This window comes from Duncaniella muris (genome assembly GCF_003024805.1).
Lineage (GTDB): Bacteria > Bacteroidota > Bacteroidia > Bacteroidales > Muribaculaceae > Duncaniella > Duncaniella muris.
In genome coordinates this window covers 1-49,540 of record NZ_PUEC01000025.1, presented here as the reverse complement: position 1 = coordinate 49,540, position 49,540 = coordinate 1, and the positions used below count along the sequence as shown (strand labels likewise).

33 protein-coding genes, 1 tRNA gene and 1 pseudogene are annotated in these 49,540 nt (G+C 50.5%); 23 read left to right on the top strand and 12 right to left on the bottom strand.

Features of this window, described 5'->3' with window-relative positions:
• Nucleotides 1–173: 173 nt before the first annotated feature.
• The 17 genes from C5O23_RS10680 (at nt 174) to C5O23_RS10595 (ending at nt 29,642) form a co-directional block, all read left to right on the top strand.
• On the top strand, nt 174–3,320 hold the full coding sequence (locus C5O23_RS10680; RefSeq protein ID WP_107032934.1) for a SusC/RagA family TonB-linked outer membrane protein: 3,147 nt from the start codon (nt 174–176) through the stop codon (nt 3,318–3,320).
• Between the two features lie 4 nt (nt 3,321–3,324).
• On the top strand, nt 3,325–5,073 hold the full coding sequence (locus C5O23_RS10675) for a RagB/SusD family nutrient uptake outer membrane protein (RefSeq protein WP_107032933.1): 1,749 nt from the start codon (nt 3,325–3,327) through the stop codon (nt 5,071–5,073).
• 264 nt (nt 5,074–5,337) lie between these two features.
• A complete protein-coding gene (gene rfbA / locus C5O23_RS10670; RefSeq protein ID WP_107032932.1) occupies nt 5,338–6,243 on the top strand; it encodes a glucose-1-phosphate thymidylyltransferase RfbA in 906 nt (301 codons plus the stop codon).
• 16 nt (nt 6,244–6,259) lie between these two features.
• On the top strand, nt 6,260–6,838 hold the full coding sequence (gene rfbC / locus C5O23_RS10665) for a dTDP-4-dehydrorhamnose 3,5-epimerase (protein ID WP_107032931.1): 579 nt from the start codon (nt 6,260–6,262) through the stop codon (nt 6,836–6,838).
• A 27-nt stretch (nt 6,839–6,865) separates the two neighbouring features.
• On the top strand, nt 6,866–7,726 hold the full coding sequence (rfbD, locus tag C5O23_RS10660) for a dTDP-4-dehydrorhamnose reductase (protein WP_107032930.1): 861 nt from the start codon (nt 6,866–6,868) through the stop codon (nt 7,724–7,726).
• Nucleotides 7,727–7,923: 197 nt separating this feature from the next.
• On the top strand, nt 7,924–8,436 hold the full coding sequence (locus C5O23_RS10655; RefSeq protein ID WP_161553598.1) for an LbetaH domain-containing protein: 513 nt from the start codon (nt 7,924–7,926) through the stop codon (nt 8,434–8,436).
• The gene (locus C5O23_RS10650; protein WP_240597794.1) at nt 8,432–9,574 is read left to right on the top strand and encodes a dTDP-glucose 4,6-dehydratase; all 1,143 of its coding nucleotides are present in this window, start codon (nt 8,432–8,434) and stop codon (nt 9,572–9,574) included. The genes C5O23_RS10655 and C5O23_RS10650 overlap by 5 nt, the downstream gene beginning before the upstream one ends.
• 329 nt (nt 9,575–9,903) lie before the next feature.
• Nucleotides 9,904–10,332, top strand: a complete 429-nt coding sequence (locus tag C5O23_RS10645; protein WP_107032927.1) for an RNA polymerase sigma factor — start codon at nt 9,904–9,906, stop codon at nt 10,330–10,332.
• Between the two features lie 498 nt (nt 10,333–10,830).
• Entirely contained in the window at nt 10,831–14,823 is a 3,993-nt protein-coding gene (locus tag C5O23_RS10635) for a hybrid sensor histidine kinase/response regulator (protein WP_161553597.1), read from the top strand.
• 113 nt (nt 14,824–14,936) lie between these two features.
• Nucleotides 14,937–16,436: a glycoside hydrolase family 43 protein gene (locus tag C5O23_RS10630; protein WP_161553596.1), complete on the top strand. Its 1,500-nt coding sequence runs from the start codon at nt 14,937–14,939 to the stop codon at nt 16,434–16,436.
• A gap of 115 nt (nt 16,437–16,551) precedes the next feature.
• Complete coding sequence (locus tag C5O23_RS10625) at nt 16,552–19,707, top strand: SusC/RagA family TonB-linked outer membrane protein (RefSeq protein WP_107032924.1); 3,156 nt, start codon at nt 16,552–16,554, stop codon at nt 19,705–19,707.
• 11 nt (nt 19,708–19,718) lie between these two features.
• Nucleotides 19,719–21,302 carry a RagB/SusD family nutrient uptake outer membrane protein gene (locus C5O23_RS10620; protein ID WP_107032923.1) on the top strand — a complete coding sequence of 528 codons (1,584 nt, stop codon included), beginning with the start codon at nt 19,719–19,721 and terminating at the stop codon, nt 21,300–21,302.
• A gap of 35 nt (nt 21,303–21,337) precedes the next feature.
• Nucleotides 21,338–22,849, top strand: a complete 1,512-nt coding sequence (locus tag C5O23_RS10615) for a glycan-binding surface protein (protein ID WP_107032922.1) — start codon at nt 21,338–21,340, stop codon at nt 22,847–22,849.
• Between the two features lie 39 nt (nt 22,850–22,888).
• The gene (locus C5O23_RS10610) at nt 22,889–24,421 is read left to right on the top strand and encodes a cellulase family glycosylhydrolase (protein WP_107032921.1); all 1,533 of its coding nucleotides are present in this window, start codon (nt 22,889–22,891) and stop codon (nt 24,419–24,421) included.
• A gap of 120 nt (nt 24,422–24,541) precedes the next feature.
• On the top strand, nt 24,542–25,972 hold the full coding sequence (locus tag C5O23_RS10605; protein WP_107032920.1) for a glycoside hydrolase family 43 protein: 1,431 nt from the start codon (nt 24,542–24,544) through the stop codon (nt 25,970–25,972).
• A 23-nt stretch (nt 25,973–25,995) separates the two neighbouring features.
• Entirely contained in the window at nt 25,996–28,092 is a 2,097-nt protein-coding gene (locus C5O23_RS10600) for a glycoside hydrolase family 43 protein (RefSeq protein WP_107032919.1), read from the top strand.
• Nucleotides 28,093–28,109: 17 nt separating this feature from the next.
• On the top strand, nt 28,110–29,642 hold the full coding sequence (locus tag C5O23_RS10595) for a DUF5060 domain-containing protein (RefSeq protein WP_107032918.1): 1,533 nt from the start codon (nt 28,110–28,112) through the stop codon (nt 29,640–29,642).
• Nucleotides 29,643–29,692: 50 nt separating this feature from the next.
• Here C5O23_RS10595 and C5O23_RS10590 read toward each other — a convergent pair whose 3' ends face one another.
• Entirely contained in the window at nt 29,693–30,259 is a 567-nt protein-coding gene (locus C5O23_RS10590; RefSeq protein ID WP_107032917.1) for a hypothetical protein, read from the bottom strand.
• Between the two features lie 196 nt (nt 30,260–30,455).
• Between C5O23_RS10590 and C5O23_RS10585 the strand changes: the two genes are divergently transcribed.
• Nucleotides 30,456–31,256 carry a M48 family metallopeptidase gene (locus C5O23_RS10585; protein WP_107032916.1) on the top strand — a complete coding sequence of 267 codons (801 nt, stop codon included), beginning with the start codon at nt 30,456–30,458 and terminating at the stop codon, nt 31,254–31,256.
• Nucleotides 31,257–31,381: 125 nt separating this feature from the next.
• Here the strand turns inward: C5O23_RS10585 and mscL are convergent, their stop codons facing one another.
• The gene (gene mscL, locus C5O23_RS10580; protein ID WP_107032915.1) at nt 31,382–31,807 is read right to left on the bottom strand and encodes a large-conductance mechanosensitive channel protein MscL; all 426 of its coding nucleotides are present in this window, start codon (nt 31,805–31,807) and stop codon (nt 31,382–31,384) included.
• Nucleotides 31,808–32,151: 344 nt separating this feature from the next.
• Here mscL and gap point away from each other — a divergent pair, with 344 nt between their 5' ends.
• From gap to C5O23_RS10565, 3 genes are all read left to right on the top strand, one after another.
• Nucleotides 32,152–33,162 (top strand): type I glyceraldehyde-3-phosphate dehydrogenase, encoded by a 1,011-nt coding sequence (gene gap, locus C5O23_RS10575; RefSeq protein WP_107032914.1) that lies wholly within the window; start codon nt 32,152–32,154, stop codon nt 33,160–33,162.
• Between the two features lie 267 nt (nt 33,163–33,429).
• Nucleotides 33,430–34,692 (top strand): hypothetical protein, encoded by a 1,263-nt coding sequence (locus tag C5O23_RS10570; RefSeq protein WP_133166550.1) that lies wholly within the window; start codon nt 33,430–33,432, stop codon nt 34,690–34,692.
• Between the two features lie 153 nt (nt 34,693–34,845).
• Entirely contained in the window at nt 34,846–36,231 is a 1,386-nt protein-coding gene (locus tag C5O23_RS10565; protein ID WP_107032912.1) for a DEAD/DEAH box helicase, read from the top strand.
• A 49-nt stretch (nt 36,232–36,280) separates the two neighbouring features.
• On the opposite strand, the gene C5O23_RS10560 is transcribed toward C5O23_RS10565, so the two are convergent.
• The gene (locus C5O23_RS10560; RefSeq protein ID WP_107032911.1) at nt 36,281–37,876 is read right to left on the bottom strand and encodes a glycosyltransferase family 39 protein; all 1,596 of its coding nucleotides are present in this window, start codon (nt 37,874–37,876) and stop codon (nt 36,281–36,283) included.
• 52 nt (nt 37,877–37,928) lie between these two features.
• A complete protein-coding gene (locus C5O23_RS10555) occupies nt 37,929–38,480 on the bottom strand; it encodes a YhcH/YjgK/YiaL family protein (RefSeq protein ID WP_107032910.1) in 552 nt (183 codons plus the stop codon).
• A gap of 241 nt (nt 38,481–38,721) precedes the next feature.
• On the opposite strand from C5O23_RS10555, the gene C5O23_RS10550 reads away from it, so the two are divergent.
• Nucleotides 38,722–40,293, top strand: coding sequence for a glycoside hydrolase family 28 protein (locus tag C5O23_RS10550; protein WP_107032909.1), 1,572 nt, complete (start codon nt 38,722–38,724; stop codon nt 40,291–40,293).
• A gap of 123 nt (nt 40,294–40,416) precedes the next feature.
• On the opposite strand, the gene C5O23_RS10545 is transcribed toward C5O23_RS10550, so the two are convergent.
• Together C5O23_RS10545 and C5O23_RS10540 are read right to left on the bottom strand one after the other, a co-directional pair.
• Entirely contained in the window at nt 40,417–42,465 is a 2,049-nt protein-coding gene (locus C5O23_RS10545) for an alpha amylase C-terminal domain-containing protein (RefSeq protein ID WP_107032908.1), read from the bottom strand.
• A gap of 181 nt (nt 42,466–42,646) precedes the next feature.
• On the bottom strand, nt 42,647–44,002 hold the full coding sequence (locus C5O23_RS10540) for a sodium-dependent transporter (protein ID WP_107032907.1): 1,356 nt from the start codon (nt 44,000–44,002) through the stop codon (nt 42,647–42,649).
• A gap of 65 nt (nt 44,003–44,067) precedes the next feature.
• Between C5O23_RS10540 and C5O23_RS10535 the strand changes: the two genes are divergently transcribed.
• Nucleotides 44,068–44,496: an MmcQ/YjbR family DNA-binding protein gene (locus tag C5O23_RS10535; protein ID WP_240597792.1), complete on the top strand. Its 429-nt coding sequence runs from the start codon at nt 44,068–44,070 to the stop codon at nt 44,494–44,496.
• A 29-nt stretch (nt 44,497–44,525) separates the two neighbouring features.
• On the opposite strand, the gene C5O23_RS10530 is transcribed toward C5O23_RS10535, so the two are convergent.
• The 6 genes and pseudogenes from C5O23_RS10530 to C5O23_RS14710 all read right to left on the bottom strand — a co-directional run.
• A complete protein-coding gene (locus C5O23_RS10530) occupies nt 44,526–45,539 on the bottom strand; it encodes a glycosyltransferase family 2 protein (protein ID WP_161553595.1) in 1,014 nt (337 codons plus the stop codon).
• Between the two features lie 4 nt (nt 45,540–45,543).
• The gene (locus tag C5O23_RS10525; RefSeq protein WP_153062496.1) at nt 45,544–46,314 is read right to left on the bottom strand and encodes an acyltransferase; all 771 of its coding nucleotides are present in this window, start codon (nt 46,312–46,314) and stop codon (nt 45,544–45,546) included.
• A gap of 53 nt (nt 46,315–46,367) precedes the next feature.
• The gene (locus C5O23_RS10520; protein WP_107032904.1) at nt 46,368–47,924 is read right to left on the bottom strand and encodes a lipopolysaccharide biosynthesis protein; all 1,557 of its coding nucleotides are present in this window, start codon (nt 47,922–47,924) and stop codon (nt 46,368–46,370) included.
• 14 nt (nt 47,925–47,938) lie between these two features.
• The gene (locus C5O23_RS10515) at nt 47,939–49,087 is read right to left on the bottom strand and encodes a glycosyltransferase (protein ID WP_161553594.1); all 1,149 of its coding nucleotides are present in this window, start codon (nt 49,085–49,087) and stop codon (nt 47,939–47,941) included.
• A gap of 135 nt (nt 49,088–49,222) precedes the next feature.
• A tRNA-Gly gene (locus C5O23_RS10510) sits at nt 49,223–49,295 on the bottom strand.
• A 109-nt stretch (nt 49,296–49,404) separates the two neighbouring features.
• Nucleotides 49,405–49,540, bottom strand: a pseudogene (locus C5O23_RS14710) (IS30 family transposase); the annotation flags it as partial.

The following is a 49,540-nucleotide window of genomic DNA, read 5'->3' as shown; positions in this document are numbered from 1 at the left end:
TCTAATTGCAGACGTTGTTGGTCTGTCAGTTGTATAACTTTGATTTTTGCGATAGCGATGTGTCTTTATGTGTTTACACAAAGATACGCAAAAAAATTGATATAAACTAATTTTCAACATCTACTTATTTGTTGCAATTTTACCTTTGTTGTTATAATTTGCAATAAACTACAATGAAATATCTTTCATCAGTTCTGTTCATCATACTTACCGGAAGTGCTTCTTTGTCCGCCAACACAAACACAATCATAGCGGAAGAACCGCTCACGGCACCTGTGACATCACCAGCCTATACTGTAACCGGCACAATAACCGATAAGACCGGCGAACCGCTCCCTGGTGTTACAGTCAGAATCAGAAGAAATCCTAAAAAATCAGCCATCAGTGATGTCGACGGCAACTTCACTCTGCCTGACGTGCATGACAACGAAATACTTCTCGCATCCTATCTCGGATTCAAGACCGTAAAGATCCGCCTTGCCGACGGACGTGAGCGCTACGACATCAAGATGGAAGCAAACAGCTCTGTGCTTGACGAAGTTGTGGTGGTGGGCTATGCGGTCCAGAAAAAAGTTGACCTCACCGGAGCTATCTCTTCAATAGGCAGCGATGCTCTCAAAGACCGTCCCCTCACCAATGCTACAAACGCACTCGCCGGCCTCGCCTCAGGCCTTTCGGTGAGCAACTCAGGCGGCAATACCCCCGGATTCGAATCGCAGTCGATCCTTGTCAGAGGCCAGGGCACTCTCAACAACTCCGCACCTCTCGTTGTGGTCGACGGCATGACCGGAATAGCCCTCAGCGACATCAATCCTCAGGACATCGAAAACATCTCAGTGCTCAAAGACGCGGCATCGTCAGCCATCTACGGCTCAAGAGCCGCCAACGGTGTCATCCTCGTGACCACACGCCAGGGGGCTGAAGAATCTCCGAGAGTCACATACAGCGGCAACGTATCGTTCGAAACCGTGGCAAAACGCCTCAACCTCGTCACCGACTATGCCGATTTCATGGAGATCCAGAACGCCGGACTCATTGTCAACGGACAAGCACCCCGCTTCTCTCAGGGGAAGATCGACGAATGGCGCAACGATGCCGGACGCAACCCCACCATCTATCCCAACACCGACTGGCAGGACCATATCTACAGAAATCCCTCGGTGGTACAGAACCACAATCTATCTGTCACAGGAGGATCGAAATCTGTCAGATACAACATCTCGCTGGGCTACGTCAACAACCCCGGCATGATATATTACACAGACTACAAGCGCTATCAGCTCCGCACCAACCTTGATGTCACCATCAAGCCCTGGCTCACCGTAGGCACCAATCTATTCGGATATATCGACGAAAACAACCCGTCGTCTGAAAACGCGGCTGCCGGAGGCGATGTCATCTTCGGATCAGGCGCCTTCAACACCGTCCCCGGCATGACGCTCTACGATCCCGCCACCGGACTCTACGGCGGCATCCAGAATCCGGAGGAAGAAAACGTAAGCAACTTCAACCCCTATCGCCGCCAGTGGTTCTACGACACCGACTATCCCACCAAGACAAAACGGTCGGTAATCAAGCTCTACGCCATGCTCCAGCCGCTGAAAGGTCTGACAGTCAAAGGCTCGTTCTCCTACAATTACTGGGAGCGCAACATGGAACATCATCTGACTGACCGCGACCTCTACCGCTTCACATTCGACGGCCCGGTGCTGATACGCGAAGGCGTTGTCCGCACCTACATCCGCCGTTACAACTACCGCAACACCTTCCGCTCTTCGGAACTGACAGCCAACTATAGCTTCAACGTCAGCCGCCTTGAAGCATCAGTGCTTGCCGGCATGAGCCAGGAGTACAATAAATATGACCAGGACTACTTCATAAAGTATGATCTCGTAGATCCCTCGCTCGGAGCGATTGACGCCGGAACAACAAACGGCAGCATCACCGGAAACTACAACGAATGGGCCATGCGCTCCTACTTCGGCCGCGTGAACCTCAACTGGGATGACAAGTATATGCTCGAAGCCAATCTGCGCGCCGACGGCTCGTCGAAATTCGCTCCCGGAAAACGCTGGGGCTACTTTCCCTCAGTCTCAGCTGCATGGCGCATCTCGGAAGAAGGCTTCATGCACGGAACTACTTCATGGCTCGACCAGCTGAAAATCAGAGCGTCTTACGGATCGCTCGGCAACAATGAGACCACCAGCTACTATATGTATCAGTCTCTCTTTGCCACCGCCAACTACATTCTCAACGGCAACATTGCCGGAGGCCTTGCCCAGACCGTGCTCGCCAACCCGGAACTCACCTGGGAGAAGACATATATGACAAACCTTGGCATTGACTACGCTTTCCTCAACAGCCGTCTGAGCGGATCTGTCGACATCTACAACAAGAACACCAAAGGAATCCTCATCTCACTCCCGGCACCGCTTGAACACGGCACCAGCACCGTCCCCAACCAGAATGCCGGCGAGGTCAACAACAAAGGCTTCGAATTTGACATCCACTGGAACGACCGCATAGGCAAAGTGTCCTATGACCTTGGCTTCAACATGGGCTTTGTCACCAACAAGGTCACAAAATTCCAGGGCGACGTATCGTCGATCAGCGGAGTCTACAAGACCCAGGAAGGCAAGCCGATCAACCAGCTGTATGTCATCACCGTCGACCGCATTGTCCGCGATCAGGCCGATCTCGACTATGTGCAGTCACTCGTTGACCGCAACCCCGACTATTTCGCCACCTACCAGCGTCCGGAACTCGGCGACTTCCTCTATCGCGACGCAAACGGCGACGGCAAACTCGACACTGCCGACCGCGTGGAGATAGGCCACGGAACACTGCCGCGGCTCACCTACGGCGGCAGTCTCGGAATCAGATGGAACAACTTTGACTTCAGCATGCTCCTGCAGGGCGTTGGCAACCATCAGGTCTATTACAACAATCAGGCCTTCCGCTTCGTGACAGTCATGGGACAGTCGCTCAATAAAGACATCACCGACAACGCCTGGACTCCGGAAAATCCCTACAATTCGAAATATCCGGTCCTGCGCAACAGTTCAAACGGCAAAAACAACATTGCCAGCGATGCTTTTGTCCACAACGCCGCCTATCTGAGATGCAAGAACATCCAGCTCGGCTACACCATCCCTCAGGAGATCACCAGAAAATTCTTTGTTGAAAACTTCAAGGTCTATGCCAGCATAGACAATCTCTTTACAATCACAGACTTCCCCGGTCTCGACCCGGAAGTCGGCGCCACAGTCGGCTATCCTTCGGTGCGCCAGTATTCGGTAGGTCTAAACATTTCATTCTGACATTATGACACACAATTTTAAGCTGAAATATCTCGCAGGAATCACCCTCGCAGCAGCCGCGCTCTGCAGCTGCGAAAGCCTTGATTATACACCCGGCGACCAGATGTCGGGACAGAATTTCTGGCAGACCGAAGACCATGCCCGGCAGGCAGCCATCGGAATGTATGCCGCAATGAAATCCACATGGTGCTTCGGGCTGGAGTTCACATTTGACATGTGCAGTGATCTGGCTGACGGCACAAGCCCCTGGGCCGATATTTCGCGCGGCACATCGTTCGCCTCAAACAGCTCAGGAGTACAGAATCACTGGCAGTATCTCTATGAACTCGTCCACCGCTCCAACACAGTAATCCGCAACGTGGCCACAATGCCTATCAGCGCCACAACCATCGATCGCGTCACCGGAGAGGCCAAATTTCTCCGTGCTATGGCCTACTTCCGAATGCTCAACTGCTGGGGTGGAGTGCCATATTATGACGAAAGCTGTGACATTAACGAACAGTTTGCCCACCTTGACGCCCCGCGCAGTTCGGCAGAAGAAATCAGACAACATATAATCGACGATCTGACCGAAGCCATCGCCAAACTGCCGGTAAGCTGGGATGCCGAGAATCTCGGACGCGCCACCAAGGGTGCGGCCTACGCTTTGCGAGGCAAAGTCTACCTCTTCGACCGCCAGTGGGACAAGGCAATTGCAGACTTCGAGGAGATTGTCTACAACAAGTCCGAAAACTACGGCTATTCGCTTCATCCCGACTACAATGAACTGTTTCGCCTCTATAACGGCAGCCATAGTCCCGAAATGATCTTCTCGATCCAGTCGATCGACGGCAACACCGCCGGCTACGCTCTTGACATAGTGTCTTATTTCGGCAACAAATCCACCATGCGCCTAATTGCAGGCAATGCCATCGTACCCTCGACCACACTCGTTGATATGTATGAAAATCTCGATGGATCTCCCTTTGACTGGGACGATATGTTTCCGGGGTTCAACAACGGCGGCTCCGACCTGCGCAAAAGCTACATGCGAGTAGCCATAGACCAGGCCAGCACAATGGTCACAAGCACTCTTGACTGCGACACATCGAAAGTCATGGACGCATACCGTCTGCGCGATCCGCGTCTGTGTCTGAACGTAATCACCCCATACTCCCACTACCTGGGCACGGATGCCGGATCAAATCCGATGGATAAGCAGTTTGTGCTTGCCGATCCCTCCAAGGGCGGTGCTCCGATGGAAGCTATGGCATTCATACGCAACTCCGAAGGCTGGAACTCATACTTCTGGCGCAAATGGATACCGACCGGAAATCTCGACGGCTATTGGGGAGAATACAACCGCACACCCTATGAATTCCCCTTGCTGCGCCTCGGCGATGTGCTGCTGATGCTGGCTGAGGCTTACAATGAAAGCGGAGCTACAGACAAGGCCATAGTCGAAGTCAACAAAGTGCGCGCCCGCGTAGGTATGCCCGGCCTTGACAGCGGTCCGGCATGGCTTGCCGTAGGCAGCAAAGAGGAAATGGCTGAAAGAATCCGGAGAGAACGCGCCTTCGAACTCGCCGGTGAAGGCCAACGTTACTGGGACCTCCGCCGCTGGGGACTGCTTGAAGAATCGGTGAAGGATGCCACTGATATTTTCGGTGATCTGATGTACACACGTTCATATCAACCGCGCCATGAACTTTGGCCCATTCCGCTCGTTGAGATGGAACGCAATCTCAATCTGACACAGAATCCAGGCTGGTAAGCAACCCTGAAAAAATTAAGAGGTTGTTTTTGAACACCCTCTGATTCAGACCATCCGCAGAAATTGCAGGTGGTCTTTATATTATCTATTCCCAACGAGTCCATCAAGCCTGTAGTCCGGGAGGCCTGCCGGTGAATGATTGAAAAAAACAGATGCCGGATTTGAAAAATCATCTGAAATTTCGTAATTTCGCATCGTCACACACCTCTCCGCGAAAATAAATTTGTGACAACTCCACCTGCAACCAGCCCACTTCACAAACATATGAAAGGAATCGTATTGGCCGGAGGTTCAGGCACACGCCTCTACCCTATCACCAAGGGAGTCAGCAAACAGATGCTCCCTATCTATGACAAACCCATGATCTACTATCCGGTCTCCACCCTGATGCTGGCCGGAATAAGAGACATTTTGATCATATCAACCCCGGCCGATCTACCCGGCTTCAAGCGTCTGCTCGGCGATGGCAGCGACTTCGGTGTCCGCTTCGAGTATGCCGAACAGCCGTCGCCCGACGGATTGGCCCAGGCTTTTATCATCGGCAAGGATTTCATAGGTGATGATTGCGCCTGCCTTGTGCTTGGCGACAACATTTTCCACGGCGCAGGCTTCTCCGGGCTGCTCCAGGAGTCAGTTGCCGCTGCTGAGAAGAGCGACAAGGCCACAGTGTTCGGCTATTGGGTAAGTGATCCCGAACGCTATGGAGTGGCGGAGTTCGACAAGGATGGCAACTGCCTGTCGATCGAGGAGAAACCTGAGCATCCGAAGTCGAACTATGCGGTGGTAGGCCTCTATTTCTACCCGAACAAGGTTGTCGACGTGGCTTCACGCATCAAACCCTCTGCCCGCGGAGAGCTGGAGATCACCACTGTCAACCAGGAGTTTCTGAATGACGGCGAACTGCGTGTGCAGACTCTTCCCCGCGGTTTTGCCTGGCTCGACACAGGCACTCACGATTCTCTCGCCGAGGCTTCGATCTATGTCGAGGTGCTTGAGAAGCGCCAGGGGCTGAAGATTGCCTGCCTTGAGGGCATAGCATACCGCCAGGGATGGATCTCACGCGAGCGGATGATCGAAATCGCAAAACCTATGCTGAAAAACCAGTACGGACAATATCTGATGAAGGTGATTGACGAGATTGACCGTACCGATTCCCCAAATCTCGACTGACATACACTCACATAAAATGGAAGTGATCAAAACCGATATCGAAGGCGTGGTGATAATCGAGCCCCGCATCTTCGCCGACTCACGAGGATATTTTTTCGAAAGCTATTCAAAGAAAGAATTCGATGAAAAAGTGCGCCCTGTGGATTTTGTGCAGGATAATGAAAGCTGCTCATCCTACGGAGTGATGCGCGGACTCCATTTTCAGGCTCCGCCGTTCACGCAGTCAAAGCTTGTGCGCTGCGTCAAAGGCCGTGTGCTTGACGTGGCCGTTGACATCCGCAAAGGCTCCCCGACCTATGGCCGCCACGTGGCGGTCGAGCTGTCGGAAGACAATCACCGTCAGTTTTTCGTGCCCCGCGGTTTCGCCCACGGTTTCGCCGTGCTCTCCGACATCGCCGTCTTCCAGTATAAATGTGACAACTACTACGCCCCGCAGGTCGACGGCGGCATCTCGATCCTTGACACATCGCTCGGCATCGACTGGCTCATCGACCCCGACAAGGCCATTCTGAGCGAGAAAGACATGCGTCACCCGATGCTCAGTGACTTCGACTCCCCGTTTGACTATCACACAGATCTCTATTTTGCGGACTGACGTATTTAAAACAGACTCATAACCACCATGCGAATACTTGTAACAGGCGCCAGCGGCCAACTTGGCTCAAGCCTCAGAAAAGCGGCAGAAAACTCTCCGAACGAATATATTTTCACCGATGCCGATGACCTCGACATAACCGACCCCGAAGCCGTGGCACTCGGAGTGGGCTGCAACGATTTCCAGGCCATTGTCAACTGTGCGGCCTACACCAACGTAGACCGCGCAGAAGAGCAGGAGGATATCGCCGAGCGGATCAACGCCACCGCAGCAGGCTATCTTGCAAAAGCCGCCGCCGACAATGGCATACCGCTGATCCACATCTCGACCGACTACGTTTTCGGCGGCAATCTCGGCAACACACCGCGTACCGAAAACGAGCCGCTCAACCCCACCGGAGCCTATGGCCGCACCAAACTGCACGGCGAGGAGGCAATCCTCAAAAGCGGATGCCGCCACATAATCATCCGCACGGCCTGGCTTTACTCGGAATACGGCAAAAACTTCGTCAAGACCATGCTCGGCCTCACGTCGACACGCCCACAGCTCAACGTTGTCTTCGACCAGACCGGCACACCCACCTATGCCCAGGACCTGGCCGACGCCATCGTCGACATAATCGACAACGGTAAAATAGACGGAAACGAAGGCGTCTACCACTACTCCGACGAAGGGGTCTGCTCGTGGTATGACTTCACAAAAATGATTGCCGAGATAGCCGGCAACACAGACTGCGACATCCGCCCCTGTCATTCCGACGAATTCCCCTCGCCGGTGGTCCGCCCGTCATATTCCGTTCTTGACAAGACCAAATTCAAGAGAACCTTCGATCTGGAAATCCCATACTGGACTGATTCACTGAAAATCTGTATCAATAACCTCAAATAATGGGTGTATTAGATAAGCTGTGGCATAACAGATGGATAATACGGGCTCTTATACCGTCAGTTATTTTTAATTTCCGTCATCTCCCTTTTAGCCAGGCTGCCAGGCTGCCGATTCTATTGCGCAAGGCCAGATTGCGAAATTGCAGCGGCAAGTTTATTTTTAACTGTCCTGTAAGATTCGGACTGGTCAAATTCGGAGTGAACAATGTTTCCTTATATCCTGACTCAGGAATAACTCTTGAAAACAGGGGAAAGATTGTTTTCAATGGATATTTATCTGTTGGAAATGCATCCGCCATTTCCGTAGGCGAGACCGGTGTGCTTGAATTCGGAGAGAAAGTTATTGCGACCTCAAGCCTGAAGATAGCATGCTATCACTCAATCAAATTGAATGATAATATTCTCATAGGCTGGGACTGCATGATGATCGACACCGATTTTCATAAGTTGAAATACACCGATCAGAAGAGATATTCGAAAGGCTACGGGAGTATCGCTGTCGGAAGTAATACATGGGTGGCTAACAACTGCAAATTATATAAAAATTCAACTATACCGGAAAACTGTGTAATCGGTGCCGATACTATAATTCATGGGCCGGTAGACTGTCAGCCCTACTCCCTTATTACAACTGAAATCAGCACAATAGTTAAAACCGTAGGAATTTATCATGACAAAGATGATGATGAAATTAATATAATCAGGAATTGAAATGAAGCGTAACATACTTATCACCGGCGGAGCCGGATTCATCGGATCGCACGTAGTCCGGCTTTTCGTCAACAAATATCCGGACTACCGTATTGTCAATCTCGACAAACTCACCTATGCCGGCAACCTCGCAAACCTCAAGGATATCGAAGACCGTCCGAACTACAGCTTTGTCAAGGCCGATATAGCCGATCTCGACGAAATGCGCCGCATAATCACAGAAAACCATATCGACGGCATCATCCACCTCGCCGCCGAAAGCCACGTGGACCGCTCGATCAAAGATCCCTTCACCTTCGCGCGCACAAACGTGATGGGCACCCTCTCTCTGCTCCAGGCAGCCAAAGAATACTGGGAATCACTCCCTGAAAAATACGAAGGCAAACTCTTCTACCACATCTCCACCGACGAAGTCTACGGCGCGCTCGAACTGACCGACCCGCAAGGTATCGAATCGCCCTTCACCACTACCGCCTCGTCGACCGAACACCACCACGCCTACGGCCGGGCATTCTTTCTTGAGACAACCAAATACAACCCCCACTCACCCTATTCGGCCTCCAAGGCATCGAGCGACCACTTTGTGCGCGCCTACCATGACACCTACGGCATGCCGACGCTTGTCACAAACTGTTCCAACAACTATGGGCCCTACCAGTTCCCCGAAAAGCTAATACCGCTCTTCATCAACAACATCCGCCACCGCAAGCCCCTGCCGGTCTACGGCAAAGGCGAAAACGTCCGCGACTGGCTCTTTGTCGAAGACCATGCCCGCGCCATCGACCTGATTTTCCACAAAGGCAAAATAGCCGACACCTACAACATCGGTGGCTTCAACGAATGGAAAAACATCGACCTGATCAAAGTCATCATCCGCACCGTAGACCGTCTGCTCGGCAACCCCGAAGGCCACTCCGACAGCCTCATCACATACGTCACCGACCGTCTCGGCCACGACATGCGCTATGCCATCGACTCACGCAAGCTCCAGCGTGAGCTCGGCTGGGAACCCTCGCTCCAGTTCGAGGAAGGCATCGAAAAAACCGTCCGCTGGTATCTCGACAACCAGGCATGGATGGACCACATAACCTCAGGCGACTACCAGCGCTACTACGAGGATATGTACTCTAACCGCTGAGGCGAATCTTACCGCTGACTGATATCAGACCGGCTGACTGAGGCAGGCTTTACCACCCGCCACGTCAGCCGGTCTGATTTTTAGCGTTTGTTTAAGAAACTGTTTAAAATTAGAATTGAAAAAAATGTTATAGGGCATAACAAACCCTCAGCCAAAGTGTTGAAGGAGAAAAAACATTGTTCATATGCATAGAATCAATCTCTATCAGACACTTTTGACCGAGGGTCAATGGTCTTATAGAAGCTGATTTTATGCATACTAATCGTTTTTCTTCTACAAACACTCTGATTGAGGGTTTGTTATGCCACTTAAGGTTTAATTTGGTTTAAATTCAAACATTCTCTCAGAAACGACATTCGTTTGACACAGCCGAACAATGGCGCGCCCACATCCTTGCCTGTATCCGCAACAAGGCCATCTCGGCCCTGCGCAAACTTTCGGCCATGAGAAACTATACCGAATCAAAAAACGAAGATGATCATGAAGCCGATGCGACACGCGCTCTAATCGAACATGAGACTCTCGACACCCTCTATGCCGCAATCAGAATGCTTCCGCCCGACTATCGCCAACTGCTTAAACTCAGTTTCGAAGACGGACTTAAAAACGCAGAAATAGCCGCAACCCTCGGAGTAGCAGAGATAACCGTGAAGAAACGCAAGGTGAAACTGCTTGAAATGCTGCGCAGAAACATGCCTGACGACATTGATCTGCAGACCATCGCCTTACTGCTCACAACTATGCTGAAAGCCGCCTGACCCGCAGATTTCAGACCTCCGGCGTGACCGGAAATCACCGTCATGTCCTGTTCTGATCGCCGCATCGACCGCACAAAACGCAAAAAATTGCCTCCGGATTTGGGAAATAGCAAAAAAACGCCTACCTTTGCATCGCTTTAGAGGATCGGTATCCCCTGATACCACGGATTCTTTGGGCAAAAGGATTGTCTTATGGTGTAATGGTAGCACTGCAGTTTTTGGTTCTGCCTGTCTTGGTTCGAATCCAGGTAAGACAACGTTTCAAATCGCCAGACCACTGAAAAAAACAGTGACCTGGCGATTTTCTTTTGTCAACCACGCCCCGCTGCCCTACATTTGTGCCCGCCTAAAGGATAGAGCGATATCCGGCAGCAGATGACATGGTGACACATTATTGGAGACATCAGGAGACGTGACTTTACAGACATTCTTTTTTGACAGTTATGGATTATTGCATAATTTTGTATGAAAGTGAAAATGCAAAATTTCAGCCTCCGAATGAAAAGAATTCTGCTATGCATCCTGCTGTCATTAGCCGTCTGGCATATCAATGCCGAAAGTCATTATGTATTCCGGAAGTTAGACATTACAGACGGTCTGTCAAACAGCAATGTCAAAACCATTCTAAAAGACAACTACGGTTATCTCTGGGTCGGGACAGCCGCCGGGCTAAACAGATATGACGGTTATGGCTTCAGGCAATATTCACTCGCTGCATCCAAGCGGGAAATGGGCGAGTTCGTTGATGACATCTGGTCGCTGCAACAGGATGCCGACGGGAATATATGGGCGAAAAGCGCTGACTGTTATGCCGTCTACAACTCCCTGAAAGATGATTTCTCGACTGACATCGACAAATTGCTGGAATCTTATGGAATCACCGTTGAGCAGAAATACAGGATATACGTCGACCGCGAAGCTAACTTATGGGTTGTCACTGACAAGAAAATCTGGGCCTATGACATGAAAACGCGCACATTGCGCAGCATCGAACCCGGACTCAACCTCATCTGCGACGAAATCAACATAGCTGATAACCAGGCCTACATATATTTACTGGTGCCATCTGGCAGATTCCTGAAAATCGACAAACAGACTCTTGCCATCGAATCTCTTTCAGCTCCTGACGGAATAAAATCATTCAACAATATATATGCCGATTATCAACAGGGCCTCTGGCTTTTTTCCAACTATGACAACGACATATATTATCGCCAGAAATCAGCCCCCTGGAGCAAAATCTCACTGACTCCCGCCACCGAGCCCCAAAGTAAAGGCATCAGAAGTATTCTTGACGACCGCAACGGCCATGTGTGGATCGGAACAGACCACAACGGAGCCTACATATTCGACCAGTCAGACGGCTCATTCCAGGCACTGCGCCATAACCTTCTGTCAAGCAGCTCACTGCCATCTGACAATGTATCCTGTCTATATCAGGATGAATCAGGGACAATATGGCTCGGACATAACAAATCAGGCATATCATATTATAACAACGGCCTGCTGCAGTTTGAAAACTTCAGCCTATGCAGGGGCCTTGATGTAGCATCGCTGCTAACTGACAGCAGAAACAATCTGTGGATAGGCACTGACGGCAACGGACTGCTCATCCTGCGCCAAGGAAGCGAGACCATCGAGCGGATTCCGGCAGTGTTCAGCGGATCAATAATCTGTCTGGAGGAAGATTCCGACGGCCGCATATGGATCGGCAGCTACGGCAACGGTCTTTACTGTATAGACGGAAACAACGTCAGACATTTCACTACCGCCAACAGCACTCTCATATCAGACATTATCTGGGCTCTTCAGAACGACGGATCAGGCAATATATGGATAGCGACACTTCAAGGAACCCAATATATCAACAGCAAAACAGATAACTTCATATCCCTCCTCACGGCCAAAGGAGAACAGATCAACTCCATGTGTCTCCACTCAGACAAGAGTGACACAGTCTTTATCGGATCATTCGACGGCTTTTATAAGGTTGACACAGCCACAAAAAAAGCAAGAGGTCACTTCACAAACCGCCGCAATACCCAAAACCTGAAACAAGGATTTGTCAACCAGATCTACAAAGACCGCAAAGGACGCCTGTGGATCGGCCATAACCAAGGCCTCACGATCTGGGACACCTCACGTGACTCAATGTATTACCTTGACAAAAAGAGCGGACTGTGCGACAACATGATCCGAGCCATCCTGGAAGACAATGACGGCCACATATATGCCTCGACAAGCAACGGCCTCTCAATAATCACTGTCCGGGAGGCTGCAGACAGGACTCTGAGCTACAGCATGAGAAACTACACTAAAAAGGACGGTCTCAAAAGCACATTCTTCAATTCAAAATCCGTCACGCGTCCCGACAGCAACTCCATTCTGTTCGGCACCTCAGACGGATGCATATCATTCTATCCGGAAAAAGTGTTCAAAGACCGGCGTCTGCCACCTGACATACTGTTCACCGGCCTCTACATCGGAGGCACACGCATAGCCATCGACTCCATCTACGATGGCCGCCTGATTCTTAAAAATGCGCTGGAGGAAACAAAGCAGATAGAACTTAGCTACGACGACAGACTTATCACCATCGAATTTACAGTCTGTGACCTTACCGGCCAATCAGGAGTACGCTATGCCTACATGCTTGAAGGCATTGACTCCCGATGGATCTTTACTGATGAAAACAAAGTGACTTTTACATCACTCCCTTATGGCAATTACAGACTTTTAGTAAAATCCGGTCTCCCGAACGGCAACTGGAAGGAAGATCCGGCCATACTTGAAATCCGCGTCAGACCTCCATTCTATATGTCAATCTGGGCCTGCATCATATATATGGCTATTATCATCGGCGGAATAATACTGACAGCAAATCTCATCAAAAGAAGACATCGTCAGAAACTTGCCATCCAGCGGCAGGCCATCGAAAGCCAGCAGATAGTACGGATCAACGAACTCAAACTTAAATTCTTCACTAATATCAGCCACGATCTGCGCACACCGCTCACTCTCATCATGGCTCCTCTCCAGGTCTTGCTTGACGAAGTGAAAGATGAACCGACGAGAAAGAAACTGCTGACAATATTTTCAAACGCCCGACGACTTCTCGACCTTATCAACACACTGCTTGATTTCCGCAAACTCGATATAGGAGCTGAAGGTCTCCACTGCCGTAAAGATGACATCATGCGTTTCATCAGCGAACAGTGTGCCCTTTTCACAGACTACGCAGCAAACCGCAACATGGATTTTACCGCCGAATGCGATCCGTCAGGCTATATGATGGACTTTGACTCCGCGAAAGTAGGCAAAGTCCTTAACAACCTGCTGTCTAACGCGTTTAAATATACCCCTGACGGAGGCAGCGTCAGTGTGAAAGCCACTCTGAAAGACAGAGATCTGACAATCCGCATCGCCGACAGCGGCCAAGGCATAAGTCCGGAAGCAAAAAAGCATATCTTCGAACGCTTCTATCAGGGCGAGCAGGGCAACCATAAAACTGGAAGCGGAATCGGACTGCATATAGCGAATGAATACGCCCGCATGCACGGAGGCGATATCTCAGTCAGCGACAATCAGCCAAAAGGGTCTGTATTCACTCTGACTCTACCGGTTGACGGATGCTCCGCTCAATCCGATCCTGAAAAAACCTCCGGCGCCTCCGGGACTCCGGCCAAGCCACCGGCTCCAGAAAACACCTCTGAAGAATCATCTGCCGCGGACTCTCCTGCCACCATTCTTATTGTGGATGACAACGAGGAGTATCGCGATTTCATAGCCGACACTCTATCCAAAGACTACACGATATTCAAAGCAGGCAACGGACGTGAGGCGCTTGACATCATGGCCAAAGGAAACATCAGCCTGATTGTTAGCGATGTGATGATGCCGGTTATGGACGGAATGGAACTATGCCGGCAGGTCAAGACCAATATCCGGTGGTCTCACATCCCGGTCATACTGCTGACCGCCAAAACCGCTGAGGAATACCGCCTCGAAGGGCTCGAACTCGGAGCCGACGACTATCTGACCAAACCGTTCAATCTCAAGCTTCTGCAACTGCGCATAAAGAAATTCATCGACCTGTTCGAACGCAACCACCGGATGTTCAGCAACAAGCTCGATGTCTCCCCAAGCGAGATCACCATAACCTCACTTGATGAGAAACTCGTTGAAAAAGCCATTCGCATTGTCGAGGAGCATATGAGCGACTCTGACTTCTCCGTCGAGTTACTGAGTTCCGAACTTGCCCTTAGCCGCGGATATCTCTATAAAAAACTTATGGCTATCACAGGCAAAGGCCCGGCTGAATTCATACGCACCATCAGATTGAAACGCGCCCGGCAGCTGCTTGAGCAAAGCCAGATGCAGGTTGCCGAAATCGCCTACATGTGCGGTTTCAACTCTCCACGACGCTTTGCCCAGAATTTCAAAAACGAGTTCGGAATGTTGCCTTCTGAGTTTTTGAAGGGCCGTACATGATTCATGATACATCGCGGCGCATTCCAGAATACATAATGGGCCGAGACTATCCGAGGGCTGTAACTATATTTGTTTCAGCTAATCATTATCAGCCTCTAACACAAATCAGTTTTATGTTATCAAAAAAGCAACTTGCCAGTATTTTTGCTATCACCTTACTTATAAACGGATCTTCCGCCGCCGAAGCCGCGGAAGACCATCAGTTTGAAAAGACGCCGAAACTCGGCACCGGAAACTGCAATCCGCTGCTTGACTTTCTGCATGTAGCCGATCCGACCGCCGTAGTTCATAACGGGCGTGTGTATGTCTATGGCACAAACGACCAGCAAGAACTTGACTCCGTGGGTCGCGATGGCAAAAACAGCTACGCACATATCCATTCTCTCGTGATGATGTCGTCAGATGACATGGTAAACTGGACCTACCACGGAATCATCGATGTGGAACAGGCTGCCCCCTGGACCGGCGAAAAAGGCGTATCATGGGCTCCGTCCATAATCTCACGCGCCGAAAGTGACGGCCTGACTCATTTTTATATGTACTACTCCCACGGCGGAGGCGGTGTCGGTGTCATCACCGCAACTTCTCCTGTAGGACCCTGGACTGACCCGCTCGGTCATGACCTTATAGATGTGAACACCCCCGGACTTACAGACTGCCCGGCCCCCTTCGATCCCGGTGCGGTCATTGACGAAAACGGCGTAGGCTGGCTGTCATTCGGGGGAGGACGCAGCTCAAAAGCCACCACATTCCTGCCGGGAAGCGCCCGCATAGTCCGCCTCGGAAGCGACCTTCTGAGCCTTGACAGCGAAATCAGCGAAATTCCTGCTCCATACTTCTTTGAAGCCAGTGAGCTGAACTATATAAACGGCACATGGGTCTACTCCTACAGTACCGACTGGGTCGACCGCACCGAATGGAACGATCCAGAAGTCTCGCACCCCTCAATCTGTTCGATCGGTTATATGACATCGACCGACCCGCTCAACCGCGACAGCTGGAAATTCCGTGGCGACATTCTCAAAAATCCTCATGACTATGGGATGGAATATACCAACAACCACACACACTTCCTGCGTTTCAACAATGAGTATTACATCTTCTATCACACCAATCACCTTGCTGACTTCAGAGGCATCACTACCGGCTACCGGAATATCTGCGTAGACCGACTTGAAGTTGACGAAAACAGCATCGCGATACCGACTGGACAGATGACCCAGACCGGAGTCTCACAGATCAAACCGCTCGATCCGTTCGCCTGGCAGCAGGCCGAGACCGTAGCCGCCACCTCAGGCATAAAATTCGAACACACTGACGTGGCCGGCAACATGGTTGCCTGCGGATTAGGCTCAGGTCAGCAGTCTGAAGTCCGTGGCGCAGACTTCGGGAAAGGAGCTTCTCGATTCGAAGCCAAAGTCAGAGGCAAAGGTGTTATCGACATTCACATCGGAAGTCCCAAAGGCAAGCGTGTAGGAAGCCTCGTCATTGATCATCCCCAATGGCAGACCGTCAGCGTCCGGCTCGGCAAAAAGCTCAAAGGGAGCCAGGACCTCTGCTTCGTCTACCGGGACGGCGATTTCAAATTCGACGAATGGCGTTTCATCCGCTGATCACACATTGCCATAGACACAGACGCTCTATACATATTATAAGTCGTTAAAAAACAACCTCTTAAACCTGAAAACATTTATCATTTTATCATTTTACCATTAATATCATGAAGTTATGCAAGTCGCATTGAAAAAACAACGGCACCTGTTACGATTGATAGTTGTCGTGTTGCTGGGATGTGTTGTCTTCCCAAGTTTTGCACAGGACTTTAAACTTACCGGCGTGGTCAGAGGCGCTGATGACAATATGCCTCTGATCGGAGCCACAGTAAGAGTCCAGTCCGGAGCAGTCACTGTCACTGATGCCGATGGCGCTTTCAGCGTCAATGTCAGAAAAGGACAGACTGTGACATTCTCCTACATCGGCTACACAACCCAAAGCATCAAAGTCAGTGACAGATCCAAAGTCGAGATCTATCTCAAGGAAGACTCCAAAACGCTGGATGAAGTAGTGGTTGTCGGTTACGGAACCATGAAGCGCAGCGACCTGACAGGATCTGTGGTATCAGTCTCTGCGGAAGACATCAAAAAAACCGTGGCCACATCGCTTGACCAGGCTCTTCAGGGCCGCGCGGCCGGTGTGCAGGTGACACAGAACTCCGGTGCCCCCGGCGGCGGTATCTCGGTCAGCATCCGAGGCACAAACTCGCTCAACGGCAACGAACCTCTCTACGTCATCGACGGTGTGCCCCTCTCCGGCCAGGCCGACGGCAATTCAAATGCTCTTTCAGCCATCAACCCCTCTGACATCGTGTCAATGGAGGTGCTGAAAGACGCATCGGCCACAGCCATTTACGGTTCACGCGCAAGCAACGGCGTGATCATGATCACTACCCGGCGCGGTGAAGCAGGAAAAACAAAACTCAGCTATGAAGGATATTACGGAATCCAGAACATCCCCGACCGCCTCGATGTAATGGACCTGCGCCAGTTCGCCACCTACCGTAACCTCCGTGCCGAGGTGATGGGCTTCGGCGCCACCGAGGAATTCGCCGATGTGTCTATTCTCGGCAAAGGCACAGACTGGCAGGACGAAATTTTCAGAACAGCCCATATGCATAACCACCAGCTGACAGTCTCAGGCGGCAACGATTGGGGTAAATATGCCATCGGCTTAGGCTATCTCGGTCAGGACGGTATTGCTATCGGATCAGATTTCGAGCGTCTGTCAGGCCGAATCAACATCGACACCAACATCACCAAATGGCTTTCATTCGGTGTCAGCGCCTCTTTGAGCCGCACAAAGCAGACCAACACGATTGACAACGGCAATATCATCCGCACCGCACTTGACCAGCACCCCAACGTACCTGTCAGAAACCCTGACGGATCATACGGCTATCAGACCGAAGACAACAACTTCGGCACATTCTATGCAAACCCCGTGGCCGACGCTCTGCTCCGCGAAGATTATAACCGCGGAACCGACTTCTACGGCAACCTGTTTGCCGACTTCAAGATCATCAACGGTCTGAATCTGCGTGTGGAATACGGCGGAGGCTTCAACTACAGCAACCACTACTATTACCGCCCGACTTACGACTACGGATTTTTCATTCAGGACTCTGAAAGCTCACGAAGCGCAAGCAACGGCAAGAACTACTTCTTCAAGACATTCCTGACCTACGACAAGCACATCCGCAACCACTCGTTCAACGTGATGATCGGTCATGAGTCAAGTGAAAACGAATATGAATATCTCTCCGGAAGCCGAAAAAACTACTTCCTCAACTCAGTCCACGAACTTGTAGCCGGCGATGCGCTGACAGCCAAAAACAACAGTTCGAGAGGATCAGGCTCGATGGAGTCATACTTCGGACGCGCCAACTACAATTTTGCCGACCGCTACCTGCTGACCTTCACACTGCGTGCTGACGGATCTTCGAACTTCGGCAAAGCCAACCGCTGGGGCTGGTTCCCCTCAGCAGCCTTCGGATGGCGTATCTCTCAGGAAAAATTCATGAAAAATGTAGAACCGGTCAATAACCTCAAACTGCGTTTAGGATGGGGTATAGTCGGAAACCAGAACGCCGGAGCATACGCCTACGGCACCACAATGGCTTCAAGCGCCACTATCTGGGGCGCCGGATTCTATGCCGGAAACTACTCCAACGACAAACTCAAATGGGAAGAAACAAAATCGTACAACGTCGGTCTTGATCTGGCCATGTTCAACAACAGACTCGAATTCATAATCGACGCCTATCTTAAAAAGACAGACAATCTGCTTATGCAGGCCTCACTGCCTGACTACGTGACCTCCATAATCTCCTCACCTTGGGTCAATGCCGGAGCCATAGAAAACAAAGGCTTCGAATGGACTCTGAATACCGTCAACATCAGCACCCGCGACTTTTCATGGCGTACCGGATTCACCTTCTCGCTTAACCGCAACAAGGTTACCAAACTCTACACCAAGACATCAAGCATCACCGGAAAGATCGGCGCCGACACCTATACCAACACCGTTGTCGGACAGCCCGTAGGCCAGTTCTACGGCTACAACGTAATCGGCATGTTCAAGGAAGCTGACGATTTCTATGTCAAAGACCAGAACGGCGACTTCATGCTTGACGACAACTTCAACAAAATTCTCGTGGCAATTCCTGAGGGCAAGACAATCAAGGAAAACGAAATCTGGTATGGAGACTACATATTCGAAGACGTGAACAAAGACGGAGTAATCAATGAAAGCGACCGTAAGTTCATAGGCAATCCTGAGCCAAAATTCACTTACGGATTCAACACCACCCTTACTTACAAAGACTTTGACTTCAACCTCTCACTTGTAGGGGTACAGGGCAACAAGGTGTTCAACTACCTGCGCCAGGTCTACACAGACCCTATGAGAAACTCCAATCTTCTCATGGAAACCACAAGGCTCGCCAACGTAGGGCTCATTGATCCGAACGGAGGCCATACGTTTGAAAACATGCATGTGATCAACTCCGACGCCCGTATCTGCCGCATCGCTCTTGACAATTCGAACAACAACAACCGCATGAGCAGCTATTTCGTTGAAGACGGTTCATATCTGCGCGTCAAGAACATATCATTGGGCTATACTTTCCCGAAACAGCTGATAAAGCGTGCAAGCATCGAGAACCTCCGCCTCTATTTCAACGTGCAGAATCCTTTCACATTCACCCGCTACAAAGGATTCGACCCCGAAATCGGAGCCTACAACTACAACGTGCTCACACGCGGCATCGACTATGCCCGCTATCCTTCACAGGTGATCTACACCTTCGGACTCAATGTCTCACTTTAACCTTAACACCAATGAAAAAATTATATATTCCATTGATCGCTATCGCCGCCGCTTCATGCGTTGCATCATGCAGCGACGACTTTCTTGAGAAACTCCCGCAGGGAAACTATGTAGACGGAACTTTCTATGTCTCTGACAAAGCACTCGAATCAGCGACATCCGTACTCTATAACAGACCCTGGTTTGAATATAACGGAGAAGGCGCACTCTGCATCAGCAGTCTCGCCAATGAATGTTTCGACGCATGGAACTTTCCGCAGTTCAACACCTTGCAGGTCACCGCACTTGACAGCCACCTGTCAAACATCTGGAGGTCATTCTATGCCGTAGTGACGATGTCAAACTCTGTCATTGAGGCCTGCGAGACCAAAGCGACCGCCGACTGCACCGAAGAGGGAATCCATCGCGCCATCGGTGAAGCGCGCCTGATGCGTGCTGCCGCATATTTCTATGCCCTGCGTCTGTGGGGCCCGGTTATCCTCTTCGAACACAATCAGGAGATAGTCGACAACCCTGTGCGTCCTCTCAACAAGGAAGAAGACGTGTTCAAATTCATCATCCGTGACCTTGAATATGCCGCTGAATATCTACCTGAATCATGGATCAAAGGGCGCGCAACCTGCTGGGCCGCAAAAGCTCTTCTTGCCAAAGTCTACCTCTGCCGCTCCGGATGGAACGGAGGAAACCGCGACGAGGCCGACCTTGAAAAATGCAAGGAACTCTGCGAGGACGTCTGCACCAAAAGCGGGCTGAAACTGCTCCCCACATATGCCGATCTCTTCAAATACAAATTCAACAACAATGAGGAATCGCTGCTGGCCATGCAATGGGTGCCGCTCGGAGAATGGGGAACACAGAACACACTCTACTCTATCCTCTCATTCTCTGACATCTCCGGAGGCGTAGCCGCATGGGGCTCTCCATTCGCACCGCTCGAAATGCTCGACCAGTACGAACATTCCGACACAATCCGCCGCAACGCCACATATTTCACACAGCACTCGTTCTATCCGGAACTCTGCATGGACAAAGGCGGCTATCACTACGACAAGGAAAACGCCCAGACCAAGAAAGGCGCCATCGGTGGGCCTGACGATGACAATGACGGCTATGTGGCTCCAATGAGCTCTCCGCTCAACACCTATATAATACGTCTCGCCGACACTTATCTCACCTATGCGGAAGCCTGCCTCGGCAATCAGGAAAAACTCACCGGCGGCCCAGGCCTCGAATACTTCAACAAAGTCAGAGAAAGAGCCATGATCGACCCCAAGACATCCGTGACATTCGATGACATTATCCGTGAGCGCCGCATTGAATTCAGCATGGAATACACCAACTGGTATGAATACATCACCTGGTTCAAATGGAAACCTGAAAAGATTCTCAATATGATCAACAATCAGGAACGCGGCACCCGCGCCGACAAAATCAAAAAAGATTCTGACGGCGAACTGATAATCGAAGGCATCATCCAGCCTACCTCACCGGTAGTCGTGATAGCAAGCAAGATGTTCATGCCCTATCCTGAAAACGATGTGATCCAGAACCCGCTGCTCAAAGCAGAACCTGTCAGCTATAATTTCAAAGACTAAGAGAGTGGTATATCAAACGAAATAACATGATAACAATGAAAAACTATATAAGCTGTTTCTGCGTAGCCATCGTGTGCATGATGCAGATGCTGTGTTTTGTCTCCTGCAAATCAGACGGAGATGACGGAGGTCAGCCTGTGATCACCGGAGTCCGCACGATTGATCCGGAAAAGGCCGACAGCCTGTTCACCGAAGCAGACCCCTGGGATATAATCGTCCTCGTTGGCCATAATCTCGGTGGCGCGAAAGAAATCTACATCAACGATCAGAAAATTTCTTTCAACCCCACGTATGCTACCTCGACCCACATAATCCTCTCGATTCCGGGCGAACTTAAGCTCGTAGGCGCCAACCCTGAACTGAAATCAGAGATCAGAGTTGTCACCAGCCACGGCACCGCTACATATGCGTTCCACATCAACTCCCCGGCTCCATATCTCATATCCTATACCGCCGACTGGGACGATGACAAGCCTCTGTCGCCCGGACAGGAGATACGTATTAAAGGAGAAAACATCTATGAAGTGGAAAGCCTCTATCTCACAGACTTCAATCCTCTTGAAGTTGATGATGACGGAAACCCGGTCGAACCGGAAGGTCCGGTGACGAAATATGAGATCACAGACTATGAAATCGGTCCCGACTTCGACCTCATCACCGCAAAACTTCCCGCCACGGTTCTCGAAAAAGGCTACATCGTGATCGAATGTCACTCCGGATCATCGGTAATCGGATTCACTTCCGCCAAGCCCAATCCGCCGGTAATCGAGGAAATTTCATCTGACATGCCTGTATGGGGCGAGCCATGCACTCTCTTCGGCAAGGAATTCAATGATCTTGTGGCCATCATCATCGGCAAAAACGAAATCACTATTCCGGCCAAAGACATCACAGTCAATGATGACAAAACTCAGCTCACATTCTCGCTGCCCACTCTGCCTGAAAAAGGCGGACGCCTGATCCTCGTGACCGAGCAGGGCCGCGACACAATACCCTTCTATCAGAAGAGCACCGTACTGATCGACTTCGACAGCTTCGGACGTTATTTCTGGGGCGGAACCGACAGCAACAAAGTGGTAGACCAGACATCTGCCAACAATAAACCGGCCAATACCTCCGGCAAATTCTGGGGAATCGAAGGAACCACACAGCTCAACAACGGATGGTGGGGACCTCTCTACCTCGGCGAGTCACAGATACCCGACATTCCTGAGAGCACCCCGATCGAAGACATCGAGTTCCGCTACGAATGCTATATGCACTATCCTGAAGTCGAAGGCATGGAATGCTGGTTCATTCTCTGTGACGGAAGTGACTTCAAGGGCCAGTACACGTTCAACGGCTACCATGATCGCATCACCGGCAAATGCGAGACCGGCAGATGGATGTCTTGCTCCATACCGCTGAGAAATCTCGTCACCGGAGGCAGCACCTATGGTGACATCAGACTCTCACTGACATCGGTCTATCTCCATCTCTGCAACGGACTGGCCGAACAGGATGTGGCAGTCTACTTCGACAACTTCCGTCTGTATGTCAGACAGTAAATCTCAAAACAGCCACTAACACAGATATTACAAAACGATATGAGACATCTGAATATAATTCCAATCGCTCTATCTCTGTTGCTTTCATTCGGCAGCATCTCATGTTCCGACAACAAAGATGTCTATGACACAGAAGACATCCACTTCGTGCTCGAAAACGATGTACTGTCATTTCAGAGAGAAAGCAACTCTAACAACTTCCGCATCAAGTCAGCTGTCACTCCGCAGATCTCATGCAGCGAAAACTGGGTCAGCCTCAAGCTCGAACGCCTGACCGCTTCAATCTATCGCCTCTATGTCACCGTTGATGAAAACAACGGTGACAGCAGATCGGCAGAGGTGACAATCAAATCCGGTGACGAAACCAAGACTCTGACCGTCAATCAGTCGGCCCTTGCTCAGGCTTCCGTACATGAAATAGCTGACTGGCTGGGTCTGGGATGGAATCCCGGCAACCAGATGGATGCCTACAAAAACGGTGTTGCCGACGAACTCTGTGACGGCAACTATCCGCTGACTCAGGAACTCTTCAACAAGATCAAGGCTGCCGGCATCAAGACTGTGCGCCTGCCGGTGACATGGATCGGGCATATCGGAGCAGCACCTGACTACAAAATCGATGATCGTCTCGAACGAGTGGCCGAAATTGTAGGCTATGCCGAAAATGCAGGGCTTAACATAATCGTCAACATCCATCATGACGGCTCTGGCGGCTACGGCTTCTGGCTCGATTTCAAAGGCGCAGCCGCAAACATAGCCAAAAACCTTGAAGTTGAAGACCAAATCCGCAAAGTATGGACACAAATTGCAGAACGGTTTGTCGACACCGGTGATTTTCTGATTTTCGAAGGCTTCAACGAAATCCATGACGGAGACTGGGGCTGGGGCGCGAACACCACAGACAACGGTCACCAGTACCGACTCCTCAACGAATGGAACCAGCTGTTTGTGAACACCGTGCGTGCCACCGGAGGCAAAAATGCCACACGCTATCTCGGAATCCCCGGCTATGCCGGAGGCTGGGAACTTATTGAGCATCTCGAACTGCCCAAAGACCCCGCGACAGGACGTCTGCTCGTCTCGGTCCACTGCTACTCTCCCGGCAAATTCTGCATGGAATTCTATGACGAAGGCGGTAACTGGACATACCTCCCCGAATGGGGCCACACTGCATCCGAAGGCAAATATCCCGCAGACGATGTAGATGAAGAAGGTCTTGCCAACATTTTCAAAGGCCTGAAAGAAAGATTCACAGACAAAAACATCCCTGTCTACATCGGTGAATTCACCTGCACCAACCGTCCCGCCGGACGCGAAAGCGCATTTCGCGACTATTACCTTGAATATTTCTGCAAGGCTGCTCATGACTGTGGACTGGCACCCGTATTCTGGGATAACGGAGGTAAAGGCTTAGGAGCGGGCCAAGGCGCCATCTTCGACCGTCAGACCGGAGATTTTGTTCATTCCAATGCAGCCTCGGTCGCCGCGATGGTACGCGCCGTTTCCGACCATAGCCCCGAATACACCCTTGAAAGCATCTATGAAAGAGCTCCCGCCCCTGAATCAATATAACAACGTCATCATAAATATATAGGTGCAATAATAAGAGATCGTTTTTAATCGTATCCTCTGTCCGTGTCAGCGACAGAACCGTAGGCTGACACGGTCAGAGGATTTTTCATACTATTCGCCATGAATAAAGCATTTCACCGCCACATAACGGCAACAGCCATAGGTCTGACAATCGCTGCCACAGCCTGGGCACAGCGTCCGATAGTGCAGACTAATTTCACTCCCGATCCGGCCCCGATGGTCTACAATGATACCTTCTATATCTATACCGGCCATGATGAGGACGGTCGCCACGATGAATTCGTAATGAATGAATGGAGAGTATATTCATCAAAAGACATGGTCAACTGGACCGACCACGGCTCTCCGATGTCACTCGACACCTTCAGCTGGGCCGAATGGGGCGCCTGGGCCTCACAATGTATCGAGCGCAACGGTAGATTCTACTGGTATGTATGCTGCGTGGACAGCAGAACCCATGACATGGCTATAGGCGTGGCCGTAGCCGACAGTCCTACAGGACCATTCACCGACGCTATAGGAGCGCCCCTTGTCAGTGATCCGGGCGGCTACATTGACCCTACAGTCTTCATCGAACCTGACGGAAACGCCTGGCTCTACTGGGGAAACCCAGGTCTGTGGTGCTGCAAACTGAACCCCGATATGATATCCTATGACAAAAATTTTACCATCAGCGGAAATCATGTCGAAAAAGTCAAGGACGGCGTCTACAAATTCATTCAGACCGAAGATTCCTTCGGCGGACCGGAGAAACTTGCCGAAGGCACTGCCTTCACTGATTACAAAGACCTCTACGAAGAAGGACCCTGGTTCTACAAGCGCAACGGCAGCTACATTCTCGCTTATGCCGCAGGCGGAGTTCCGGAACACATATCCTATTCGGTAAGCGACTCCCCCTGGGGACCGTGGAAATACGCCGGACAGATCATGCCCCTTCAGGAAATGGGCTCATTCACCAACCATTGCGGAATAGCCGACTTCAAAGGACGGCACTATTTCGCCTATCACTGCGGCACTCTTCCCGGCGGCAGCGGTTTCAACCGGTCTACGGCGATCGAACAGTTTGAATACAATCCTGACGGCTCTCTCCCGATAATCCTTCCCACGACCAAAGGCCCGGACCCGGTCGGCACACTCAACCCCTACTCCCGCGTTGAAGCCGAGACTATAGCCTGGTCAGAAGGTCTGAAGACTGAGCCGAACGCAAAGACAGGCATCTACGTTTCCGACATACACAATGGCGACTATCTTCAGGTGCGCGAAGTTGATTTCGGCAAAAAATCGCCCTCGCGGCTGACAGTCTCGGTGGCAAGCGCACTCCGAGGCGGAACAATCAACGTCTACTCCGGCGGCACAGACAGGCAACTCATTGCCTCGGTCAAAGTCCCCCCGACCGGCGGCTGGGAAGAATGGGAATCCGTGACTGTGCCTTTAGCCACTCCTGTCACCGGCGTCCATGATCTCACCTTCGCCTTCAGCGGCCAGAAAGGCTGCAAACTTTTCAATTTCGATTTCTGGAAATTCGACTGATCCATAACACCAGCACAGAAACAATGAAAAAAATCCAACTTCTCATAGCATCGGCATTACTGTCTGTCACCACCTCATTCGGTCAACAGAAATCATGGACTGCCGACAACGGCAACGGCACTTTCACAAACCCGCTGTTCTACGATGAATTTTCCGACCCTGACATAATCCGTGTCAATGACACATTCTATCTTGTCGGGACCACCATGCACTGCAATCCAGGACTCGTGGTCCTCGAATCAAAAGATCTTGTCAACTGGGACTTCTGCAGCTATGCCTTCGACCGCATAGACATCGATGATCCCCGCTTCAGACTCGAAGACGGAAAAGAAGCATACGGACAGGGAATATGGGCCCCGTGCATACGCTATCATGACGGCACCTTCTACATCTTCTCCAACATAAACGGAATAGGCATGCAGGTCTACACAGCCTCTGATCCGAAAGGACCTTGGAAACACTACAGCCTCGGAGGCTGGATACATGATCTGTCAGTACTCTTTGACAACGGCCGCATATACGCCATCCACGGCTACGACGAAGTGCACTGCATCGAGATCAAGCCTGATTTCAGCGGCTATGTAGATGGCAGCGACCGCTGCATCATACCCGCCGGAAACGCTATGGGTGAAGGCCACCACGCCTACAAGATCGACGGGAAATACTATATCATCAGCGCCGACTACTCCCCTATGGGACGCATGATGTGTGCGCGCGCCGACCGCCTCGAAGGGCCCTACGAGACCCGCGTCATCAGCTGCCGTGAAACCCTTGGCACCGAACATTCGACATGGGCCACAGACATACCTATGGACGGCGCCATGCCGGAACCGGGCAAATGGCGCCTGAAAACCGGCAAACCGAATGCCGACAACATGGGCTGCGCCACACTCCACCAGGGCGGAATAGTACAGCTCGAAAATGGCGACTGGTGGGGCTTTTCGATGCTTGACTTCCTTGCCGTGGGCCGCACCACCTGCCTGTCGCCTGTGACATGGGTGGACGGATGGCCCTATTTCGGCCTCCCCGGCAACCTTGGCCGCACGCCGCGCACTTGGCTGAAACCGCAGGTCAACGCAACAGTGAAACCACACGCACCCTACACCCGCAGCGACAATTTCGACAGCGGCCGGCTCCAGCCCGTCTGGCAGTGGAACCATCTGCCAGATGACAGCCAGTGGTCTCTGCGCAAAGGCCGTCTACGGCTGAACTCACTTCCGGCCAAAAATCTCTATTGGGCAAAAAACACCCTCACCCAGCGTGGCATAGGTCCGGTATCCGTAGCCACAGTGACCCTCGACGCATCCAAAATGAAGAAAGGCGATGTGGCAGGTCTCGGACTGCTCAACATTCCGTATGAATGGATAGGCATTGAGGTAAAAGACAACGGCCCGGTCATAAGCTTCTATGACCTTGGAACCGACACAACCATCGAGCAGCCTCTTGAAAAACCGGAACTGCACCTGCGAATAACAGGCGACTTCGAGCACGAATGGGCGCAGTTCAGCTACAGCACCGACGGACAAAGTTTCAATGACATTGGCGGCAGAATGGTGATCCCCTATCAGACTAAAACCTTCCAGGGTGCACGCTATGCCCTCTTCGCCTTCAACCGTCTTCTCTCCAAAGGCGGCTATGCCGAATTCGACAATTTCACCGTTGACGAACCGCTCGCCGACCGCAGCGGCAACATTCCATTCGGTAAGACCATAACCATAAGCAATCTGGCCAACGGCCACAGACTGGTGGCCCACCGGCGCAAAATGGTGCTCTCGGCATGGCAGGGAGACAAAGACTTTGATTCTGTCAACACCCGGTTCAGAGTCCATGACCGAGGCAACGGCAAGGTTGTGCTCGAAGCCGTCAACGGCAATGGCTTCATGACCGTGGCCGGACTCGGCTTGTCCGGAGACCTCCGCCTGTCAGCCACTGAGACCGATGACTGCCTTTTTATGTGGCAGGACATGCTCCACGGCCAGTGTATGCTTCTGTCTCTGAAAACAAACCGCTATGTCGGAATCGATCCGGCATCCGGCGAGATCTATGGGGCTGACTGGCCCGGCACCTCCGCAAGCCGGCTCGGCGGCACAGTATTCCAGTGGGAAGACTCAGAATTATAATCCAAACCGTAACAATTATGAACAGAATAATCAGCACAGCTATCTCCATCATCTGCATTCTGTCAGGGGCTACTGCAGCCGGAGTTTCCGCAGCCCCGGCAGTAGAGCAGTGGAAAATATTCGAACTCTCATTCCGGCAGAAAGCCGGTCAGCATCCGTTTGACAACATCGACTCCCGATGCACCTTCATCAATGGCTGCGACACCGTAAAAGTCAGCGCATTCTATGACGGCAACGACACATATAAAATCCGCTTCATGCCCCACAAGCCCGGCCGGTGGACCTACCGCACTTCCGGAAACAATCCGAAATCGAATCTGCGGGGCAGTTTCGATTGCCTTCCGGCATCACCCGGAAACCACGGTCCTGTCAGAGTCGACTCGCTCGGATTCGCCTACTCCGACGGAACCGCCTACATTCCCGTGGGTACTACCTGCTACGCATGGACACATCAGCCCGACAGCCTCATACAGCTGACACTCGAAACCCTCCGCAACAGCTGTTTCAACAAAATCCGAATGTGCATATTCCCCAAAAGCTACGACTGGAACCGCAACGAACCAATTCTATACCCCTTCGAAGGCGAGACAGGCAACTGGGATTTCAACCGTCTCAATCCCGCCTATTTCAGAAACATCGAACAGTGCATCGCCTCGCTTGACAGCCTCGGCATCGAAGCCGATCTGATTGTCTATCATCCCTATGACCGCTGGGGCTTCAGCAAACTCGACAAGGAAACCAGAGACCGCTACATGCAATATGTAATCTCCCGCTTCGGCGCATTCAAAAACGTCTGGTGGAGCATGGCCAACGAATATGACTTCATGGAAGCCTATGACACCGCCGACTGGCAGCACCATCTCCGCTTCTTTGCTCTGAACGATCCCTACGGACATCTGAGAGGCATCCACAACGGCGTTAAACTCTATGACCAGAACGACCCATACGTCACCCACGTCAGCATCCAGTCATCCGACATGGCCAATGCCGGAAACCTGCGCTCTCAATATCGCAAGCCGGTCATTTACGACGAATGCCGCTACGAAGGCAACATCCCTTGGGTGTGGGGCACCCTCTCAGCCGAAGAAATGGTACAGAAATTCTGGGAAGGCTTCACAAGAGGTGCTTTTGTAGGCCACGGAGAAGTGATACTCACACAGCCAGAAGTCGGGCCTGACAGATCAGACGAAATCCTGTGGTGGTCAAAAGGAGGTGTGCTCCGGGGCAAAAGCCACGACCGCATCAGATATCTGAAACAGATTCTGGCTGACGCACCTTCAGCCCGTCTCACCCCGGTAGAAGGCATAACCGGATGGCAGAACTATCCGACTCTCGGCGCCGGCGATGACTGGTATCTCATATACTTCGGCCGCGACATCCACTGCCAGCTCCTGCTTGAACTGCCGGAAGACAAAACCTACAGAATAGAACTTATCGACACCTGGGGCATGACCTCCACTGTGCTTGACGGAACCTTCAGCGGCCACTCGCTGATAACCCTGCCACAGCTGCCCTACATGGCGGCAAGGCTGACAGCCGTGCCACGCTGATCCAGCCTCCGATCTCACCGCCCGGTTTCTCAGAGTGGCCATAATGCCCTCTAAAACCAGGTGGTGATGACCGGATAGCCCCAAAGGCCTGTTTCAAGGTCGAGTGTCATTTTGCCTCCTGTCCTGGTCCGGTTGTAGCGCTTAAGCGGCACTTCTATCTCTTTCAGCCTCCCGTTGTCGAAGCGCACACGCAATATATATTTATAATATGGATTGCCACGGCGATAGCGGTTGCGCCCCACGCGCTGGGTGTGGTAGTGTTTTTCCTGCAGTCGTTCCTCCACCGTCACCTCCTCGGTGTGCAGGGTAGTGTCATCTGCAAACCAGAAATTCAGACCGAGGATCAGAAACAGAACCACACCGGTCATCACGACCATATGCCCCAATAGAGCCACATATGGATTGACACCTCTCCATACCTTACCCCAGAATCCGCGCAGCAGAAACCAGATGACCAGAACTGCCGTCAGGGCTATGCCGAGCGGTTCCCACCACTCAACTAACGTGTGGCCGTAGAGAGCCATCGAAAAACCGTAAAACAGCATCACCGACAGGATGGCACCCATCCATTTCAGTGCATTTTTTATATCTTTGAATGTGGTCTTGCTTTTAGTCATAGCGCTATCTGAAACAATGATTGGTCTTATTCGGATATTTTCATAGGCAAAGTTACATCCAATCTCGGAAATTTGCCAAAAAATATATAATTTTGCCACTTGAAAAGCACCTGCGTCACATCCGGCTCTCTTCAAAGCCAGATGTGATTTTTGGCACGAACTTTATAAACTAATCATAAATTACAGACATTATTTTATGAAAAAGAATCTCATCAGAACAATGGCCATCGCCCTCGGTCTGGCCATCGCAGCTCCTGCGTCTGCCCAGTTCAACCTCGGCAAAGCTATCAGCGCTGGCAAAAAAGCAGTGCAGGCTGCAACCCTCACCGATGCCCAGATGGCTGCCTATGTCAAGGAATCAGTTGACTGGATGGATGCCAACAATCCCGTCACCCCTGATGACGACCCCTACACCATCCGTCTCAAGAAACTCACTGACGGACTCAACGATGTTGAAGGAATTCCCCTGAATTTCAAAGTCTACCGCGTGATCGACGTCAACGCATTCGCTTGCGCCGATGGCAGTGTGCGAGTATTCTCCTCACTGATGGACATCATGAGCGACGACGAGCTCCTCGGCATCATCGGCCATGAGATCGGCCACGTGGCAAAACATCACTCCAAAAACGCCTTCCGCACCGAGCTCATGACCGGCGCTCTCAAAGACGGCATAGCATCAACCGGCGGCGTGGCTGCTGCCCTCACCGACTCTCAGCTCGGCCAGCTCAGCGAATCGCTCATCAACGCCAAATATTCGCAGAAGCAGGAGAAAGAAGCTGATGACTACGGCTATCAATTCCTGAAATCACACGGCAAAAACCCCTGGGGCATGGTCCAGGCCTTCGAAAAATTCCAGAAAATGGAAGCTGAAGCAGGCGCATCGTCCTCTTATATCAACAAGATGTTCTCCTCACACCCCGAAACCAAAGAGCGCATCAAACGCATGACTGAACGCTGCACAAAAGACGGCATAGCCCGCCCCGCAGAATCGAAATAAACCTGCCGGATAGATAAATATCCTGAACAAAAAAGTCAGAGACGCCCTCAACGCAGACATCTCTGACTTTTTTTGCACCCATACTGAAAATCTGCCCCCTCGCCGGGAGCAGACATCCGGCGCGATCAGTTTTTCTCCTTAAGAAGATCGCGGATCTCGGTGAGAAGCACCTCTTCCTTGGTCGGTTCAGGATCAGGAGCCGGAGCCTTTTCTTCCTTGCGCTTCAACTGGTTGATGCCCTTGATAGCGATGAAAATACACAGTGCCACAATGAAAAAATCGACTATCGTCTGAATCCACGAGCCCCAGTTGAGCGTCACTTCGGGCTTAAGCACTTCCTGAGTGGTTCCGTCGATGACTGCCTGCTGGATCACAAACTTATAGTCGGTAAAATTGATGCCTCCGGTGGCCACACCGACCAGAGGCATGATGATATCATCGACCAGCGAGGAGATGATTTTGCCGAAAGCGGCACCGATTACCACACCGACTGCCATGTCGATGACATTGCCACGCATGGCAAATTCCTTGAATTCCTTTACAAATGACATTAGAATTGTTATTGATTATAAACTGTGGTGAACTTTTCTAAAACTATGAAACAAACACCGGCCGGCAATTGTTCCACTTGTGATCCATTTTCGCAAAAATACTCAAAAAACATCGTATTACCACGAAACATACACCTTATTTTACTTTTTTAAATAAAACAAGGTAAAAAACGCTAATTTTATTTTGCTGAGACTTGACGGAAATTCAAAAAATAATAGTACCTTTGTGGCGTTTTTGGAGCACGGCCCAAACCGCCGTCAGCTCTGGAACGGTTTGCATTGCGTCTCAACAATTTTCAATAGGATCAGAAAGAACATAACAACCCAATTTTATATACAAAATTATGACAAAAATAGGTATTAATGGTTTTGGCCGCATCGGCCGGTTCGTATTCCGTGCCTCAACCAAGCGCGATGACATCGAAGTAGTTGCTATCAACGACCTTCTCCCCGTTGACTACATGGCTTACATGCTCAAGTACGACACAATGCACGGCAAATTCGACGGCACTGTTGACTACGATCTCGAAAAGAGCCTCCTCATTGTCAATGGCAAGGCTATCCGCGTTACAGCTTGCAAGAATCCCGCTGAAATCGGCTGGGGTGCAGTAGGTGCTGAATATGTTGTTGAATCAACCGGCCTCTTCCTCACCAAGGAAAAAGCTCAGGCTCACATCGAAGCCGGCGCAAAATACGTGGTTATGTCAGCTCCCTCTAAGGACGACACCCCCATGTTCGTTTGCGGCGTTAACCAGGATAGCTACGTCAAGGGCACTCAGTTCGTGTCTAACGCTTCTTGCACCACCAACTGTCTCGCTCCTATCACCAAGGTGCTCAATGACAAGTTCGGCGTTGTTGAAGGCCTCATGACTACCGTTCACTCTACCACCGCTACTCAGAAGACTGTCGACGGTCCCTCTATGAAGGACTGGCGTGGTGGCCGTGCTGCCGCTGGCAACATCATCCCCTCTTCTACCGGCGCTGCCAAGGCTGTAGGTAAAGTTATCCCCGAACTCAACGGCAAACTCACCGGTATGTCAATGCGTGTCCCCACTCTTGACGTATCTGTAGTTGACCTCACCGTTAACCTCGCCAAGCCCGCTACTTACGATGAAATCTGCGCCGCTATGAAGGAAGCTTCTGAAGGCGAACTCAAAGGCATCCTCGGCTACACCGAAGACGCAGTCGTTTCAAGCGACTTCCTCGGCGATCCCCGCACTTCTATCTTCGACAAGAACGCAGGTATCATGCTTTCACCTACTTTTGTTAAGGTTGTCAGCTGGTATGACAATGAAATCGGCTACTCTAACAAGGTGCTCGATCTCATCGCTCACATGAAGAAAGTTAACGGCTAATAATCAGCCATCCGCTTCATACAAGCATAAAAATCCAACGGAAGCAGTCCTGATTTTAAGGGCTGCTTCTTTTTTTAGAATTTTTTTATGCATATTGACACCCGAAATTAAAAAAATCACTATCTTTGTCAAGATTTTTCAAAAAAAATCAGTGGACAAATTCAGTCTGAACATTCGGATCTGCAATCTCGAAAACAGACAATATTTTTCACCTTACTAATAACCAATCGGCCTTGTACCAGGCCAAATTAAAACTTTTTTTTGCGTATGAAAAAAACTCTACTCTCACTGGCAGCAGTTGCTATAACCTTAAGCGCAAGTGCTGAAAAGACCCTTTGGACCATGTCCGACATCAAAGAGGCTAATCCGGCCGTCAATACGGCAACCACTTACACCTACAATGGCCTTACATTTTATGGTGATCCAAAGAGCGATTATGCCGCTGGAGCGACTGTTAATGTTGAAAACTATTCTTTCTCATTCGATGCACGTATTAAACTGGGTGGAGCTTCAGTATTCCAAAGCAACAAAACCATGTCGCGTGTGTTCGAATTCGAAGCAGATGCCAATGAACCCATCCTCGTTTTCTTCACTCATGGATCTTCTTCAGGTGACCCCCGTGGAACATATCTGAGCAATGCCGCAACTACCACTAAAAATGACACAAGCACAGCATTCGCAAAACTCGCAGCTGATGCCGGCAGCAAAGCGTGTCTTAGCGGTGTAAATCCCACCACTGGTAAAGTTTATGTATGGTGCGACAACAATAACGCCATCTATGCAATTGCCAAAGGTTACACTCTTGAAGAACTCAATGATTTCATGAACGGCAGCAGCGAAGATCCCGCTGAAGGCGAAACCTTCGCAATGAAAGGCAATGGAGCTGCAACATATGGTCAGTCATTTGACGAAATTGTAACTCCCTTCGAATTTGACAAAGCCAACAAAACTGTCACACTCTCTGACTTCCTTGGCAGCAAAGCAAACATCGTAATCAAGTTCGAACAGGCAGATCCTAACAAAGACCCCGACATGACCGGCACCGTATTCAACTCTGTTGCTGTAAGCGGTCTTGGCGAAGGCGATGCCAACACCGGATGTGCAATTGAGAATTTCACAGGCTCTGTTATCATCAAAAAAGACGGTGCAAACTTTGGCAAACTTGAAAATGTAACATTCTGGCCCGGCTTCAACAGCCAGCTCGTTGTTGATACAAAATCAATTAATGGCACAAACCAGAAAGTTTACAACCTCACCCTCATGATCGGTGGCGATTTCTACAAATGGGATGCCGCAACTTCTGCTTGGGGCGAAAAAGAAAAGTATCCTGAATTCTTCAAACTTGAAAAAGACATTCCTTTCGTTTCAGACGACCAGTCAGGCATCGACAGCATCGTTACCGACTCTGCTGACGAAAATGCCCCCGTTGAATACTACAACCTCCAGGGCATCCGCCTCAGCGAACCCGCAGCCGGCCAGATCGTGATCCGCCGCCAGGGTTCTAAGGTCAGCAAAATCGTTGTACGCTAATACTTATCGTCACGATTTAAATCGACTCAACCAATAGCAGATCGGTGACCTCGCTCCGAGGTCACCGATTTGTTTTTTTATAGCAATTTTGGTAATTTTGTATCCACGAAGCAATCATTACCACATTATAATATATAATATCACTCCCCTTATATGAAATTTGACGAGCTTGATCTGAGCTACGATATACTTGACGCACTCGATGCAATGCGTTTCGACGAGTGCACCCCAATCCAGGAACAGGCTATCCCCGTGATCCTTAAAGGCCGCGACCTAATAGCCGTAGCCCAGACCGGCACCGGAAAAACCGCCGCCTATCTGCTCCCCGTCATCGACCGCCTGGCCGACATGCCCGAAGCAAAAGACTATGTAAACTGCATCGTGATGTCGCCCACCCGCGAACTCGCCCAGCAGATCGATCGCCAGATGGAAGGCTTCGCCTACTACGTCCCAGTCAACAGCGTGGCCATCTACGGCGGAACCGACGGAGCCGGATTTGCCCAGCAGCAACGCGGACTAAAAATGGGAGCCGATGTGGTGATAGCGACTCCCGGACGCCTCCTCGCCCACCTGCAGATGGGCTATGTAGATCTCTCGCGCGTCTCCTATTTCATCCTCGACGAAGCCGACCGCATGCTCGACATGGGGTTTTATGATGATATCATGCAGATTGTCAAGCATCTGCCAAAAGATCGCCAGACCCTGATGTTTTCCGCAACAATGCCACCGAAAATCCAGCAGCTGGCCAAAGCCATACTCAACGATCCGGCCGAAGTCAAGATAGCTGTCTCCCGCCCGACCGAAAAAATAGACCAGTCGGCATTCGTCTGCCATGAAGGCCAGAAGACAGGCATACTCAAGCACCTCTTCCGCACAGCCCACTCTCAGCGAGTCATCATATTCTCATCCTCGAAAATCAAAGTCAAGGAACTCGCCCGCGAACTGCGCCGCTGCAAGGTAAAAACCGGAGAGATGCACTCGGATCTCGATCAGAATGTCCGCGAAGAAGTGCTGCTTGACTTCAGAGCCGGCAAAATCGATGTGCTTGTAGCCACTGACATCGTAGCGCGAGGCATCGACATCGACGACATCGCAATGGTGGTCAACTACGACGTGCCACGCGAAGCCGAAGACTACGTCCACCGTATCGGCCGTACCGCCCGCGCCAATGCCGACGGAAAAGCCGTCACCCTTGTCTCTGCCAAAGAGCAGTCGAAATTCGGCCAGATAGAAAATTTCCTTGGCTATGAAGTGCGCAAGGAAACAGTGCCGGCCGAACTTGGCGAAGCACCGGAATACACCCCCTCACGCCGTCAGAGCAGCCGTGGAGACCGCCGCAACCGCAAACCATCCCGCTCAGGGGGCAAAGGGCGCAAAGGCAATAACAGCAACAACGACAAGAGTAATAATAACAGCATTAGCAACAGCAACAAACGCAACTCCCGCAAGAACCATCAGAACCACAGCCGGAAGAAAACTTCGGGAGGCGCAAACGGATCAAACAGTTCCAAAAACAGCTCCACGCCGGCCCAAAGCTGAATCAAAACGGCCTCTCAGAGGACATTCACGCGTGATGTCGTTCCGTCGGTCACATTCTATGATACAGCGTAAATCCGCATCCTTCACACTCCACCTCGAAACCGCAAGCCTTGAGCATGGATGCCGAACTCTTGTTTCGTCCTGAGAGAAGGAATATGTAATCATATGCCACGCACAGCTCCAGGAGTATTCCCAGCTCATCTTCTCCATCGAGATAGTGGAAATGATGCAGGTTGTAGGAAGTTGTGTCCTTATAGATATAGTCATAGATATAGCGTTCTGTCCCCACTACGGCATATTGGCCTCCCTTGTCGGCTATCGCCTCGATCCGCGGAGCGATTTCAGTCAGTGTCAATATGTCTGTAAGCTCCGGATCGGCACTCAGCCCGGCAAGATGGCCGAATCCGCCAAGATCCGCAGTAGAAGTCTTAAGATTTTCCCGCTGCACATATAAAGTCATGGCCAGCACTGACACCAGGGCGACCCCAGTATAGGAAATCAACAGACTGTAAAGCCGCTTATCCATCAGCGCACACAGCAGCGGAATGCCCGTGAGCACCATAGGCCTCTCTACAAAACCGTCAGACCCGACTGTGGCAAGCATGACACAGCCTGTAACCACCGTCATACGCGCCACTTCCGGCCGCAGCCTGCTGTCATGAGTGGCATTATAGAGCCACGGCAACACTAAGACCAGTATGTAAAAACTCTGTAGCAACCCGAAAGGATGGATGTCATCTTTGAGATACATCCTCATGAAGTTGAACGACAGAAACGCGCAGACCGCCGAGACCGTCCAGAAACCGGCAAGCCGGCTGCGCTTCATCAAGCCCACCAGACACGCTCCGGCAAAGCACAGTGCCATAGGATAATAGGCCACAAAGACGTTTCGGCTGCATTCCTGCAACCGCCATATCAGATAGCCAGTCTCAAAATGGCGGTTTATGATATTGTCAGGTGACCACGCTCTGACATAAACACTGAAATCGCCTCCGGTCATCAGCAGGATGACACCACATCCAACAGCCGCAAAGACAATGAGCCCCACCGCCGACTGCTTCACGACAGTCACTAAGCGCCTCCTTTCATCTCGGCTGCCCCATATGATCAGCACCAGAATCGCCGGCAGTGCAGCAAGCGTAGACGCCCGGCTCAACACCATCAGCGCCGAGAGCGCACCTACGGCCGCAATCCGCCTTAAACCCGGACGCCCCATATACCACAGCAAGCCTATAGCAAATGCCGTCATGAACGGATAGGCACCCGCATCCCATCCATAGAGAGGCAACGATACGAAACGCGCCGCCACACACAACATCAGAAACAGCAGCGAAGATAAAAGCGGCTGTCCTGTCTTCCTATACAGGAAAAGACAAGACGCCGCTATTGATATCTGATAACAGATGACCATCAGCAACCGCAACTGATAGAGGCCGTCGCCGGCCAGACGCGTCCACAGATTGCCGATGTAAAACGCAAGCATCCCGATCGGCGCATCAGAATAATTTCTGACCGACAGGGCCTGATAAGCTTCATCGGTCCAATAGACATAATCTCCAAGCGCCACATAGGGCAGTACAAGCCCACAAATGACTGACAATAGAGAAATCAGCAACACCCGCTGACGGGTCATCTTGATCTGCATTATTTTTGGAGTCAGAATGACTGAATTTCAGAAACCGCAAAAAGACAGCCTCTTATTTGGCATATTCGATCTTGCCCACGAGTTTGCGCGAGATGCCGGGATTTTCAACCGAACGCACCGACGGCTGGTGCATGTCTTTCGGGAAATAGAGGAAAAAGCGGTCGGCAGGAGCAGGAGAATAGACAATCTCCTCATCGGTAGAATAGTTAGTGCGGTCCTTCACTGGGTCATACTCATTGATCGGGGTCACTTTTCCGGCCAAACCCATCAGTTCGTTGCCCTCATAAATGTACTGCAGGTCGATAAAATTGCGGTGAGACTCGATCTTGGTTTCCTCAGCAGACTTCGGAGTATATTCGAGCACATTGATCCACAGACGGGCCTCCTCAAGCACAATCTTCTTTCCGGCTTCGAGAGTCATCGGATCAGTCTCGGCAAGAAACTTGAAAAGCTTGTCCCATAGAGCCTTGTTGCGGTGATACTGATTGGCGAATTCGAGAGCATCAATGCTCTTGTCAGCATTTACGGACCATCCGTTGGCCCACTCGCGGCTCTCGACCCACTGCTGCGCCTCGGCAGCAGTCATAAGATTTTCATTTGTCATGGTTCTTTAGGTATGATTTTGATTATCTGTATGTGAGTTCTTAGTTACTTATAAACCCTGATTTTTCCTTATGCAAAAGTAGTTATTGCAGCCGACAATTGCAAATAACTCCTCTATCCACAAGCCGGCCACTTGGTGAAGCGACTATTTTTTCGTAATTTTGCCGGAGTCTCCGGATGGAGGCGTTTATCATCATTTTTCAGAACAACTATCTTTTGACCAACCACCTTCTCTGATTTCCATGAAACTTACCTCTGTTTTGCTTGGGCTCTGTATGGCTGCGTCTGTTGCCGTCAATGCCTCTACCCTTTCAAGTTATGCTCATCTCTATGACGGTCTTCCGTTTGACATGCCCGTCATCGACAAACCCGTGTTTCCGGCAAACACCGTAAGCCTCACGGATTTCGGCGCAGTGGCCGATGGCAAAACCCTCAACACCGAGGCCTTTGCCAATGCTATCGACGCTCTTGCAGCCAAAGGTGGCGGTACTCTGAATGTACCTGCCGGAATATGGATGACCGGCCCGATAGCCATGAAGTCAAACATCAACCTGCACCTCGATGGCGGCGCTCTGATACTCTTTTCCCCGGACCCGGACTTGTATCCGGCAATTTATACCGTCTACGAGGGCTATGAAGCCTATCGGGCAATATCTCCGATCTATGGCGAAGATCTCGAAAACGTCGCCATCACAGGCGACGGCGTGATCGACGGCAATGGCGCGGCATGGCGTCAGGTGAAACGTGACCAGATGACACCTCCACAGTGGCGACGCAAGATCAAGTCTGGCGGAATCCTTGTGAACGACAACGTCTGGTATCCCTCGCAGGACTATATCGACGGTGAGAAAATACGCGAATGCGAAGACGGCATAGCCAAACTCAAAGCCATGACCAAAGAGGAGGCCGAGGCCATAAAGCGTTTCATCCGTCCGGTGATGGTAAAGCTCGTCAACTGCAAGAACGTTTATCTCCAGGGAGTGCTGTTTCAGAATTCTCCTGCCTGGAACCTCCACCCGCTGATGTGCGAGAATCTTATAATTGACGGTGTCTACATCAAGAATCCCGAATATGCCCAGAACGGCGACGGGCTTGACGTGGAATCATGCAAAAACGTGATCATCTACCGTTCGACTCTCGATGTGGGTGACGATGCCATCTGCATCAAGTCCGGCAAGGACGAAGACGGACGCCGCCGCGGCATACCGACTGAAAATGTCATTGTCAAGGACTGCCGGGTATTCCAGGGCCACGGCGGATTCGTGGTCGGCAGCGAGATGTCAGGCGGAGTCAACAATGTGGCCGTGTCTGACTGCCAGTTTATAGGCACCGATGTCGGTCTGCGATTCAAGAGCACACGCGGACGCGGCGGTGTGGTCAAAAACATCTTCATTGACAACATCAACATGCTCGACATCGTTGGCGAAGCTCTGCTTTTCGACCTCTACTACTGGGTGAAAAACGCTCCAAAAACCATCCCGCCGGTCGACGAGACTACACCACAGTTCCGCGACATCACCATCACCCGCGTCAGCTCGTTCAACTCCGGAATTCCCGTCAAGTTCAACGGTCTTCCGGAAATGCCTATCGAAAACATCAAGGTCAGCAACTCGATATTCACCGCGCAGAAAAGCGGCCTGCTGTCTGAATCGACAGGAATTGTGTTTGACAACGTAGACATCACCTCGGCTTCTGGCGCTGCCATGACCATCAACAACTGCAGCAACGCCACTCTGACCGACTGTAAGTTCACCTCCCCGGCAGAGGAAAAAATTCTCTACACCGGCAAGAACAAAAACGTAAAAGTGAAGTAAGCCCCCCGTCTGAACAATTCACGCTCCAATACATCAAGGCGGCGCTGATCCATATGATATCAACTGGATCAGCGCCGCCCGGCTTATCTTATCCCGAAACTGCCGGCGCAGTCCGTAAAGCAGTTACTTCTTCGGTGTCCTTTTCGGTTTCTTCGGTTCCGGACGGAGAAGGCGGAGCACCTGAGCCGAGCGAGGCGGCATATAGAGGCGCAGCCATTCACGTCCTGACGGAGCAAACAGCGGATCGGTCTGAGTCAGATGACGGACACTCTCGTCAATATTGCCGTAGCCACCGAAATCGGCACTATCGGTCGACAGCACCACCTCATACTCTCCGGCAGGCGCAAGAACACCGTAGCCGGTGAATGCCTTGACCGGATTGAAGTTGAAGACAAACACAAGATCACCGCGCATATAGGCAAGCACCTGGTCATCGTCCTTCTCCCAGAGTTTGACCACCGGGAGCGACTGGAAATTATAGACTCCGGAGATCAGATGGATCATAGCGTTGTCGAAATTGTTAAGCTGATCATATTTCAGTTCCTTGCGGTCTACGAGATCCCACTGGCGGCGGGCATACTTGTAGCTCCAGCCGTTGCCTTCGCGCGGAAAGTCTATCCATTCCGGATGACCGAACTCATTACCCATGAAGTTAAGGTAACCGCCGTTGATGGTCGAGGCGGTCACAAGGCGAATCATCTTGTGGAGAGCCATGCCGCGGGCCACTGCCATATTGTCGTCATCCTTCATCATGTGCCAGTACATCTCCTTGTCGATCAGGCGGAAAATCACGGTTTTGTCTCCGACAAGAGCCTGGTCGTGGCTCTCTACATAAGAGATTGTCTTTTCATCGGCACGGCGGTTGGTCAGTTCCCAGAATATCGAAGTCGGATGCCAGTCCTCGTCCTTCTTCTCCTTGAGAGTCTTGATCCAGTAATCGGGAATACCCATAGCCATACGGTAGTCAAACCCTATGCCGCCGTCCTTGACAGGCACAGCCAGACCGGGCATACCGCTCATTTCCTCGGCAATCGTTATGGCATGGGGATTTATCTCATGAATCAGCTTGTTGGCAAGAGTCAGATATGTGATGGCATTGGTGTCCTCGCCGCCGTCATAATAGTCGTCATAGCTTCCGAATGCCTGGCCGAGACCGTGGCTGTAATAGAGCATCGAGGTAACCCCGTCAAAGCGGAAACCGTCAAAGCGGAACTCCTGAAGCCAGTATTTGCAGTTTGACAGCAGGAAGTTGATCACATCGTTTTTGCCATAGTCGAAACAAAGCGAATCCCATGCCGGATGCTCGCGGCGGCCATCGCCGTAGAAGTACTGGTCATAGCTGCCGTCAAGGCGTCCGAGGCCTTCCACTTCATTTTTGACTGCGTGAGAGTGGACAATGTCCATAATCACGGCAATGCCGAGTTCATGGGCTCGGTCTATCAGGCTCTTCAGCTCTTCAGGAGTACCGAAACGGCTTGAGGGAGCATAGAAGCTCGACACATGATAGCCGAAAGACCCATAGTAGGGATGCTCCTGTATGGCCATGATCTGGATGGCGTTATATCCGTCGGCCGCAATACGCGGCAGTATCTTGTCGCGGAATTCCACATATGTGCCTATTCCCTCCTTCTCCTGCGCCATGCCGATATGGCATTCATAGATGAGAAGCGGACGGGTGTCGGGGCGGAAGCGCTTCACCTTCCACTTATAGGCCTCAGGAGCCCAGACCTGCGCTGAGAACAGATGGGTTGTCTCGTCCTGCACTACCCTTGTGGCATATGCGGGAATGCGTTCGCCGCTTCCGCCGTCCCAGCTGACGATCATCTTGTAGTAATCGCCGTGACTCATTGCGTCGGGTTTCAGTTTGAGTTCCCACACGCCGTTGGCTTTCGGCTTCAGGGCATATTTCTTCAGTTGTTTCCACTTGGAAAAGTCACCGACAAGAGTGATCCCGGTTGCATTCGGAGCCCATTCGCGGAACACCCAGCTGCCGTCAGCCTGACGATGTAGTCCGAAATAATTGTGGGCGTTGGCAAATGAGTCGAGTTTGCCGTCAGGACCACATAGTTCCTGCTCCTTGCGCAGAGCGTCTTCATGACGGCCTATGATCGCGGCGCTATAGGGCTCAAGCCAGGGATCGTTCTTGATGATGTTGAGAGTCTTTTTTTTCATTGGTAACTGATGATTAGAGGGGAGGCATTTGTGTGTGCCCATAGGGTTAAACCTGAATCCCTGAGTTTTGTTTCCACAAACTTAAGAATAATTTTTCAATCCGCAGGCATATGTATGGCAAAAAGAACGCTCTGGCACTCCAAGAATCCTGCGGGAATCCTAAGCCCGAAAACAGGAAGTCTCAGAGGCTGACTATTCCAAGTCCGAAAACAAACACCGTGGCTATGCAGACGGGCGCGATGTAGCGCAGGCAGAAAACCACAATCCGCGCTCCGAGCAGTCCGCGGCGCGTGCCGTCAGGGCTGAGTTCACGGCGCACCACCGCGCGGTCGAGCACCCACCCGACAAACAGAGAGATCAGCAGACCGCCGAGCGGCAGGAGTATGTTGGACGATACATAGTCAAAAAGATTGAACAGTGTCATGCCGAATATCTTCCACCCGGAAAGCGATCCGAATGACAGCGCGCAGAGCGAACCAAGCACCATTGCGACCGCTATATTGATAACGGTGGCCTTGCGGCGCGACATGCCCAGCTCATCTGTCAGATAGGATATGCAGATTTCGCTCATTGATATTGTCGATGACAGGGATGCCACAAACAGCAGCACAAAGAAGAGCGTGGACCAGAGCATGGTGCCGGGCATCCGGCAGAACACAGACGGCAGGATCTCGAACACCAGACGCGGACCGGCCTCAGGCTGAAGACCGAAAGTGAAGACCGCCGGGAAGATTATCACACCGGCCAGAATGGCCACCAGAGTGTCAAGAGCAGCCATTGTACCCGCCGTGCGCAGCAGAGGTGTCTCCTTTCTGAAATAGCTTGAATACGTGATCAGACAACCGAGACCGAGACTCAGCGAAAAGAATGCCTGCCCCATAGCCTCGATCATAACTGAGGGGGTAACCTGCGAGAAGTCAGGGCTGAAAAGAAATTTCAGACCGTCGGCCGCTCCGGGCATCATCAGCGAGTTGACACAGAACACGGCAAGGATCACAAACAGCAACGGCATCATGATGTTTGACATCCGCTCGATTCCTTTCTGCACTCCGCGGGCAAGAATCAGATAATTGGCCAGCAGAAAAAGCAGAGTGCACACAAGCGGACTCCAGTCAGACGAGGCAAACCGGTCAAACTGCCCGTGCAGCCCCTCGACAGTGTTTATCCCGTCAAAATCAGACAGTGACAGAGCTATGTATTTCATAGTCCATCCGGCCACAACCGAATAGAAACTCAGAATCAGAATCGAAGAGAGCAGCCCCATGTAGCCGACCACTCCCCAGGCCCTTTTCGGAGCAAGCGCCTTGAATGCACCGCGCACATTCAGCCCCGTGTGGCGTCCGATGATAAACTCGGCACAGACCACCGGAATCCCGACCACAAAAACAAAAAACAGATCGATGAGAAGGAATGCTCCTCCGCCATGAACTCCGGCTTCATAAGGGAAACGCCATATATTACCAAGTCCCACAGCCGAACCGACGGTGGTTGCGATCACACCGAGACGCGTTGCGAACTGCGCTCTTTTTTCTGTCATATGTATATTCTGATTGTGTATTTGCAATATTAGAACGTGCAAAGATAAGCAATTTTCGTAAATTTGTGCTCCATTATACATTCATTGACATTACAGCCATGACCGACATCGAATCAATCCGACTTTTCTGCCTTTCACTGCCCCACACAAGCGAAGACATGGCTTTCGGTGAAGACTATCTGCTGTTTCGTGTCTGCGACAGGATCTTCGCCTGCTATGGTTTTGCCCGCGACAACTATTTCACCCTCAAATGTGATCCGGTCTATGCAATTGAACTGCGCGAGCGCTATCCTGAAATCCAGCCTGCCTGGCACTGGAACAAAAAATACTGGAACCAGCTCGATCTCTCCGGCTCGCTAAGCGAGGAAATGGTGAAATCACTGATCATCCACAGCTACTCAGAAGTAATCCGCAAATTCTCACGCCGTTTTCTCAACGCCAACCCTGACATCGCAGCCTTTCTCGATGACCACAATGCCCGCAAAGATCTCTGACCCATTGTTTCAGCCAATCTCCGGCTCTACTACCCCTCCGCCATCAGCTTGTTGAACGAACGGTTGATGAAACTGAGATAGAACGGGCGCACAAACATGCTGTCACCGATCCGCACCGGAAGCGTCATATAGCGGATCATGAATCTGAACAAGCCCGGAAGCCTTGATTTGCGGGCCATCCGGTCAAGCCGCCTCAGTTCCGCTCCCGCAAGAGCCTTGTCGCCTATACACTCCCACACCTGGGCCTTGCCTGCAAACTGCAAGGCATCAAAAAGATACCGGCATTCGCCCCTATAGTCCGACTGCCCGAATCCGTCCACCATATTACCTATGATTTTCAGTCGGCTGACAAAACTCAGCGTCTTGTCTTTCCGATGGATGATTGAATCTGCGTTGTCATTACGGTAGAAATAGACCGGGGTGAAACAGAATGCCACAGACCTGACCTGACGTGCCGCACAGACGCGCCACATGTCGTCCTCATGCAGAAGCCCTTCACAGAAATAAAGATCATTACCTGTTATGAATTCCCGGCGTATCAGTTTGCCACATGCAGTCATCGGAATTTCAGTCAGCAGACTCCGCGAGCACCACGCCCGGTCATCGCTATATTCAGGAAACAGCACTGGCGACACACACAGAAAATCCATGAAACGGGTCGGATTCTTAAGCCACATGTCACCCTGGACAATATCAACACCTGAAAATTTTTCTGCCACAACTGCCATTGCGGCAATCGCACCGGGGAGCAGACGGTCATCACTGTCAAGAAACGAGACATAATCGCCTGAGGCAGCACGTATGCCACTGTTTCGCGCGGCAGAAAGCCCGCGGTTTCTATCATGGCTTATAATACGGAATTCTATCGGCCCGGTATATGCACCTGTCAGACGCTCCACCACAGCCATCGAGCTGTCACTTCCGCAATCGTCCACGACAATGCACTCCAAGGCCCCTCCGAAATTCTGTTCCATCACAGACTTCAGACACTCCTCTATGTATCTCTCCACATTGTAAACCGGAACAATTATAGATATTTTCATCTGATCAGTCATATTGGTCAAGAGATTCTGTCAGAATATACTCTTTTGCAGATGGATTCTTTGAAAAGAACTCTGCGATCTTACATTCCTGTTCGAAATTGAACACTCGTGAAAAACTATCTTTGAGCAATTTAGCAGGCAAACCTCCGATAAGAGTCCGTTCTTGACTTGTGATATTGCTATTCACCAATGAATTTGATGCGACAGTAGTATATGCCGGCAACTCGACACCTTTCATTATTGATGACCGTGAGCCAATCCAACAATGATGCCCTAATACAATTGACGAATTATTTCTTCTGACCTTTCGCTTATCCGTATTATAGGTATAATGGAAGTTCGTATCCATTATCTGGCATTGATGTCCCATTCTTAAATTATGGCCTAAACATATAGACTCCGAACATGAGATCATCACACCATTACTTATGAACGCATTATTGCCAATCCGCAGCACTCCTCCACCCCACAACAGGAGTTTTGAGCCACGTCCAATAAATGCTTGTCCCTCAAAAATAATTTTACCATGCCCCAAAACTATTTCCGTATTCCCCTCCCCAAGTCCGGGAGCTTCCGAAGGCGCATTTATCCTGATCATCCCTCGACTCATTTCTGCTGCCTGACATACAATCTCCATACATCCGATAAATTTTGTAATTTTCAAACCTCCATAAACATATATCGGCAACTTTTTTGCCTGCCGGAAAGGTAAAAAATAAAAATTCACAACCAACGTCCGCCATAGGCTAAGAAATGGGGTTGAGCGCCATTTCATATACCTCGCAGCATACATTTTAAGCCTTATGCCTATTTTTAACCACACAGAACTCATCCGATTCTATCTTTTATTCGAGTAACTAAATATTTCCTATCGCTGTGCGTCAATAATACAACCGTTGACACACCAATCCCGATAGCAGTTGTAAAAACACATCCTGCCAAAATGCCGATCCATGAAACATCAAGGAAAAATATTTTGAACAAAATTGAAGCTGCTGTCACTACGCCTATGTTAATAGCGTTTTTTATAATCACAGGGAAAAAGCACCATTTGCTTAGCCCCAGGCAGACAGCGCCGTATATCGGCAAAAACGTTGTAACCCTAATACTGCCATAAAAAGTTCTGACTGAAGCCAAAACAAACAATTTAGTAATATCGTCAGTGCAAACCAACATAATCAGCAACACTGTAGCAAAAATAGCTATCGAATTAAGAAACAGATTGATTGAAGATTTTTTGACTTTATTTGTAATAGTAAATATCGCCCATAACGGCTCCTGAGGTATCGCGAATATCATACCCAAAGAGCCTAAACATGACAATCTGTATAATAATGCCGCATCCTCAGTCGGTAACCACAGTTTAAAAAACATATCTCCGTAGGCAAAAAGCAGGCTTAACGGTATGCAACTGAAAAAACCGGTCACTCTCACCGCCCGGAGAAGTTCTGCTTTCAGTCCGTTAAAATCTTTAATAGCATAAAGACGTGTGAACTCCGGAGCGAAATTGCCTGACAGCATACTGAAAAAGCCAAGAATCATCATAGGGATAATCTGGGTGATCGACAATATGCCCATCGCATTCGCATTGATGAACAGATTTGCCAAAAGAAGATCAAATCCTCTTGACAGCATCTCGCTCAAACGGGAAATAAGATTCCATGCACCTGCCGCAGTGACCTCCTTTACATACTTGAAATCAAAATATTTCCACTTGACATGCAGCTCCGGTGTCAGCAAACGGTAAAAATAATAATTCGAGCCTATGATATAGACATCCATCACTATCACTGTCAGTCCGATATACCAAAGGTGAGGCACGAAAAGCCCGAATAACAAGAGCATCAATATAACCCTGATGAAACTGCCTACAACATTTCTGATATTAGTGATATCAAGTCGGTTTCTAATAAATGCGCCGACAGAGATAACCCCGGTCATCAGTCCAAGCACAGACGAAACTCCAAGCATCGCAAAAAGAGCCTGAACGTCACCGACAAGCGCTTCCGGAATATTGATCAGCTCCGGCAAAAACGCAGTCACCACAGCCAAAGCCAGAAGTATTATCGCCGAAAGCAGCAGATTGATATAGAAAATTGACGACATGTACTTATTGGCATCCTCCGACTCTCCTTCATGAACCTTAACCGTGATGAAACGTCCGGCCATTGAATTGACAGCTATTGTAAGCAGACTGCTGTAACCTATTATATTATTCGAAAGTCCGATGTAGCCATAGGCATCTGTACCAAGTTTTTCAACTATAAACGGTGTCAAAAAAAATGACACACAGAGATTGAGAGTAAACACACAGACCCCTGACAGCATATTCACCGCCATCTGCCTGCGGGCCGACCGTTCATTTCCTAAACTCTTTACTGCCATTTTGCAACTTCCGGCTATGAATTTTCACCACTTATGACAGCATAGATCTGCTCTATCGACTTGTCAGGGCAGAAAATTTCTGAACGCCGACGGGCCATTGCCTCATAATGACTGCGAAGAGCGCAGTCATCCAACAGAGCCTTTATCTTGAGCGCAATCTCCTTTTCATCCATTGAGGTCAACAAACCGGCATCTTCCGCAAGCAGTTCTGTCGGTCCGGTTATCCGCGTGGCCACAATAGATTTTCCAAGACAGAGAGCCTCGGATACTACTACCGGAAGCCCTTCGGCATCCGATGTGAGCACGAAGATATCGGCATTTTTCACAAGAGGGTATGGATTGGTCTGAAAACCGCAGAAGATAATCCGATCATCGACTTTCAGGTCCTTTGCCAGTCTGCGCAGATCTGCCTCAAGTTCTCCTTCTCCTACAATCCAGGCCTCAACATCAAGTCCGTAATCATGCCACAGCCGGGCAACAACCCTAATCAGTCTGTCCTGACGCTTCTGCGGAGCAAGCCGTCCCACATTGCACAGAACATACTTACGCCTTTTTTCAACCGGACATGATTCAGAACTTTTCCTTATTATATCGTCCTTCTCAATCAGGTTGTATATAACTCTTGCCGGATATTCCCTGGCAAAAAGTTTAAAGAAAGCCTCGCGGGCCTGCTTTGAGACGAAAACAATTTCATCCATCCGGTCATAGGCCTCCGTTTCAGCTGCATCATTCTTAAAAAATCCGGAGGAATAATGATTGGCAAGCATATCTATATGCACCCATGTGACATTCCGGCGCGCCCTTGAACGCAGTTTCGAATGGACAGCCACACTCCAGCCCTCCATAAACGATACTATACAGTCATATTTCCCGCATAGTCCCAAGGCTTTATACAGTTTAAGCCGTGTCCATAGTCCTGAAGGAACCAGCTTTGCCGTCCATCGGTTGAACAGCAGTTTCCATCCGAAAGCCATCTGCGCCGGATCAAACACCTTTATCCTTACGCTCTCCGGTACTGCAGAAAGATAAACTCCATATTTCTGAAACAACAGCAGTGTAACGTCAAAGCGGTCATAATCAATGCGATTCAAAATGTCACACAACACCTTTTCGGCACCTCCGCCGGCAAGAGAATACTGTATTATGAGAAGTTTATTTTTCATGCACGGTCTTTCAGGCTCGGAAAAAATGCTCTTTTCACTGACTCTGGTGAAACTTCCGGACATTCATTAGTCATCCTAAAATTATAGAAGAAAACAGGCAGTCTGGCTATAAGCCGACTGCCTGTTTTCTTTCGGAGCGGCAAACGAGGCTCGAACTCGCGACCCTCAGCTTGGGAAGCTGATGCTCTACCAACTGAGCTACTGCCGCATTACATATCGCGTTTTTACGGATGCAAAAATAAGTGTTTTTTCCGAATCCATGAAATATTCCATCCCTTTTATTGCGCCTTTTCTTTTATTTTCACAATTGCGCAGGTTCAACTGGCAAGTGCAAAATTAGCGATTTGTTTGAAGAACTCGGTTTTCGGGTTTGAAAAACCGAGTTTTTTCCGTGGTCTGAGGTTTAGTTTCTTTGCGACATTCTTGATGTATAGGTCAGTGAAATCATTGAAA

Coding starts and splice junctions, on each gene's coding strand:
- C5O23_RS10540 (WP_107032907.1), bottom strand. CDS start 44,002: ATGACAGAAAAAAGAGCGCAGTTCGCAACGCGTCTCGGTGTGATCGCA.
- C5O23_RS10555 (WP_107032910.1), bottom strand. CDS start 38,480: ATGACAAATGAAAATCTTATGACTGCTGCCGAGGCGCAGCAGTGGGTC.
- C5O23_RS10525 (WP_153062496.1), bottom strand. CDS start 46,314: ATGAAATGGCGCTCAACCCCATTTCTTAGCCTATGGCGGACGTTGGTT.
- C5O23_RS10590 (WP_107032917.1), bottom strand. CDS start 30,259: ATGACTAAAAGCAAGACCACATTCAAAGATATAAAAAATGCACTGAAA.
- C5O23_RS10635 (WP_161553597.1), top strand. CDS start 10,831: ATGAAAAGAATTCTGCTATGCATCCTGCTGTCATTAGCCGTCTGGCAT.
- rfbD (WP_107032930.1), top strand. CDS start 6,866: ATGCGAATACTTGTAACAGGCGCCAGCGGCCAACTTGGCTCAAGCCTC.
- rfbC (WP_107032931.1), top strand. CDS start 6,260: ATGGAAGTGATCAAAACCGATATCGAAGGCGTGGTGATAATCGAGCCC.
- C5O23_RS10615 (WP_107032922.1), top strand. CDS start 21,338: ATGAAAAACTATATAAGCTGTTTCTGCGTAGCCATCGTGTGCATGATG.
- C5O23_RS10515 (WP_161553594.1), bottom strand. CDS start 49,087: ATGAAAAATAAACTTCTCATAATACAGTATTCTCTTGCCGGCGGAGGT.
- C5O23_RS10565 (WP_107032912.1), top strand. CDS start 34,846: ATGAAATTTGACGAGCTTGATCTGAGCTACGATATACTTGACGCACTC.
- C5O23_RS10610 (WP_107032921.1), top strand. CDS start 22,889: ATGAGACATCTGAATATAATTCCAATCGCTCTATCTCTGTTGCTTTCA.
- C5O23_RS10545 (WP_107032908.1), bottom strand. CDS start 42,465: ATGAAAAAAAAGACTCTCAACATCATCAAGAACGATCCCTGGCTTGAG.
- C5O23_RS10570 (WP_133166550.1), top strand. CDS start 33,430: ATGAAAAAAACTCTACTCTCACTGGCAGCAGTTGCTATAACCTTAAGC.
- C5O23_RS10585 (WP_107032916.1), top strand. CDS start 30,456: ATGAAAAAGAATCTCATCAGAACAATGGCCATCGCCCTCGGTCTGGCC.
- C5O23_RS10605 (WP_107032920.1), top strand. CDS start 24,542: ATGAATAAAGCATTTCACCGCCACATAACGGCAACAGCCATAGGTCTG.
- C5O23_RS10620 (WP_107032923.1), top strand. CDS start 19,719: ATGAAAAAATTATATATTCCATTGATCGCTATCGCCGCCGCTTCATGC.
- C5O23_RS10625 (WP_107032924.1), top strand. CDS start 16,552: ATGCAAGTCGCATTGAAAAAACAACGGCACCTGTTACGATTGATAGTT.
- C5O23_RS10630 (WP_161553596.1), top strand. CDS start 14,937: ATGTTATCAAAAAAGCAACTTGCCAGTATTTTTGCTATCACCTTACTT.
- C5O23_RS10560 (WP_107032911.1), bottom strand. CDS start 37,876: ATGCAGATCAAGATGACCCGTCAGCGGGTGTTGCTGATTTCTCTATTG.
- C5O23_RS10520 (WP_107032904.1), bottom strand. CDS start 47,924: ATGGCAGTAAAGAGTTTAGGAAATGAACGGTCGGCCCGCAGGCAGATG.
- C5O23_RS10550 (WP_107032909.1), top strand. CDS start 38,722: ATGAAACTTACCTCTGTTTTGCTTGGGCTCTGTATGGCTGCGTCTGTT.
- C5O23_RS10675 (WP_107032933.1), top strand. CDS start 3,325: ATGACACACAATTTTAAGCTGAAATATCTCGCAGGAATCACCCTCGCA.
- mscL (WP_107032915.1), bottom strand. CDS start 31,807: ATGTCATTTGTAAAGGAATTCAAGGAATTTGCCATGCGTGGCAATGTC.
- C5O23_RS10680 (WP_107032934.1), top strand. CDS start 174: ATGAAATATCTTTCATCAGTTCTGTTCATCATACTTACCGGAAGTGCT.
- gap (WP_107032914.1), top strand. CDS start 32,152: ATGACAAAAATAGGTATTAATGGTTTTGGCCGCATCGGCCGGTTCGTA.
- rfbA (WP_107032932.1), top strand. CDS start 5,338: ATGAAAGGAATCGTATTGGCCGGAGGTTCAGGCACACGCCTCTACCCT.
- C5O23_RS10600 (WP_107032919.1), top strand. CDS start 25,996: ATGAAAAAAATCCAACTTCTCATAGCATCGGCATTACTGTCTGTCACC.
- C5O23_RS10530 (WP_161553595.1), bottom strand. CDS start 45,539: ATGAAAATATCTATAATTGTTCCGGTTTACAATGTGGAGAGATACATA.
- C5O23_RS10595 (WP_107032918.1), top strand. CDS start 28,110: ATGAACAGAATAATCAGCACAGCTATCTCCATCATCTGCATTCTGTCA.